Origin of the sequence: Vibrio sp. Vb1729 (genome assembly GCF_033338655.1) — a bacterium.
GTDB lineage: Bacteria > Pseudomonadota > Gammaproteobacteria > Enterobacterales > Vibrionaceae > Vibrio > Vibrio alginolyticus.
Window position 1 is genome coordinate 1 of record NZ_JAWOTB010000015.1, and the last position, 57,671, is coordinate 57,671.

Genomic DNA, 57,671 nt, shown 5'->3' on the forward strand with positions numbered 1-57,671 from the left:
AAGATTATCTGGAGAATCAAACCATGAAAAAGTGGCTTGTCGCCGCATCGATGATGACGCTTCTGACATCGTGCGCGTACTCACCGATTTACAATGGTAAAGAACCGTACTCGGGAAGCCAGTTCATGCTGATGGATAGTCCGCGTCATACGATGGACTTTTTCATTGAGAGCATGACAGAAGACCTGATGGTTTCTAATGTGGCAGTATCAGCGCGGACACCGATTGCGATTACCTCGTTTGTTGATCTACAAAATATGGATGCAACAAACTGGTTAGGTAACTCGGTCTCTGAAGGTTTTATCCATCAGTTTCAGCGCCGAGGGTTTAAAGTGGTTGATTTCAAAACTACGGGCTCTATTCAAGTGACGCAGCAGGGCGATTTTGCTTTAAGTCGTGATTGGCAAGATTTAGCTCAAGAGCAGCAAATTCAGTATGTACTGACCGGAACAATGTTGCGCCAAGAGGGCGGAGTGCTTGTCAATGCACGCGTGGTTGGCATGCAAAGCCGTGTAGTTGTAGCGACAGCGCAAGGTTTCCTTCCGGCTGACCGTATTGGGCGTGACTTAGATACGTTAAATAGCATTCGCACACAAGATGGTGTGTTGATTCGTTCTGACCCTACCATTCGTCAGCCGTACACTGTGATTCTCCGTCCATAGGATAGAAGCATGAAGAAGTTATTATTTATTGTTGCCACACTGATATTGGTTGGGTGTCAGCCATTACAACAGATGCGTCAAGATGAAATCTTAGTGGCGGTGGGTTACGCTAGCGTCAGTGAGCAAACAGGCCGCACAGTTGAAGAAAAGCGTGTACGAGCAATGCGCGCATCAAAAATTGATGCTTATCGTGAGCTAGCAGAGCAAGTTTATGGCATGCGTGTTAGTGGACGTGCAGAGCTGCAAGACCAGCGTTTGGGTATTGAAAGCACCACTGGTGCCGTCGATGGTGTAATTCGTGGTGCAGAAGTTGTGCGTAGTTATCTTGTTGAAGACAGTTATGTGACTGAGCTGCGTCTGGATATCCGTAAGATGGATAAGCTACGTGATTATGGAGAAGTTCAGCAGGTACCTGAGAAGCGTCAGCAAACTTTGTTTTAAACCATTTCACTAGACAGATAATCTTTTTGAGCGGCTGATTGGTAACAATGAGTCGCTTTTTTTATATCTACGTGAGCGCGGGAATTGAGGGTAGGAGTGACGTTTAAGCTTTTATATTGGTGCCAAGCGTCGAGATGGTGTGGGTTTTTCCGCCCGCATTGTAGGTCATGCCAACTTTGCCATGAGTTCGCTGAAGCATGTTGTTGAGTTTATTGAAGCTCAGCTGTGCGCGACTAAGCGATTCGCCATTTACTTGGTTAACTTGTTGACAGTCTAGGACGATCGATTGGATTTGAGCAACAACCTGACTTAGGTGCTCATCTTCAGTAAGTTGATTGACGTGCGGGTGAGAGGCGATTCGCTGATCAGTTGTTCTGAGCTGATCAATGAGCGTCATCTTCTGTTTGGCAATGTTCTCAATCTCGGTAGAGACACGCGCCGTGATTGCTTGTGTTTCTTGGCGTAAAACAGCGGAAAGTGCCTTAGCATTTTCTAGCTGGAAATTAACGAGATCGACTAATGCTGCCATAAAATACTTACCTTCGGCCTAAGTCAGTTAGCTTTTGCCTTGCAATTCGTTTTCAAACTTAATCATGTTGTCAGCCAATTTTTCAGGATCGACTTTGTATGAACCGTTTGTGATAGCTTCTTTGATTGCTGCAACTTTGGCGCTGTCATATGCCGGAGAAGCTGCCATATCCTTCTGGAGTTTACTGACGGCTTTACTTTGCTGGCTGAGTGATACTGCGTCTTGTTGCGCTGGCGCCTTTTTTGATTCTGTCGTGCTGGTAGCATTGGAATCGTTACGTGCAGGTGCGCGACTTGTTGTCGTCATCATTTGCCCTGAACGTATATTATCTATACCTGCCATGTTTAACCTTTGCCTTGTATCGTAATACTGGTATCCAGACTATCGACCAGCGCAAAAATAACTTTAGTCATTTTTTGCATTTTTATTGATCAGTTTAAACACGCTACCAGTGGGTATTAAAAATTAACAGTGATTTCCGCAATGTCAGTCACTATGCCTTCTATTATACGTTGTGACTTATCATTTTTCACTCTTACTTGATCGCCAGCTGAACCATCCTGCAATGCTGTGCCTTGCGTTGTGATCGTCATGCCAGAATTCACCGCTTTGATAATGACCTTTTCATTTCGGCATACCACACAAACATCATTTCTCTCTACGACATCGCCTAAACGAACATTACGCTTTAGCTTTGCCCCAACCACTTGATCGTAGCTAGAAAATCCATCTTTACGAAAGCGCTGTAGCTCGATCATGGAAGTGGTAACATCCGATGCGCTGACGATTTCTCCTCTCCCTAGTGTTCGTGTAGCGACGATCATTGGTACTGATACCGAGATCCTCACAGGGACATAGACTTTCCAGTCATCCGGTTGGCATTCCACTAACACATTGATGTTACTTCTCGTGCTGCTGGTGGAAGAGGCAGATGTATCTAACGGAACAGGGCAATCCGTTGCTTTTATTCTCGAGTCGATCTCTGCCGCATTAACAGATAGCTCGCCACCATCAGGCTGATCAACCGTAGCAAGAATATGTTGTTCTGCTGCTGTTTTTATTTGCTCGATCTGATTATCTGAAGCTGAATGAACAAAAAAGCTAAACATACTGAGCAAAATGCCGATAGACTTAGCGTACTTTGTAATTAGCGCTCTACATATTGTCATAGTCAATGGTGTCGAAGTGAAAGTGAAATACGCCATACTGTCTCCCTGGTATCGTGCTTGCCAGTGGTAGAGTATCATTTAAAAACAAAAAGTTTGAGATGGAGATGAGCATATGACGGGGATTCTTGACTCGGTGAATCAGCGTACGCAACTCGTCGGTCAGAACCGATTGGAATTATTGACCTTTCGACTGATGGGCCGACAGCGCTACGGCATTAACGTATTCAAAGTGAAAGAAGTACTACAGTGCCCTAAGCTGACTTCAATGCCAAATCTACACCCTCTGGTTAAAGGTATCGCTCATATCCGCGGCCATACCGTGTCCGTTATTGATTTGAGCCTGGCAATTGGTGGCCGCCCAACCACTGATTTAGATAAATGTTTTGTTGTTATTGCAGAATTTAACCGTACGATCCAAGCATTTTTGGTATCATCGGTTGAGCGTATTATCAATATGCATTGGGAAGCGATTTTGCCACCGCCAGACGGCGCAGGTAAAGCGCACTATTTGACTGCCGTGACAAACATTGACAATGAGCTGGTTGAAATCCTTGACGTTGAAAAAATCCTGGCAGAAATTGCGCCAGTTGATGAAACGATGGATTCCGCTATTGGCGAAGAAATCGCACAAGCAGAGCAAGAAAAGCCTATTGTACGCCGCATACTGATTGCTGATGACTCGACGGTCGCGCGTAAACAGGTAGAGCGTGCGATTACATCCATCGGTTTTGAGGTCGTATCTGTCAAAGACGGCAAAGAAGCGTACAATAAGTTGATTGAAATGGCTCAAGAAGGCAATATCTACGATCAAATTTCGTTGGTTATTTCCGATATTGAAATGCCAGAAATGGACGGCTATACCTTAACGGCTGAAATTCGCAGACATGCCGATTTGAAAGACCTTTATGTTATCCTCCATTCTTCATTAAGTGGTGTATTCAACCAAGCTATGGTTGAGCGTGTAGGTGCCAACACCTTCATTGCGAAATTTAACCCAGATGAGTTGGGTAACGCGGTTAAATCTGCATTAACACAATAAAAGAGACATTAATGACTGCTATTACAATCAGTGATCAAGAGTATCGTGACTTTAGCCGTTTTCTAGAATCGCAATGTGGCATCGTGTTAGGTGATAGCAAGCAATACCTCGTGCGTAGCCGACTGAGTCCTTTAGTGACGAAGTTTAAGCTCGCATCGTTATCAGATTTGCTACGTGATGTTGTTACAGGGCGTAATCGAGAATTACGAGTCGCCGCTGTGGATGCGATGACGACTAACGAAACCTTGTGGTTTCGAGATACTTATCCGTTCACGGTTTTAGCTGACAAATTATTGCCAGAAGTAGCGGCAAGTAAGCGCCCAATTAAGATCTGGTCTGCTGCCAGTTCATCGGGCCAAGAACCGTATTCTATTGCAATGACGATCCTGGAAACGCAACAGCGCAAGCCGGGCTTGTTACCAAACGTGTCCATTACAGCCACAGATATTTCGGCAAGTATGCTCGAGATGTGTCGTGCAGGGGTGTACGACAACTTGGCTTTGGGTCGCGGGCTTTCACCAGAACGTCGTCGCACCTTCTTTGAAAATGCGGACGGTGGTCGCATGAAAGTCAAAGATAACGTCAAGCGTTTGGTGAACTTTCGTCCACAAAACCTGATGGACAGTTACGCACTGATGGGTAAGTTCGACATCATTTTCTGTCGTAACGTATTGATTTACTTTTCTCCAGAAATGAAATCTAAAGTGCTTAACCAAATGGCGAGCAGTTTAAACCCTGGTGGTTACTTGCTGTTAGGGGCATCAGAGTCGCTAACTGGTCTGACTGATAAATTTGAAATGGTGCGCTGTAATCCGGGCATCATTTACAAGCTTAAATAGCGGTATCTCTTCATTGATAGAAAAGCCTGACTTCGTGTCAGGCTTTTTTGTTTGTTACCTTTCTGCGCCGAGCGCTTCATGTATCACTCAATTAGTTGAAGCGCGTTTTTGCCTTGTGCCCTCAACACGGTGTATCTTTATTAAGTGAGCAAAGTGATACGACATGACATTCCAGTTACTTTGGCTCACTTATTGCTATTTCAATTCACGGTAACCACTAGGTTGGTGTAATGCTTTAGGTTTTGGCATGCTAATTGCTTTTTGGTTATCAATCACGGTCAGTTCTTAATTGTAGAGGCAAACATGGCTATATCTTTTGACAATGCACTAGGCATCCACCAGCACACGGTGGGCGTACGTGAGCGCAATGCAGAGGTGATTTCCACCAACATCGCACAAGCAAACACGCCTGGTTACAAAGCAAGAGGTTTAGACTTTGCGAAGGAATTGCAAGCGGCAACATCTGGGGCAAGCATTGGTCTTAGTCGCACAGATGGTCGGCATATTCCTGCCACTACAACGTTGGTTGGGGACAAGTTATATCGTCTTCCTACGCAACCAGATACGGGAGATGGCAACACGGTAGACTTGGATTTAGAGCGTAACTTGTTTATGCAAAACCAAATCAGACACCAAGCATCACTCGACTTTCTAGGCAGCAAATTCAAGAACTTAACCAAAGCAATCAAAGGGGAATAATTTAGATGAGCTTATTTAACGTTTTCAATGTGACAGGTTCCGCAATGAGCGCTGAATCCGTTCGTCTGAATACTACCTCAAGCAACTTGGCGAACGCCGACAGTGTCAGCAGCTCTGCGAAAGACACTTACAAAGCGCGTCATGCCGTGTTTGGTGCAGAGTTAAGTAACGCCATGCGTGGCGGTGATACGGTGCCAGTGAAAGTGATGGGTATTGTAGAAAGTGATAAACCGCTGAGTGCGGAGTACAACCCAGACCATCCCCTTGCAAACGAAGAAGGCTACATTTACAAGCCTAACGTCAATGTAATGGAAGAAATGGCAAACATGATTTCAGCTTCTCGTGCATACCAAACTAATGTACAGGTCGCTGATTCTAGTAAACAAATGCTGCTGCGTACGCTGCAGATGGGTCAATAAGGATAAGGGGGTAGCGTATGGCCGGAATTAACAACGTTGGTCAAAGCGGCTTGTCCTATATCGACCAGCTTAAAAGTCTACAAGAGAGTAACAAGAAAGCGGAAGAGAGCACGGGTAAGCAGGACCTAAAACAGGAAGACTTCTTATCATTGCTCACGAAGCAACTGTCTCAGCAAGACCCTTTTAAGCCGGTAAGTAATGACCAGATGATTGCGCAAATGGCTTCATTTGCGACCGTTGATGGCATTGGCAAGATGAACACTCAGTTTGAGAGTTTGAATTCGTCAATGACATCAAATCAAGCGTTACAAGCTTCCTCTTTGGTAGGGCGTGACGTATTGGTCCCAGGAGCAGCAGGTGTGAAGCAGGACGACGCACCAATGGCGGCAATGGTTAAGCTTTCACAATCTATCGATAATCTGTTTGTTCGTGTAGAGGATGAAGCTGGCCAACTGGTTCGTACCTTTGAGGTAGGGGCGAAACCAGCCGGCGACACGCGTGTGCTTTGGGACGGTAAAGATGAAAGCGGAAATCCACTGCCAGCTGGCAAATACAAAGTGAAAGCGTCTGGCTTAGTTGAGGGGGAGTCGCAAGAGTTCCCAGTATCGACGTATGCCAACGTAAACAGCGTATTGCTTGGCAAAGGTGACGGAAACGTATTACTCAATCTGGCTGGTTTTGAATCGCCAGTTCGACTTGCAGAAGTATTGGAAGTCGGCAAAGCGTAGTCATAGCTCGCTAGATTAGGAGATTTTGGAATGTCATATGTATCTTTAAGCGGTTTGTCCGCCGCCCAACTGGATTTGAACACCACCAGTAACAACATTGCGAACGCCAACACTTACGGCTTTAAAGAGTCCCGTGCTGAGTTTGCTGATGTCTACTCTAACTCTTTATTTACTAACGCAAAAACCACACCGGGTGGTGGTGCACAAGCAAGCCAAGTGGCACAGCAGTTCCATGAAGGCTCTAGCATTTACACCAACAACCCAATGGATTTGCGTGTTTCGGGGACAGGTTTTTTCGCTGTAGCGAAAGAGCGTCTAACTCCACAACAGAATGAACTGACACGTAATGGTGCATTTCACTTAAATAAAGAAAACTACATGGTGACCGCGAACGACGAGTTCTTATTAGGTTACCAAGTGGACCCAAGCTCTGGTGAGGTTTCTTCATACGAGCCACAACCCATCAATATTCCTGCTGAATTTGGTAAGCCAAAACAAACAGCAAACATTGAAGTGGGTGTGAACTTGCCAGCGAACGGCGATTTGAAAGATCCAACGCAGTTTGATTTTTCAGACCCAGATACATACAACCGTTCAACCTCTTCGACAATTTATGACTCGATGGGTCAGTCTTACAAGCTAACGACGTATTACTTGAAAGATCAGACTCAGCCAAATACATGGAACACTTACTACACCGTGACAGATAAAGAAGGTGAAAAGCCTTTAAATGTTGCGGCTGGTGATGCGCAAACGCCAACAGGTCATGTGGGGCATACCATGAAGTTCAACAACGATGGTACGTTGGCGAGCTTGAACAATGGTCAGCCAATCACTTCTGTGGCTCTGGGCGATCCGGCGACGAACACGACACCAGTCGATATGAATGGTGCCGATCCTGCGCAGACGCTTAACTTCGGCTTAGGCTCAGCAACACAGTTTGCGGCTCCGTTCGAACTGACTAAGTTTGACGAAGACGGTGCAACGACGGGCTTCCTAACCAAAGTTGACTTCGATGAAAACGGCAGCGTATTGGGAACTTACTCAAACGGTGAAAACGTTACATTGGGTCGTGTTGCTCTCGTACGTGTTCCAAACGAGCAAGGTCTGGATAAGAAAGGCGGCACTCAATGGGATTCAACGCAGTTCTCTGGTGACAAGATCTGGGGTGAATCAAATAAAGGCTCTTTCGGCACCATCAATAACGGTATGCTGGAACAGTCAAACATTGATATGACGCAGGAGTTGGTGGACCTGATCTCTGCTCAGCGTAACTTCCAAGCAAACTCACGTTCGCTCGAAGTACACAACCAACTACAACAGAATATCTTACAGATCCGCTAGAGCACTAGCTGGGTCATTCGATACTCTGCTTGAGTAAGCAATGGCGTGTGATTGCTTCTTAGTAATTACCGCTTTGTTCACTTTCATCATGACATTCATCTGATGCTTAGCCTGAATACACCTCACTCAGGCTAAGCATGCTTTGATCTACGATTTGCCGCTGTTGCCGCCGTATGGATCAAAACCTTGCCTCTCGTTACAGTTTTCTGCCCCTATTGACCTCTTTTAATTGTTGATTGTTAATTCAAAGTATTGATTGATAAGCCTATTTTTGTTTTGGCATAACTATTGCTTTTACTCCGTGTACAGAGAGATTTTTTGGAGTAATTTATGGATCGCGCACTGTTTCTCGCAATGAGTGGCGCCAAGCAAAATATGCAGGCACTACAATTGCGCGCTAATAACTTGGCTAACGTAAGCACGACCGGATTTCGGGCTGATTTAGCACAGGCTCGCTCAATGCAGGCTTATGGTGAAGGCCATCCTTCACGTGTATTCAGCATGACAGAGCGTCCAGGGCATAACTTTGCTCAAGGTAGCGTGATTACAACAGGGCGTGATCTGGATGTGACGATTGAAGGCAGCGGTTGGATATCGGTACTCGATCACACAGGGAAAGAAGGGTTGACCCGTAACGGCAACCTAAAAGTCGATCAAAATGGCATGCTTACCAACGCAAGTGGTCATTTGGTGCTGGGTGAAAACGACGCGCCGATTACTTTGCCTATCCCTCTCTCCAAAATTGAAATCGGTCGGGATGGCACCATCTCTGTGCTTCCTCAAGGTGCCCCGGCAGAAGAATTCCAAGCGGTTGATCGCATTAAGCTTGTTAAGCCTAATGAGCAAAGCTTGTTTAAAGACACCAATGGCTTATTTCGCCATAAAACTCCAAACCAACCTTACGAAGCAGACGCGACTGTTAGCCTCCAGACGGGAGCGATAGAAGGCAGTAACGTGAATGCCGTAGGTGAAATGACCGCATTGATTGACTTACAACGTCAGTTTGAAATGCAAGTCAAGATGATGAGCACAGCTGAAGAAATGGATAAATCTTCAGATTCACTGCTTCGTATGAGTTAACAGAGTTAGAGGTTCACTATGCATCCAGCACTATGGGTAAGTAAAACAGGTCTAGACGCCCAACAAACCAACATTGCCACGATTTCGAACAACTTGGCGAACGCCTCTACTGTCGGCTACAAAAAGAGCCGTGCAGTATTCGAAGATTTGTTCTATCAGAACATCAACCAGCCTGGCGGCCAGTCATCTCAGAACACGGAACTGCCAAGTGGCTTGATGCTAGGTGCGGGTTCTAAAGTGGTTGCGACGCAAAAAGTGCACACGCACGGCAATGCACAGACAACGACTAACGCACTGGACATGATGGTGGAAGGCGACGGTTTTTTCCAAGTGACATTGCCGGACGGCAACATCGGTTATACCCGTAACGGTCAGTTCACGCTCAATGGTGAAGGTACGTTAGTCACGTCGGGTTCTGGCTACCCTGTAGAGCCTGAAATTGTGATTCCAGAAGATGCGATTTCTATTACTGTCGGTACGGATGGTGAAGTGTCGGTTCGCGTCCGAGGTCAGCAAGACAACCAAGTCGTTGGTCAGCTAACCATTACAGACTTTGTTAACCCGGGTGGCCTAGAGCCAATTGGTCAGAACCTTTACTTACCAACGGGTGCCAGTGGCGATCCACAAGAGGGTGTTCCTGGTTTGGACGGTTTGGGGGAAATTCGTCAATCCATGCTGGAAGCGTCCAACGTGAATGTAACAGAAGAGTTGGTCAATATGATCGAAGCCCAGCGCGTTTACGAAATGAACTCAAAAGTGATCTCGTCAGTCGATAAGATGATGAGCTTCGTTAACCAGCAATTGTAACGATTAAGAGCAAGATTTGAGGAGCTCACGATGAAACGTATTTGCCTACTCGCTTTGATTGCTACGATGTCGGGCTGTGCCATGTTGGAACCGATTGAAACGGAAGAAGTGACACAAGCAACCACTGTGGTCGACGCAGTAGAAGGTGATAAATCGAAAGAAGAGAGCAGCGGTATTGTAGATACTTTACGTGGTAGAAGCGATCCGGTTGCTGGCGACCCTGCTTGGGCTCCAATTCATCCGAAAAACAAACCTGAGCATTACGCTGCTGCAACAGGTTCGTTGTTTAGCGCCGAGCACATTACCGATCTCTACGACGATTCTAAACCACGTGGTATTGGCGACATTATTACCGTAACACTTGATGAGACAACCAGTGCGACGAAAAGCGCAAATGCCGATTTATCGAAAACCAATGAAGCGCAAATGGACCCGCTTCAAGTGGGCGGAGAAGAGCTGAAAATTGGCGGAAAATATAATTTCTCTTATGACTTAAACAACTCCAACTCATTTGCAGGTGACTCTTCTGCAAAGCAGAGCAACAGCATCAGTGGTTACATCACTGTTGAGGTGATCGAAGTACTGGCAAACGGCAACCTCGTGATCCGCGGTGAGAAGTGGATGACGCTAAATACGGGTGATGAGTACATACGTTTAAGTGGCACTATTCGTCCGGATGATATTAATTTCGACAACACCATTGCATCAAATCGCGTTTCTAACGCAAGAATTCAATACTCAGGGACTGGTTTGCAACAAGATATGCAAGAGCCAGGCTTCTTGGCACGATTCTTTAATGTAGCGCTATAACACGCCGTGCTGACGGCAATTTGACTGCAAGAGATAAGTAAGCATGAAAAAACTCCTTTTAGTACTGATGAGCGTTGCTCTGTTTTCTACCGTAGCCCAAGCCGCACGTATCAAAGACGTCGCGCAAGTGGCAGGTGTACGAAGCAACCAACTCGTGGGTTATGGTTTGGTTTCAGGCTTACCTGGTACGGGTGAAGCGAACCCGTTTACAGAGCAAAGTTTCGCCGCCATGCTGCAAAACTTCGGCATTCAGATGCCGCCGGGCACAAAGCCAAAAATTAAAAACGTTGCCGCAGTCATGGTTACGGCAGAATTGCCGCCTTTCTCTAAACCGGGTCAGCAAGTGGACGTGACTGTCTCTTCCATCGGAAGTGCTAAAAGTTTGCGTGGTGGTACGCTACTACAAACGTTCCTCAAAGGTCTCGACGGTCAAGTTTACGCGGTTGCTCAAGGTAACTTAGTGGTGAGCGGCTTCAGTGCTGAAGGCGCTGACGGTTCTAAAATCGTAGGTAACAATCCAACCGTTGGTCTTATCTCTAGTGGTGCGACAGTAGAGCGAGAAATTCCAAACCCATTTGGTCGTGGTGATTACATCACGTTCAACTTGCTTGAGTCAGACTTCACAACGGCTCAACGTATGGCGGATGCTGTAAACAACTTCCTTGGCCCACAAATGGCGAGCGCTGTTGACGCGACATCAGTGCGCGTGCGTGCTCCTCGTGACGTCAGCCAGCGTGTTGCGTTCTTATCGGCAATTGAAAACCTAGAGTTTGACCCAGCAGATGGTGCAGCCAAAATCATCGTTAACTCTCGCACGGGCACCATCGTAGTTGGTAAGCATGTGCGTCTTAAACCAGCAGCAGTAACGCACGGCGGCATGACGGTTGCGATCAAAGAAAACCTGAATGTTAGCCAACCTAACGGCTTTTCTGGTGGGCAAACCGTAGTCGTACCAGACTCGGATATCGAAGTCAGCGAAGAGCAAGGCAAAATGTTTAAGTTCGAACCAGGCTTAACGTTGGATGATTTGGTCCGTGCCGTGAACCAAGTCGGGGCTGCGCCTTCGGACTTGATGGCAATTTTACAAGCATTGAAGCAAGCTGGTGCCATTGAAGGCCAGTTGATCATCATTTAATGGTTAGGAGGTAGGTATAATGAACAATCCTAACGACATTGGTTTTATCCATGACATCAGTTCTCTGGATACTCTGCGTCAAAAAGCAGTGAAAGAGGGAAAAGATGGCGAGCAAGAAGCATTGCATGCGGCTGCTCGTCAGTTCGAATCGATCTTCACCTCCATGATGTTGAAATCCATGCGTGAAGCCAATGAGGGCTTTGAGTCCAACATGATGAACAGCCAAAACGAGAAGTTCTACCGACAAATGTTGGATGAACAGATGGCGAGTGAATTGAGTTCGTCTGGTTCAATGGGACTGGCCGATATGATTGTTAAGCAATTAACGGCTGGGCAAGGGAACGACAAAAAAGAAACGGCTATGCGTGATGCGGCAAACAATGCTGCGGAATATCGTCGTGTTGACCCGAAAAAAGCGCGCGAGATTGAACAGCGCTTGATTGAATCTGGTCAACTATCTCGACCAAGCAATGAACCCACTCGATTCGATTCACCAGAATCCTTTGTTAACTCGATGAAGCCATACGCGGAGAAAGCTGCGAAAGCCCTAGGAGTCGAGCCATCTCTGCTACTTGCGCAAGCCGCTTTGGAAACGGGGTGGGGGCAAAAGGTCGTGAAGAACGCGCGTGGCAGCAGCAACAACTTATTTAATATCAAAGCAGATCGAAGCTGGCAGGGTGACAAAGTGACGACTCAAACTTTAGAGTTCCACGATAACACGCCAGTGAAAGAGACGGCAGCGTTTCGCTCATACTCAAGTTACGAAGACAGCTTTAATGACTTTGTACGATTTTTGAATGACAACCCACGTTACGAGACAGCATTGCAGCAACGCGGGAATTCAGAGTCGTTTATTCGCGGTATCCACAGTGCGGGTTACGCGACCGATCCGAACTACGCAGATAAAGTCCTGCAGGTGAAGGATAAAATCGAAAGTATGTAATGTCTCTGCGCCAATTTATGACGTTCTCGAAGGCTTGCCATAGTGCAAGCCTTCACTTTATCTGAATATCTACGCCTTTCTATCACTTGGCACATCTTTTGCTTTAAACGTGTCTAGGTGATCGGTTTTGCCGATTTATATTTCGTTTTTGGGGGCATGTATGGCGTCAGATCTTCTGAATGTAGGTACTCAAAGTGTGCTTACTGCTCAGAGACAATTAAACACCACTGGTCATAACATTTCTAATGTTAATACAGAGGGTTATAGCCGTCAGTCTGTTATCCAAGGCACGAATGATCCGCGCATGTTTGGTGGTTCTACCTACGGCATGGGTGTGCATGTGGAAAATGTTCGCCGCTCGTGGGATCAGTTTGCCGTGAATGAACTGAACCTGTCGTCGACCAACAATGCCAACAAAACGGATACCCAAGATAATCTTGATATGCTTTCTAGCATGTTGAGCTCTGTGGCATCGAAGAAAATTCCCGAGAACCTGAATGAGTGGTTCGATGCGGTAAAAACCATGGCAGATACCCCGAACGATTTAGGGGCACGAAAAGTGGTATTGGAAAAGGCGAAAATCTTCTCTGATACATTAAATGATTTCCACGAAACCGTGCGACTGCAATCTGATGTCACCAATAAAAAATTGGATATGGGCATTGAGCGCGTTAATCAACTTGCGTTGGAAATTCGCGATATTCATCGACTGATGATGCGTACTCCCGGTCCACATAATGACCTGATGGATCAGCATGAAAAGCTGGTTACTGAGCTGTCAGAGTACACCAAAGTTACCGTAACCCCACGCAAAAATGCGGAAGGGTTTAATGTTCATATCGGCAATGGACACACTCTTGTTTCTGGCACGGAAGCAAGCCAGCTCAAAATGATCGATGGCTATCCGGATGTTCATCAAAGACGATTAGCAATGGTGGAAGGGAATGGCATTAAAGCGATCAAGTCTGATGATATGGATGGCAAAATCGGCGCTTTACTTGAAATGCGCGACAAACACATCCCACAACTGCAAGATGAAATGGGCCGTTTAGCGACGGGCTTTTCCTACAAAATTAATCAGCTGCAATCTCAAGGTCTGGATCTCAACGGTAAGATAGGTAAAGACGTATTTACCGACGTGAACTCTGAGCTGGTGGCAAAATCTCGAGTTTTTGCTGCGCCTGACTCCCAAGCTGATGTTGCGGTTTACATCGAGGACATTTCCGCGATCAAAGGTGGTGAATATTCGCTGCGTTATGATGGCGATCAATACAGCGTGACAACACCGAAAGGTGAGCAAATGTCGTTGAACATCGACCGTTCGGATTCGTCATTTGTTCTGGATGGTATGAAAGTGCAAATTGGTGAAGGCCTTGCCGCCGGTGAGCGCGTATTGCTCCGCCCAACGAGAAGTGGTGCAGCCATCATAAAGATGGAAACCAATGACGCAAAAGCTATTGCCGCACAAAGTTATGAAGCCTCAACCACTTTTGCCCAAGGTAACGCCAAGTTTAAAATTCGTGAGGCGGGGGATGTTAAAGAGTTTGAGGTTACCGTACAACCAACCGACGAGAAGCATGATAAGCCGTGGTTAAAGATCACGGATAACAAGGGTAATTTACTATCGGACAAATACTCATACCCGTTAGATAAAGATAACCCGAAGATTGAAATATCAGTGCCGAAAAGCCATCCGCTGTATAAAAACGGCGATGCAACCGTGTTTGAGTTGAGCGAAGGCGCACTGATGAATGATAAATTCACCGCAAACTTGGTGCCTTCTGAAGGTGGTAACGGCAACTTGAGAAAAATGCAGAAGATCCAAACAGACAAGATGATGGATGGAAAATCCAGTACCTTGATCGATGTTTATCATAACCTCAATACCGAAGTTGGACTGAAGTCTTCTACAGCAAACCGTTTAGCCTCCGTCGCTCGTTTAGAGCATGAAGCGGCGCAAGAGCGCGTTGCTTCTATTTCTGGTGTTAACCTCGATGAAGAAGCGGCCAACATGATGAAGTTTCAACAAGCGTACATGGCTTCATCACGTGTGATGCAAGCGGCGAATGATACCTTCAATACCATTTTACAACTGAGGTAAGGAGAAGAGATAAGTGCTAACCCGAATTTCTAGTTTCCATAACTATCAGTCCGTACAAAATGATCTGCGTCGTCAAGAGAATAAGGTTCACCACAACCAAGAGCAGCTTGCTTCAGGGAAAAAGTTACTGAAACCTAGTGACGACCCCCTCGCTGCGCATTACATCCAAAACATTAGTCAGCAACAAGAACAGCTACAACAATATCTTAGCTCGATAGTGTTGGTGCGTAATCGTCTAGAAAACCACGAAGTTAATATCGCCAATGCGGAGAATTTTGCCGACGAGTCGAAGCGCTTAACGATGGAAATGATTAACGGTGCGTTTTCTGCGGAAGACCGACAAGCAAAGAAGCGTGAGCTAGAAGAGATTGCGAACAACTTCCTTAACTTGGTGAACTCGCAAGATGAATCTGGTAACTACGTGTTTGCTGGCACTAAGCCAAAAAGCCAACCATTTTATCGCGATAAAGATGGTAGCGTGCAATACGCTGGGGACGATTATCAGCGCAAAATGAAAGTTTCTAGCATGCTTGAGATGCCAATGAACGATCCTGGCAGCAAGCTGTTTATGGAGATACCAAACCCATTTGGCGATTATCAGCCGAATTACGATCTACAAAACGGTTCTGAGTTGCTATTAAACAGAGCCACTAACGTTGATACGAAGGATGATGCGGCGTATCGCGTGACATTTGTCGATATGAATAACGGCAAATTTGGTTACCAATTAGAGCGTAACGGCAAAGTAGTGGATGCCGATGAGTTTTCACCAGAGAAAGGGATTGAATACAAAGGCCTGAAAGTGCACGTAAAAGGCCAAATTACGCCTGGTGACAGCATTGAGATCGAAAAGCGGGCAGAGTTCAGCATTTTCGATACCTTCAAGGATGCAATGGCATGGTCAGACAAATCGGTTTCGGATACGTCGGCGACTGCTAAATTGCACCAAATGACAGAAGAATTCCACGCTGCTTTTATCCATTTGAATAAAGCGCGTACAGATGCCGGGGCTCGATTGAGTACGCTGGATATCCAAGAGCAAAATCATGAAGACTTTAATTTGTCTCTGGCAAAAGCGAAGAGCAACTTTGAGGACTTGGATTACTCTAAAGCCGTGATCGAGTTCAGTGAAAACTCGCGAGCATTACAGGCATCGCAACAAGCATTCGGTAAGACCAAAGATCTAACGTTGTTTAACTACATCTAGTATGACACTCATACACATTGTCTGATTTTGATGCCTTATGTGCAAAGCCTTAAGCGCGATAAGTCGACGTAACCTGAGAGTCTGAGATGTCATGCGGCACGATTTTACCCAAAGCGGCAATGATGCGGGAGGCAAGTCGGGCGGCAACAGGGCAGCGTTCAATACCCTTGGGCTAAGATGAGGCTGACAAACCGGAAATAGCTTAATGATAAAGCTAACTTATTGTTTATTTGATTCTTTTAAAAGTAGTTAAATAATTTACGCAAGTTGGCACACAAATTGTATTGAAAATATCAGAACAGATTTAGAGATTCTAAACCCTGCGTTTAAGGCAGATTTAGCAAGTAACTTTTACGGTCAGTGCTTATCCAAATGAGAGTAAAGCTGGCCGCTTCGCAAAAGCTTGCGAACTCAACAGGAGAGCAAAATGGCTGTAACAGTTAGTACTAACGTCTCCGCGATGACCGCGCAGCGTTACCTAAACAAAGCGACTGATGAATTAAACACGTCGATGGAGCGCTTATCTTCAGGACATAAGATTAACAGTGCAAAAGATGATGCGGCAGGTCTACAGATCTCTAACCGCTTAACTGCACAGTCTCGTGGCCTAGATGTCGCAATGCGTAACGCGAACGATGGTATCTCGATTGCACAAACCGCTGAAGGTGCGATGAATGAGGCAACCTCTGTCATGCAACGAATGCGTGACCTTGCGATTCAATCATCGAACGGTACTAACTCTCCAGCTGAGCGTCAGGCGATCAACGAAGAGTCAATGGCATTGATTGACGAGCTAAACCGTATTGCAGAAACCACTTCATTTGGTGGTCGTCGTCTATTGAACGGCTCATTCGGTGAAGCAGCATTCCAGATTGGTGCGAGCTCAGGTGAAGCCATGATCATGGGACTCACCAGCATTCGTGCGGACGATACTCGCATGGGCGGTGTGACCTTCTTATCTGAGAACGGTAAAGATAAAAACTGGAGTGTTGACCCAGCTAAATCTGACTTGAAGATCACGCTACCAGGTATGGGTGAAGACGAAGACGGCAATGTTGATGATCTAGAAATCAACATTAATGCCAAAGCGGGCGACGACATCGAAGAGCTTGCCACTTACATTAATGGTCAGTCTGATATGATTAATGCGTCTGTAAGTGAAGATGGCAAGTTGCAAGTTTTTGTCGCGCATCCAAACGTTCAGGGTGAGATTTCTATTTCTGGTGGATTAGCATCTGAGCTTGGCCTGAGTGATGAACCTATCAGAACGTCAGTACAAGATATTGATATGACCACGGTACAAGGTTCTCAAAACGCGATTTCTGTGCTGGATTCGGCACTGAAATACGTAGACTCGCAACGTGCAGACTTAGGTGCGAAGCAAAACCGTTTGAGTCACAGCATCAACAACTTGGCGAATATCCAAGAAAACGTTGACGCATCGAACAGCCGAATTAAAGATACAGATTTTGCGAAAGAAACCACGCAAATGACCAAAGCACAAATTTTGCAACAGGCAGGTACATCGATTCTTGCTCAAGCGAAACAGTTGCCAAACTCTGCAATGTCACTATTGCAGTAGTTTACTTAGCCTGTACTCAATACATTCAGACGTGGATGGGAATGCAGGCTTTTGGCAAGCAACTTTACAATAGAATGAGCGGCTCTCTCATCTCTCACCTGCCAATCATTTTCAATGTAAAGTTGCACTCGGTATGCCGGAAATGTGTTCATTTCTCTTGATCTCCACATAGGCTCTGGCGACCAACCTAGCCCCAGTTCTCTCAAAGGAAAAGGGGCTTTTTCTTTTCTAATTTTCACGTCTATCGTCTGCGAACTTACCTTTAATTGTTTCCTTTTGCTGGTTTTCTATACAATTTAGCCCTCTCGGCTCGATTTGTGGAAACTTGAGCACTTTTTCTTACTTTTCTTCAATTTTATTAGCTAAATCTCGCAATGTTATTTTTTTAAACTTTTTTCTAAAGCTTCTGAATTTGGTGTCGTTAATAGAGGTAACTTTGAGAGAACTACTTGGTTTTCCGAGACGTCGGAAACCGCTACACCGGAAAATCAATTGGAGAAATCACCATGGCAGTGAATGTAAACACTAACGTATCAGCGATGACCGCTCAGCGTTACCTAAACAACGCAAACTCAGCTCAACAAACTTCTATGGAGCGTTTGTCTTCGGGTTTTAAAATCAACAGCGCAAAAGATGACGCTGCGGGTCTGCAAATCTCGAACCGTTTGAACGTACAAAGCCGTGGTTTGGATGTAGCGGTTCGCAACGCGAACGACGGTATCTCGATTGCACAAACTGCTGAAGGTGCAATGAATGAGACCACTAACATTCTTCAACGTATGCGTGACTTGTCTCTGCAATCAGCAAACGGTTCAAACTCGAAAGCAGAACGTGTTGCGATTCAAGAAGAAGTGACCGCACTCAACGACGAACTAAACCGCATCGCAGAAACAACCTCTTTCGGTGGTAACAAGCTGCTAAACGGTACCCACGGCGCGAAATCGTTCCAAATCGGTGCGGATAACGGCGAAGCGGTAATGCTTGAGCTAAAAGACATGCGCTCAGACAACAAAATGATGGGCGGTGTAAGCTACCAAGCAGAAAGCGGTAAAGGTAAAGACTGGAACGTTGCCCAAGGCAAGAACGACCTAAAAATCAACCTAACGGACAGCTACGGCCAAGAGCAAGAAATCAACATCAGCGCAAAAGCGGGTGACGATATCGAAGAGCTTGCGACTTACATTAACGGCCAAACTGACCTAGTGAAAGCCTCAGTAGACCAAGACGGTAAACTGCAAATCTTTGCTGGCAACAACAAAGTCGAAGGCGAAGTCGAGTTTTCAGGCGGCCTATCTGGCGAACTAGGCTTGGGCGAAGGCAAAAAGGTGACGGTAGATACTATTGACGTAACCTCAGTTGGTGGCGCACAAGAATCTGTTGCCATCATCGATGCGGCACTGAAATATGTAGACAGCCACCGCGCAGAGCTAGGTGCTTTCCAGAACCGTTTCAACCACGCAATCAGCAACTTGGACAACATTAACGAGAACGTGAATGCGTCGAAGAGCCGTATCAAAGATACAGATTTCGCGAAAGAAACGACGGCAATGACCAAATCACAAATTCTATCGCAAGCGTCAAGCTCAATTCTAGCGCAAGCGAAACAAGCGCCAAACTCAGCGCTAAGTCTGCTAGGTTAATCAATTTAACAAAGCAAGAAACCAAAGCCAGGCTCATCCCTGGCTTTTTGCTTATTGGCTATAACGATTCAGATGTGTCCTGACAGTATGTTCGATAAGGCATTCATATCGATTAGATGCTCTCTTTAAATTCCAATGTTTCTGCGATGGTGGCGCAGAGACACCTGAGTCAAGCAGCTGCGCAAAATGTTGATTCACAACGCAACCTAACTTCGGGATTTCGAATCAACTCGGCGAGCGATGATGCGGCAGGTTTACAGATATCGAATACTCTCCATGTACAAGCGAGAGGGCTTGATGTCGCCTTAAGAAATGCACACGACGCTTTTTCTGTTTCTCAAACAGCGGAGGGAGCATTGCACGAAAGCAGTGACATATTGCAACGCTTACGCTCTCTGGGGCTTCAAGCAGCAAACGGCAGTTATGACTCAAGTGATCGGCAAAGTATTCAATATGAGGTCGTAGCGCTGCAAGATGAGCTTGATCGTGTCGCGATCACGACAACATTTGCGGATAAAAACCTGTTTGATGGATCTTACGGTTCACAAAGTTTCCATATTGGCGCGAACGCTAATTCAATCTCTTTGACGTTACGTAACATGCGTAGCCATATCCCAGAGATGGGAGGGCAGCATTATGTTGGTGATGCGGTCGATAAAGATTGGCGAGTCACTAAAGATAACCAAACCCTAAAAGTCGAATACCAAGACAGTAAAGGGCAAACCCAAACGGAATCCATTGGACTCAAATTGGGTGACCGTATAGAACAGGTCGCCACTTACATCAATGCTCAACAATCGATAGTGAATGCTTCAGTAACGGAAAACAACGAACTGCAATTCTTCGCTTCTACGATGAAGGCGCCAGAGGGTGTGGTTCTCGATGGGAGTTTAGCGGATGAGCTTGATGTGAGCGCTGGTCAATTAGTCACAATGGATGACATCGATATGTCGACGGCAGGTAAGGCGCAGCTTTCAGTTGGGGTGATTGATGCAGCAATTAAGTACGTTGATTCGCACCGAAGTGAAATTGGCAGCTTTCAGAACCGTGTAAATGGTTCGGTGGATAACTTAAATACTGTGAATCGGAGTGTTACAGAATCCAAGAGTCGAATAAGAGATACAGACTTCGCAAGAGAATCTACGGAAATGGTGCGTTCTCAAGTGCTCCAAGATGCGACAACTGCGTTATTGGCTCAGGCAAAGCAAAGGCCGAGTTCGGCACTTGGATTACTTAGCTGAGCGGGTTTCAGCGATGCCCATCGCTCAGAAAAAAGTCAGATAATAAAAAACGCTGCCATTGGCAGCGTTTTTTTCGTGTTCGATTAAGTAAAAATTACTTAGTTACACGTAGAACTGGAGTTTCACCAACAGTTACAGAACCAGAAAGCTTGTTTAGCTCTTTGATTTCGTCCATGTTAGAGATAACAACTGGAGTTAGCGTTGACTTCGCTTTCTCTTCTAGAAGAGCTAGATCGAATTCAATTACAGTGTCGCCAGCTTTAACAGTTTGACCTTCTTCAGCGATACGCGTGAAGCCTTCGCCTTTTAGTTCAACTGTGTCGATACCGAAGTGAACGAAAAGCTCAACACCGTCGTCAGACTCGATAGAGAACGCATGGTTAGTTTCGAAGATCTTACCGATAGTACCGTTTACAGGAGCTACCATTTTGTTGCCTGCTGGCTTGATAGCAATACCGTCACCAACGATTTTCTCAGCGAAAACAACATCTGGCACGTCTTCGATGTTTACAATCTCACCAGAAAGTGGCGCGATGATTTCGATAGCACCAGCGTCAGCGCTGTCATCAGATACAAGCTTCTTAAGTTTGTCAAACAGACCCATTGTGTCATGCTCCTAAGGTTTGGTTTTATTCTGTCGAATTATAGTATACCAATATAGCTCATTAGACGACTTTTTTCGCCGTCTAATGGCCATTAAGTATTGAATTACTTGGTACTACCGATTACTGAGCTTTCTCAGCAATAAACTTTTCTACCACGGCTTCGATTTCTTCTGCTGTTGGTAGAGAAAGGGCTTCTTCAGCCATTGCTTTCACTTCTGCGAAGTTAGAGTTACGAACTACTTTCTTCACTTTAGGGATTGAAATGCCGCTCATTGAGAACTCGTCCAGACCCATACCTAGAAGTAGAAGTGTTGCACGCTCGTCACCTGCAAGTTCACCACACATACCAGTCCATTTACCTTCTGCGTGAGAAGCGTCGATAACTTGCTTGATCACTGTAAGTACAGCTGGTGATAGTGGGTTGTATAGGTGAGAAATCATCTCGTTACCACGGTCAACCGCTAGCGTGTACTGAGTTAGGTCGTTTGTACCGATAGAGAAGAAAGACACTTCCTTCGCTAAGTGGTGTGCGATCGCAGCAGCAGCAGGAGTTTCAACCATAACACCGATTTCGATGTTTTCGTCGAACGCGTGGCCTTCAGCGCGTAGCTCTTCTTTGTACTCTTCGATCGCTTTCTTAAGCTCACGGATTTCTTCGACAGAGATGATCATTGGGAACATGATACGCAGTTTGCCGTGTGCAGAAGCACGTAGGATGCCACGTAGCTGATCACGAAGGATTTCACGACGATCCAGACTGATACGTACAGCACGCCAACCTAGGAATGGGTTCATCTCTTTTGGAAGATCCATGTATGGGAGATCTTTATCGCCGCCGATATCCATAGTACGGATGATCACAGCTTGACCGTTCATTGCTTCCGCAACTTCTTTGTACGCTTGGTACTGTTCTTCTTCAGTTGGTAGCGCAGTACGGTCCATAAATAGGAATTCAGTACGGTACAGACCAACACCTTCACCGCCGTTACGAAGGATACCGTCACAGTCTTTCACTGTACCGATGTTACCGCAAACTTCTACACGGTGACCGTCAGTCGTTTCTGCGTGTAGGTCTTTCAGTTTCGCTAGCTCTTCTTTTTCAGCTAGGAATGCTGCTTTAACCGCTTTCGCTTCTTCTAGCTCAGCTTCTGATGGGTTAACAACAATCTTGTTGTTCATTGCGTCAAGAATCAGCATGTCGCCATTCTTAACTTTCTTCGTGATGTCGTTAGTACCAACGATAGCTGGAAGCTCAAGTGAGCGAGCCATGATTGAAGTGTGAGATGTACGACCGCCGATATCACAAGCAAAACCAAGCACGTAGTCTAGGTTAATTTGCGCAGTTTCAGATGGCGTTAGGTCGTAAGCAACAAGAATTACTTCTTCGCTGATATCGCTAAGCGAAACAATGTTGATGCCTAGTGCGTTCTTAACAAAACGAGAACCGATATCGCGGATGTCAGTTGCACGCTCTTTTAAGTATTCGTCATCTAGAGACTCAAGAGCACATGCTTGCTCTTCGATCACTGAGTGGATAGCGTGATCAGCAGTCATCTTGTCGTTTTTGATAAGTGCTAGGATTTCCTCTTCTAGCTCTTCGTCTTCAAGAAGCATGATGTGACCTTCAAAGATCGCTTCTTTTTCTTCGCCAAACGTTTCAAGCGCTTTTTGCTTGATAGTTTCTAGCTGAGCTGCAGATTTGTTACGAGCGTCAAAGAAACGCTGAACTTCAGCTTCTACTTGATCGTCAGAAATAGTGTTTGTGTTTAGGACAATTTCATCTTCTTGAAGTAGTAGTGCTTTACCGATTGCAATACCAGGAGATGCTAGGATGCCTGAAATCATAGCCTTACCTTAAGTTTGGTCAACTTTATAAAACGGGAGAATAATGGGTGCGCTAACGAATAGTTTTAGCTTAGTTTTGAGCCTATTTCCAACGAAGCCATTTTGCTTTCACAAAATGGCTTCTGGAGTAGGAGACCGGATTAGTGTAGTTGGTCCATTAGAGCAACTAGGTGGTCAACTGCTTGCTGAGCTTGTGGGCCTTCAGCAGAAATAGTAACTTGAGTACCTTTTACTAGGCCTAGTGTTTGTAGTTTGAACAGGCTCTTAGCGCTAGCGCTTTTACCGTTAGAAGTCACAGTGATGTCTGCGTCGAATGCTTTCGCTTCTTTAACAAACTGTGCAGCTGGACGAGTGTGAAGGCCGTTTTCTGCTGTGATTTCTACTTGCTTCTCGTACATGTGATATACCCCAATAAATGTATTTTTTTGTTAGTTTGTGACCAGATTTTAGCTTAACTGCTTTACATCTTGTGCGCTAGCACGGGAAGAGTTCAAAGCGCGTCAGTTCTGATACTAGTCAAAAGTTTGGTAACTACGCAACTGTTTGCGTGCGTAATCACTTTGAAACCTTTTTGTGTTCTGCTTCTTTATTTTGAAGCTAGAAATAAAACACCCTGATATTACCAAAGGTAGGGCAGGGATCAACAAAAAAGCCCCTAAACGGGGCTTTTTTAAACTAAAAATTGATTTGAACACATATTATTGTTGGTTCTCTTTTTCGGTAAAGATACCTGCAAAGAGTGCTGTACTTAGGTAACGCTCACCGGAACTTGGCAAGACAGTTACAATTGTTTTTCCTTCAAATTCAGGTAGTTCCGCAAGTCGGTTCGCTGCAACAACCGCTGCGCCAGATGAGATACCAGCTAGGATACCTTCCTCTTCCATTAGGCGACGAGCCATCTCAATCGCTTCTTCTGAGGTAACTTGCTCAACACGGTCAATAATGTCTAAATCGAGGTTACCAGGGATGAAACCAGCACCGATACCTTGAATTTTGTGCGGGGCAGGTTGGATTTCTTCGCCAGCAAGTGCTTGTGCAATAACCGGAGACTCTGCTGGCTCAACTGCAACAGAAGTGATGGCTTTGCCTTTTTCACCTTTGATGTAACGGCTTGTACCTGTAATAGTACCGCCCGTACCAACACCAGCAACGAATACGTCGATTTCACCGTCTGTCGCTTCCCAAATCTCAGGGCCCGTAGTCTTTTCGTGGATTTCTGGGTTCGCTGGGTTGTCAAATTGTTGAAGAAGTAGGTACTTCTCAGGGTTGCTTGCTACGATTTCTTCTGCTTTAGCAATCGCCCCTTTCATGCCTTTCGCCGCTTCAGTCAGCTCAAGGTTCGCGCCTAGTGCTTTTAGTAGCTTACGGCGTTCTAGGCTCATTGATTCAGGCATGGTCAATGTTAGCTTGTAACCGCGAGCAGCCGCTACGAATGCTAGAGCAACACCAGTGTTACCACTGGTAGGTTCTACAAGCTCTACACCTGGCTTAAGAAGGCCCGCTTTCTCTGCTTCCCAAATCATGTTTGCACCGATACGGCACTTAACACTGAAGCTAGGGTTACGCGCTTCAATTTTTGCGAGAACTTTGCCTTTACTTACTTTGTTTAGACGAACGAGAGGTGTATTACCAATAGTAAGAGAGTTATCTTCGTAGATTTTGCTCATAGTGATGTTCCTTCATTACACGTTGTGTGAATATGGATAGAAGAATATGCGGTATGAAAAAAAGGGAAAAGGATTAAAAAGTTATATCTTATTAGGTTGGCCCAGAACTTGATAAAAGAAAAGGGAAAAGCTGGCGCTGATCCCTTTCCTTAATCTCTAATCGACTATCGTTGGTGCTTAAACTCCGCGACCCACATAGCGGTTGCACCACATATTGCTACAGGCATGACAATGAGGTTCAAAATTGGGATCGTCGTAAACACAGACACCAATACCCCAAAGCCATAGGCCTTACCTTGCTTTTGTTTCAATTTGTAACGCATGTCGTTAAATGGGATTTTATGGTTATCAAACGGGTAGTCACAATATTGAATCGCGAGCATCCAGGCGGTAAAGATAAACCATAAAAATGGGCCTACTGTTTGTCCAAGGGCAGGGATGAGCAATAATAGGAATAGGCCTATTGCTTTAGGTAAAATGTAAAGGAGCTTTCTCCACTCACGAGCTAAAACGCGAGGAACATCTTTCAGGACGGCAGTGAAACCATCATCATTTACTTTTTGTCCCGTTAAGTACTCTTCCACTTTTTCAGCCAAGAGGCCATTGAATGGCGCGGCGATAAAGTTCGCGAGCGTGCTGAAAAAATAGGAGAAGGTAGCGAGTATCGTCAGAGCGAGTAAAGGCCAAAGAATGTAAGTTAACCAGGATAAAAACTCAGGCAGCTGCCCAATCCAGCCTTCTATCCATATATTAAGGTTTGAAAATAGATAGAAGATGGCACCACCTACAAGCAAGATATTTGCAAGTAGAGGTAAGATGACAAAGCGCCTGATTTTAGGGGCAAGTGCCAATTGTATCCCGTATAGAAAATAACCGAACCCGGTTCTCTGCTGATTGTTTTGCTTCATGTCTATTTTGGCTTCGTGTAAATGAAAACTCATTGTACCTGTGAGGACTTTTCTTTCAATGCCCTGACAAATGACGTCTTGTTAAGTGGAATCGTGGCAAGAATCACAACAAAAAACGGAACTTCTTGCATTAAGTTGTTCTAAATCTACATATAGTTTTGGTAAAGTAAACGTATCATTCAGATTTATTGCACTTGGGTTGCTGCTCAAGGAACTGCGAGTAGTAAAAACAAGTATATTGAGAGTAAATAATGCAGGAATTGCGATTCGTACTCATTGTTGTTGGCGCATTAGCCATCGCGGCATTACTGTTTCATGGTTTATGGAGCAGTAAAAAAGAAGGCAAAGCAAAGTTTGGTAACAAGCCACTTGGTAAGCTGGATGTTGACCAAGAAGACAAAAATGATCTTGTTGAGAAAGAACGAGACTTCGCTCCCGCTCCTGAAGATGACTTTGAGATCATTCGCAAAGATCGCAAAGAGCCAGATTTTGGGATGGCGAATTCTTTCGACAACAAGTTTGAATCTGACCCGTTATTCGGTGGCCCATCTGAAGTCAAACAGACGCAGCAGGAGCCGGATGACATCCCTTCATTTGTTGCAGAAAAAGATAAAGAAGAGGACGTTGAGCCTGTTGTTCAAGCAACAGTAGCTGAAGAGCCATTCCAGCCCGCTGTGGAAGAAGACGCTATTCCCGCCGCGTTTGATATTACGGAGAAAGAACAGCAAGTCGAAACGGTTAGTGAGCCTGTCGTTGCAGAGCCTAAGGAAGAGCCAAAGCCAGCACCTGAAATGCAAGTGATTGTATTGAATGTGCACTGTGCTGGTGAAGAGCCATTTGTTGGTACTGCTTTATTTGAAAGTATGCAACAAAACGGTCTAATTTATGGCGAGATGGATATTTTCCATCGTCATGTTGACTTGTCCGGTAACGGCAAAGTGCTGTTTAGCGTCGCTAATATGATGCACCCTGGTACGTTTGAGCATGCTGATCCTGCTGAGTTTACAACGAAGGGTATTTCATTCTTCATGACATTGCCTTGTTATGGCGAGGCTGAACAGAACTTCAACTTAATGCTCCGAACTGCACAGCAAATTGCTGATGACTTAGGTGGTAACGTACTTGATGACCAGCGCAACTTAATGACGCCAGATCGTTTAGCATCTTATCGACGTCAAATAGTTGAGTTTAATGCCGCTAACGCATAATCTTAACAGCAAATAATAATAGGGCTCCGGATGGAGCCCTTTTTCTTGGATTTCCCAACCTCACCGATTGAAAATACACGGGGCTTTACTATGTCTGAATCAGTACTTCAGCGACTAGAAGAACTAAAAGAGTCGTTGCATTACCACGCTGTGCGTTACTACGTGGAAGATAACCCAGAGATCCCTGATGCCGAGTACGACCGTTTAATGCGAGAGTTACTGGATATTGAAGCTGAGAACCCTGACTTAATAACCGTAGACTCGCCAAGCCAACGTGTCGGTGGACAACCTCTCTCTGCGTTTAGCCAAGTGACACATGAAGTACCGATGCTTTCGCTTGATAACGCGTTTGATGATAGTGAACTTGATAGTTTCCACAAGCGCGCACAAGAGCGCGTGGGCAGCCAGAGTGTGAAAGAATACTGTTGTGAGCCTAAATTGGATGGACTCGCCGTAAGTTTGTTATATGAGAATGGCGTGTTAGTTCAAGCGGCCACTCGAGGCGATGGTACTACGGGTGAAAACATCATAGAGAATGTGCGTACGATTAAAGCCATTCCTTTAAAACTCAGAGGTAATGACTGGCCAAATCGTCTTGAAGTTCGTGGTGAAGTCTTTATGCCGAAAGTTGGGTTTGAAAAGCTCAATGAATTAGCAAGGAAGAAAGGCGAGAAAATCTTTGTTAATCCACGTAACGCTGCGGCAGGTAGCTTACGACAATTGGATTCACGTATTACGGCTTCTCGTCCGCTTAGCTTCTATGCATACAGTGTAGGCGTGGTGCAAGGCGCAGAATTGGCAGCAAGTCATTACGAACGCTTTTTGCAAATCAAATCGTGGGGACTGCCAATGTGTCCGGAAACTAAGCGAGTTGAAAGCTTGGCGGATGTAAAAGCTTACTACCAAGATATATTGCAGCGTCGTGATGCCCTCCCTTATGAGATCGATGGTGTCGTTATTAAAATTGACGATATTGCCGTGCAAGAGCGTCTGGGGTTTGTTGCTCGCGCTCCACGTTGGGCGATTGCCTACAAATTTCCAGCTCAGGAAGAAATGACGACACTGAATGAAGTGGAGTTCCAAGTCGGTCGCACTGGTGCGATTACACCTGTTGCTAAGCTAGAGCCTGTATTTGTTGGCGGGGTAACGGTAAGTAATGCGACGCTTCATAACGCAGATGAGATAGAACGTCTGCAGGTCAAGATTGGTGATCACGTTGTGATCCGCCGTGCTGGCGATGTTATTCCGCAAGTCGTATCTGTCATCAAAGAGCGTCGACCAGAAACAGCTCGAGATATTGTTTTCCCAACTCAGTGTCCTGTTTGTGGTTCGCATGTTGAGCGGATCGAAGGAGAAGCGGTAACACGTTGTATGGGGGGCTTAGTTTGCCAAGCCCAACGCAAACAAGCGCTAAAACACTTTGTTTCTCGTAAAGCGTTAGACGTTGACGGTTTAGGCGATAAAGTGATCGAGCAGCTTGTTGATCGTGAGATGGTGAAAACTCCTGCTGACTTATTTAAGTTATCAGCGGGGATTTTAACCGTACTAGATCGCATGGGGCCAAAGTCTGCGCAGAATATTGTGAATGCGTTAGAAAAATCCAAAGAAACAACTTTACCTCGGTTTTTGTATTCACTGGGGATCCGTGAAGTTGGCGAGGCAACCGCAGCAAACTTAGCAATGCACTTTAAAACGTTGGGAGCGATCCAAAATGCTACCGAAGAGCAGTTGATTGAAGTGCAAGACATCGGTGCTGTGGTTGCTCAACATATTACGACTTTCTTTAGTGAAGAACAGAACCAAGCGGTGGTTAAAGATTTGCTTGAACAAGGAATTCATTGGCCAGAGATTAATACTACTGAGCAGGTGGGGGAATTACCATTAGAAGGTAAAACAGTAGTATTAACGGGAACACTTTCTCAACTGGGGCGTACAGAAGCCAAAGAAGCCCTACAAGCACTGGGGGCTAAAGTGACGGGTAGTGTTTCTAAGAAAACCGATATTTTGTTTGCTGGTGAAAATGCAGGTTCGAAGCTCGCAAAGGCACAAGAACTGGGTATCGAAATTAAAACAGAACAAGACTTACTCGAACTGATGAATTAAGTCTTCTCAAAAAAGCTAAAAAATAACTAAAAGCCCCGCATGCTTAGCATACGGGGCTTTTTCTTGTTCATAATTAAGTGTTTTTTTATTGAGTAATTGATGCCTTTGTTCTTTTCAGTGATCAAGATCGAACCTTGGGTTATTGGTTTTTTTGGCTTTTTTAGTCTGCGAGTGACTTCAAGTTGATACTTTCAAGTTCAATTTAAGTGTTTGATTTTAAATAACAATTTGTTGTGTTGTGTTGATGTTGTTAAAAATAAGATCTGGATCAATAAGTTATATGGAACTTTGGAGTGGCTCATATTTTTTTAGAAAAAAAATAAGTTCCATTTGGATGTTTTTAGCTGCGAAGTTAGTCTTAATCACGTGGATACACGGTGTGTATGCAGGAACTAAAAAAAGCCAAATTAGAAATAATGAGGTTTGATCAGGAATTTACTTCTCTCCTTCGGCGGCCAACTAAAGGTGAGATAGAAAAATACAGCTATATCCATTTTTAGGAGTTTTTCCATGGACAAATTTTTTAAGGTTTCAGCGTTAACCGCAGCAATGTTTGGTGTTGTTGCTGTCGCTCCAGCTACAGCGTCTACTGAAAGTGCAGCAGGTGGCGAGTACGTAGAGAAAGTGAACGAATTTATGCAAGACTCAAGTCTGAATGCATTATTCATAGTTGATACTCGTTCACGAACTCGTACAACAGGTAAGCCCGGCGGTGAAAATGGTGACCGTTGGAGTCGTCTAAACTACTCTTCTTACAACGCAATTTTAGACTTCACTTCTGGCTACCACGATGGTTGGGTGGGCGCAGATGTTGCGGCTTACTACTCTGGCGATCTTTACAACGATAGTCTTTACAATTCAAACGAAGGCTACCTATGTAACGAAATCTCAACTTGTAACAACCTAGACTGGGGTGCAGGTGATGGTCAGCAGCTTAAAGTTTACAAAGCAGCGCTGAAATTCAAAGCAAACGAAAACTTTAATGCTCGTTTTGGTATGTTACAGGCTGGTGGTAACGGTACAATCGGTAACGTTTGGAGCTTTGTACCTGGTACTTACCGTGGTTTCGAACTGAACGCTAAACTTGGTGATTTCAACCTAAGCTACTTTGGCGCAGACCAATTTACAGCACCTTGGCTGCTTCACGAAGATGATTACGCACCAGCGCTTTGGTCTGACACTTCATGGAGCTACCTACACTCTCTAGGCCTAAACGGTAACCTAACTGACAGCTTGTTTATGCAACTTGGTTTGGGTCAAGCTACTGGCGTTCAATATGCAAATGGTGTTGACTGGGGTGCAGGTCAAGTAACTAGCTACCACAACGAAACTGACAACACTTCTTACAAGGCTTACTTGAAGTACACTGTTAGTGACCGTACAACTCTAGCATTTGATTTCTACGGTGTTGACGATGATGTGAAATACGATGGTCTAGGTTTCCACACTGGTCTATCTTTGAATCAATCTTTCGGCAAGCTAGCTTGGATGTCTGAGTTGCGCTACACAGACACAGATAACCGTGCGGACTTCGTTCCTCGTACTATTCATACATATGGTATGAACAATGGTACTTGGTCTCAGTGGTGGGACGCGCTATCTGACTGGAACAAAGCGGGTGAGCTAGCATGGTACAACCGTCTATCTTACAACCAAGGTAACGGCTGGAACTACTACCTAGGCTTTGGTTACGGTACTGGCGCTGACTCTGCAGCAAGCGGAGCATCAGGTGACTGGGATTACGAAAGCGAATACGCAGTTAACGCAACAGTATCTTACTCACTACAAAGTGGCGCGCTTAAAGGTTCTACAATTCGTTTACACGGTACAATCCTAGAACGTGATGAGTACGCAGGTGCTGGCGATGCGGATGAAACAGACTTACGTCTACAAGTTCTTATCCCTTACAGCTTCCACTAATACTTAGTGAAATAATAAAAGGAGCCGCTAGGCTCCTTTTCTATTTCACTTCTCGGCCGTCGTATATTTTGCAATATAACGGTGGCAACATATGTACATTACCGTTTGGCAACTCACACTTTATCTCTGGGCCTATCGTACGACCACCGGATGCACCATTAGCATGAGTGGTTAACGGAATTATGGCAAAAGATATTACTAATAGACCAGATAAAAATCTCATAATCATCACCTCAATATAAACTTTAAATATCTACGTACTTGTATAAACCGTGACTACGCAGAAAGGTAAGGTTGAAAAGGGCTCTTATATCAAACTAAGCTCTTACTTCTTTACTATTCCCATTCCCCACCTCTAAATCGACACATTTCACTTGGAATATTCGTAATGTCGCCACTTGGCATCTTACATTCGACTATAGGTCCCAAATTAGTTGTACCGCCGTTTCCGTTGTTGTAGGCAAAGGAAGAAAAAGAAAAAATACCGCACATCATTAAAAAGAGAAGCTTATTCATAGTACATCCTCTTACTTACCAAATAAAAAGCACTCAACTTAAATGCTTATGCGTTAAGTATGTATCCGAGGATAAAAAGATCAAAAAATAATTCAATAAAGTTTTATTTTTTAAAATAAATTTAGATCGATAATTTACCTAGATATATTTCTATCTTATTGATTGTCGTGTGTTGAATAATTAAATAATAGGAAATGGTAGGTAGGGTATTAATAATATTACTAATACTTATTTTTTTTCTCGATTTTAATTAAGGTAATGAAATGAAAGCAGTTGTTTAGATTAAAGTAATGGAGCATGATTTGCCCCATTACTTTGGCATAAATTAATTTGAATCAGGCTCAATGATTAAAATAATACCTTCAACATCGGTGATTCTTACGCGGGTACCGGCTGGAAGTGCTTGATCCGATTGTGCGGACCATGTGGTATCGGCTACCTTGATGCGATTGAGCCCGACGGAAAAGTCTTCTTCAAGGATAAGAGTACGCCCAATTAACTGCTTGTACTTTTGGTTCAGATCTCTTTCTTGGTCTTCTTGCTTGTCTTTAGACCATTGTCGTCGCCACCAAAGCCAGGTGGTGATTAAGCTGAAGCTTGCAAAGCAAAGCCAAACGCTAGCCAATGCCAGAAAGAGATACCTTCCAACAAACTAAAAAAGTCCATAAATTATTCTTTATCTTGCTGTTTAAACATTTCTGCTATCCCTGCAACCGAGCCCATTAGTCCGGTTGCTTCTAATGGAAGCATAATGATTTTACCATTTTCGGCTTGACCAATGCTTTTGATCGCTTCGGTATAACCCTGTGCAATGAAGTAATTGACGGCTTGCATGTCACCTTTTGCAATGGCTTCGGAAACCATGTAAGTCGCTTTTGCTTCTGCTTGCGCGGCACGCTCACGTGCTTCTGCATGGAGAATAGCAGACTGCTTTTCGCCTTCAGCTTTTAATATCTCTGATTGTTTATGACCTTCGGCCTTTAATATCTCAGCTTGGCGAACCCCTTCTGCTTCAAGAATTTCCGCACGCTTATTACGCTCGGCTTTCATTTGCGCATTCATTGCAGCGGTCAGATCGGCTGGTGGCTGGACATCTTTAATCTCAATTCGTGTGACTTTTACGCCCCAAGGGTTTGTTGCTTGGTCAACAATCGCCAACAGCTTAGAGTTGATCATGTCGCGTTGGCTCAGCATTTCGTCCAGTTCCATTGAACCTAAAACGGTACGAATGTTGGTAAGGGTCAAGTTTCTAATAGCGTGTTCTAAATCGTTGACTTCATAAGCCGCTTTGGCAGCATCGATCACTTGAACAAATCCGACAGCGTCAATAACCACGTTAGCGTTATCTTTTGAAATGACCTCTTGCGCAGGAATATCGAGAACGCGCTCCATCATATTTACTTTTTGACCAACTTTATCAACGAATGGAATGATCAAGTTTAAACCCGGCTTTAATGTGTGGGTGTAGCGTCCGAAGCGTTCAACTGTCCAGTTGTTTCCTTGCGGAACCGTTTTAATGGCTGAAGATAAGATAACGACAGCAAGAACGACGAAAATACCGATGGTGATCAGTGAATCAATTGGCATGAGTTATTCCCTTAAGTGCATAATGTTCGATCCATTTTTACCTATTTATAGACAATAGACAATTGAAGTTCTGAGACCTTTGAGAGGTTATTGGTTTTTTATATGACAAAGGCCGGAAACACCGGCCTTTGTCATGGCATGGTTTTACTCTCGCTATTTTGCGGGGTATTCAATCCAACTTGAACCATCAAGAGAAACATAATACTTCCCTTGTACTTCAATCACAGTAGAGCCTGAGTTCTGCGCGACAACTCGTGTTTCTGGTAGGTTCTCTGTCAATATTGAAGGGCTAAACGTCTTACTTTGATAAATGTTTTTATCCAGGATATTCGAAACGAGCTGCGACAATGCCAGATAGCTAGATGGCTCGCTTACGTGTTCGGTGTCGCCCTGACGCTGAATTCCTTCTCCGAAGATTTTAATTCCTACCGGTGTATGAATGATTGTCGGTGCAGGAATTTCTCGCATACCTGAAATTTGCATGCGGTCTCCTCGCATACCACCACCATGTTCTGGTACCAAAGCGACAACGATGTTGCGTTTTGAGGACTTTAAGGTTTTAAAGAACGCGTGGAGGTCATCAAGCAAATTCTTAAGGCGCATTTTGTAGCTAGCAATAGATGTGCTTGAGTTCGCATTGATGATCCTGTTGCCATCATGTAGTGAAATTGAGTTGTAGAGTGCCACGACTTTGTCATCACTACTGTTAAGTCTTTGCTGCCACCAGTTATCCAATACTTGCTTATCGCGGAAGATCGAAGAGCCATCAAAAGATTTTTGGTAAGGAGTTAAGTCTTCTTGAGACATAAGAGCCGCTTGTAAGTCGCCGTCTTTTTTGATCAATTCAAGGAAGCTATCAAAGACACCATTGTGGTTCATCAGTAAATTTTCTGTGAAGCCTAGTTCTTTCAAACTTTCGAACAAGTAGCACTGCTTTGATGGTGCTGGCTGGAACAGTTGACTGTGTTCTTGTTGACCACAATTGGCTCGTAGCAGACGAATGACAGCAGGCCCACTGTATGACGTAGCGGAGCTAAAATTGTCGAACATGATGTCAAACTCTTTGAACAGAGGATGATCAGCCAGTCCTGCAATTTCGATGTCATCCCACGCGACCGAACAAATACTCAAGAACAGCAAATCAAAAGGAGCATCCATTGCGCTGTTGGTATCGAATGTTACATGTCGGGAAGCTTCTTTAGAAAAGAAATCTGCAGTTAACGTGTTGAGACTGGCATCATTAATTTCCGTTATTTGAGGTTGTTTGCTAGCAGTAACCTCGGTTGTTGGCTGTTGTTGGGCTACTTCTGCAGCCACTGTTGTCTGAGGTTCAGTCGTCATAGGAATACTTATATAGATCATCGCAATAACCACAAAGACTGAAACCCTAACAAACTTGCTCAAAATAAAGTACGCACCACACAAAGCGAGCAATCCGAGTATTGCTTGGAATGATAAAAATCGTCCCAAAAGCTCGACCAGATAACTCGATTCAAACTGCATTAACTGTCCCGCTTGAGCCCAAAGACGGTTTAGAGGAGGTAGGTAAGAATCGTAATGCAAGAGCCACGCTGCGGCGACAAATGAAACGATATGGCGCACCGCATTTAGGCTTTTCATCGAGATAGGAAGCAGGATGAAGATCAACAGCGCAAAGTTTTCCATTGGATGGAAATCGATGATTCCTTGAAAATAGAGCGCTGTTTTTGCGATAAAGTAAATGTTCCACCAGCCCAATCCTATAGTGAGGGGGGTAGAGTCATGAGAATGCGATGTCATTACTTAAGCTTCTTGGTGTTAGTGGCTGATGTATCTAGCTCAAAATAGCGCGAGCGTTTTAAGTGTTTGTGGTAAAAGCGTCGGGTAGCGTTTACTAGGTCACGTAGAAAGTATCCTAGGAGTAGGCCAATACCTGAACTGATACACACGGTCAGTAAAAAATCGTTAATATTCATGAACGTTCCTTGAGATCAATGGTTTTTTTCACAGCAAACAAAGGAGGAACATCAGTAATGGAGTTAGTGGCGGTATGGAATATTTTCCTCTCTGTCGCCAGAGCTGAAACGTCGTCGGATATGACAGCGGCATCTTGAACGATGAATTTTAACTCTGTTTCGATATCTAGTTGGGTATCAAACGTGTGGGTCGAGTGAAATAGGTCTCTCACTGGGAACTCAAATATATTGTTTAGCGCAATATCAATATCGCTTTGTCGAATAGCACTGAACACGACATATAGAGCTTTGTTGCAGGCTGTCACAACGTCGCCATCTCTTCGAATATGACAAAGACGTAAACATTCCTCTGCAGTCATACCTGGCAATAAGTTCAGCTTTATAAGTGCAAAGTTCACACTTGAGTGTGTTGAGTGGGAAATGACGTCAATACAGTATTGACTAAAGTCCTGATTTTGTAAGTAGCCTTTGCTACCAAACTCAAAGTCATATTTTAAGAGCGCCTCTAAACTTTCAGGAATTGGGCGTGTAAGCATTTGGCCTTGAATTGCTTCAACCTGAGTCATAAAGCGCATGTGGGGGATTTGCGCGTGAGAAATGAAGTTTGCCCCCGCGCGAAGCAAGAACTTTTCATCTGCATATCTCAGACATTGTTGGGTCTCCCTGACAATAATCTTTAGTCGACGGCCATATGCGGACCTTAAACGGTAGCAATCTAACGCGATCTGTTGAACTTCGCTTTGGTTATCGCAGCTGAAAATAATCGTTGAAGAGCGAAGGTTGTCTAGCATCGCTATGAGTCCTTGATTGCTCTCTGCCACACGCATCCCTTTTGGGGCTTTCACGCTTTCTCTGAAAGCTCTTCTGCTGACATAGATTCTATCGCTATCCGATTTGTCTTCTGGCATGACATGAGATTGATGCGTTTCATAAGACGTTGCTTTTAGTGTTTTATCTTTAGTTTTAGTGAGAATGTATTCGTGTTGGGTAATTACACCGTGTTTATTGGACCAAAAATCCACAAGATAGCAGTAGCGAGCGTCATCTAATGATGTCATGGTCGCCAAACCTGCAATGTGTCTATTGTGAGAAATAAGAATGGGCTTTAATAGTGAAGTCGTCAGATGCCCATATATACAAACACTAATAGTGATTTTTTTATTATTTGCCAGCTCATTTAAGCTTTGTAGAAAGACACTTATAAAATCATCATTAGTTGATGATAGTAGCGAGTCTGGAACAACTAATAGACATGTAGAAAACTTCTTTATGTTCGTTTGGTGAATGTCTTTAGCAAGATTTATAGCTTTGGGCGTTTTTTTTGTGAATTTATGACTAAGAAAAAAACACTGTTCAAGGTAGGTTTTAGATAAGTCATTGAATTTCATTAAGGCTTCATCATTCAATGTGGACAAAAAAGTTTCTTTGTCTGTAAAGCTTGTAAGTGAAGTGTTGTCATTTTCCGGTAGTGTACTGAACAAATAATCAATAAGCATCTGTTTATGAGTAAATAAGTTTACATAAACAGAGTTTATCTCTCGTTCGTTTTTAATAGCAGATGATTCAGAGAGTGATGACATAAAGAGCCTTAAATCAATAACTTAATGTGTTTTGTGAAGCTCACAATCCGTTGTATGCTAATCGTTACAATTTTGATTTTCTTAGTGACAAGAAAATGACGCTAAGATATTAAACGAAATTGATCAGAAATTAAAATAGTTATAGCATGTGCTTCACATGATGTTTATGAGTTTAAAATCAATAGTCTCTAAGTCTATGATTATCATTTAAAATATTTAAATTTCTTATATGTATTAAATGGATGGTAACAATTCATTATTGTAATCCTTTTTCTGAAGTTAAATATGATTTAGGCCTTTGTTATTTATATGGGCTATAAATAAACTTATTCACATTCATCATCGTTCTATAAATATGAGACGCATAGGTCGATGCGTCAATTTTTTAACAATGGAATTTATACTGAAAATGATAGTGGCGGGATTGCTGTTATCTCAGTTTAAGCTCCGTTACATTGTGAAAAATTCTATGACTGAGTCTGCAAAAGATATTAATTCGATCTACTCTTCTTATAACTTAACTCAATACACGTATATTGAAACAACAGAAAACGAGTCTTACGTACAAGTTAAAAATAAGTGGCAAGTCTTCAAAGCCAACGGTGCTCGTAATGTTCTATCTTTGGTACGTAATACGCAGAAAAATTCAGAAACGGAAGCAATATGAAGCGCCTTCTATTTGTTAGTTTAAAAGGCGGCTGTGGCTCAACGACCGTCGCTGCGAATTTGGCACAAGCGTTAGTTAAGATAAATAAACAGGTACTGGCCATTGAGGTGGTGCCTAATAGTTTACTGCAAGCTCATCTTGGCTTGCCGAGGGAAGAGCAAGGAGGCTGGGCGAAACAACTTCTTTTAGATAAGCCTTGGACCCAGGCTGGTTATGAAAGCCCACAAGGTGCACTTTTTTTACCGTTTGGCCATCTGAATTCTGAGCAGTTAAAAGCGTTTTTTAATGAGCGTTCTCACTATCTATCAATGTTAGGTGAAACGACGTTGCAAGTGAGCGAAAACCGTGGTGAACAGTGGCTGCTTTTTCACGCCGACTTAGCAGAGCTTACTGATCCTGAAGTGCGATCTTTTGTCGACTCAATGGATATGATTGTGGTGGTGGTAACGGCAGACGCCTTGAGTTATCTCACTCTTCAATCTTGGCTACAACATGAAGAGCTATCGAGATTGCTTCGCTCTGATAAATTACGTTTTTTGGTGAATAAATATCAGCCAGAAACCGAAATTGGTCGTGATTTCATGTTGGTGCTGAAAAAGGAACTTAGCGAATCCTTGATTCCTGTTTCGATTCATCGAGATACGGCATTGCTTGAATGTGTGGCAAACCTGACGACCGTTCAACACTATTCGCCATCGAGCCAAGCCGCAAAAGATTTTCAGTCTTTTGCTTTTTGGTGTGTATCAGCGTTATCAAGCGCTCAGGACCAAAGCTAATTTATGCGAAGTCTTAATCTGATTTTCCAACGTTGGGTAGTGGACCAATTCAGACTGCAGAAGAACGCTTACGAGCAAGCCTGGAATTGTAAAACAAACTGGGTTGGTGAGTGTGCTTTGTCTTTTTGGTTTTCATTGAGTTTTGTATTTTTAAAGCCGGTTATTTCGGGTGTTCCCTCATGGAAACTGCCTTTGGTTTACTATCCAAACGTTAATTTTGCTGCGCCAAGATGGTTTGATCCTGTACGTTTTATTATCCAAAGCGTGTGGTTGCTTTGCTTCAGGCAAAACGTAAATACAGCATGGTCCAAAAAAACCAGCAGCTTAGCGATGACTTTAGCCGAGCAAATTCGCAATGCGTTCTACTTGCCATTTGAATTGGTTGCAAAAGGCGTCCGCTGGTTAGAACAGACAGCGAACAACATCAAAGATCCACAAGTTCGAGAGCGTATTAAAGCAAGTAAGTCAGCGATGGCGTTGAACTACACCTTGTTGTTTTTCGTGGTGTTAATCGCTTTGCTTTGTTTTACGGTGCCATTTGGTTATCAGGCTCAGACTGTCTTTGTGCTGTTACTCTGGGCATTAGCGATGATGGTCCGTCGCATGCCGGGTCGTTTTCCTACCATGCTTTTGATCATCTTGTCGGTTACGGCCTCATGTCGATACTTGTGGTGGCGTTATTCGTCTACCCTGAACTGGGACGATCCTGTTGCTTTGTTTCTAGGGGGCGTTTTACTTCTAGCTGAGACGTATTCTTGGATTGTGCTGATGCTTGGCTACTTCCAAAATATCTGGCCATTGAATCGCAAACCAGTATCGATGCCACCGGATCAGTCAACTTGGCCAACCATTGACTTGATGATCCCTACTTACAACGAAGATCTCGATGTTGTGAAAGCGACGGTTTATGCCTCGTTAGGTGTCGATTGGCCGAAAGACAAACTTAACATCCACATTCTGGATGACGGCAAGCGTGATAGCTTCCGAGATTTCGCCAAAAGTGTAGGGGTGAACTACATCCGCCGCCCAACGAATGAACATGCGAAAGCCGGTAACATTAACTATGCGTTGAAGCAGACCAGCGGTGAGTTTGTTGCGATTTTTGACTGTGACCATATTCCTACACGAGCATTTTTTCAGCTCACAATGGGGATGTTCCTGAAAGATCCAAAGTTGGCGCTTATTCAGACGCCGCACCATTTTTTCTCACCGGATCCTTTTGAGCGTAACTTATCGAACTTTCGTAACGTGCCAAACGAAGGCAACTTGTTTTACGGCCTGATTCAAGATGGTAACGACTTATGGGATGCGACTTTCTTCTGTGGCTCGTGCGCTATTTTACGTCGAGAGCCTTTAGAGGAAGTCGGTGGTATTGCAGTCGAAACCGTGACGGAAGATGCGCACACGTCTCTGCGCATGCACCGTTTAGGCTATCGTTCTGCATATCTTAAGCAGCCGATTTCTGCTGGTTTGGCGACAGAAACATTGTCTGCACATGTTGGGCAACGCATTCGTTGGGCTCGCGGGATGGCGCAGATATTTAGGGTAGATAATCCATTGACTGGAAAGGGGCTTAAGCTCTCTCAACGGCTTTGTTACGTCAATGCCATGCTGCACTTTCTATCTGGTATCCCGAGGATTGTATTCCTGATCGCACCCTTGGCTTATTTGTTGCTGCATTCCTACGTGATTTATGCACCAGCGCTGGCGATCATTTTGTACGTATTACCCCACATGATTCACGCCAGCATGACCAACTCTCGTATGCAGGGTGACTACCGTTATTCGTTTTGGGGTGAGGTATACGAAACCGTGCTTGCTTGGTATATCGCAAGGCCAACAACGGTGGCTTTGTTTGCGCCCCATAAAGGGACATTCAACGTAACGGCAAAAGGCGGTTTGGTTGAAAAGTCTCACTACGATTGGGTGATCTCTCGACCATATTTGGTTTTGGTTGCACTCAACATTTTGGGCTTCGCTGTAGGGATTTACCGAATGGGGTGGGGGCCTCAAAATGAAATCGGTACAGTTATCGTGAATCTCGTATGGACGATGTACAACCTGTTGATTTTAGGTGCTGCCGTTGCGGTTGCAGTAGAAGCTAAACAAGTGCGAAAAGATCACCGAGTAGAGGTGGCGATTCCTGTCGCGGTTAGGCTTAATTCTGGGCATTTAATACAAGCGCAGATGAAGGATTTCTCTTTGGGGGGCGTGCGCATAGAAATTGACGGGGTCGATGAACCAACCTGTGCTTACTTACTCGGTCAAACCTTAGAAGTGATCCTCAATCGAGGTGGCCAAGAATTCGTGTTCCCTATGACGGTTGCCTATGCTCATAAGGGGATATTTGGTTTACAACTCAACGAATTGTCTCATCAACAACGAATCCAATACGTCCAATGTACATTTGCACGTGCAGATACATGGGCGAAATGGCAACAAGGTTATCAATCAGATAAACCTCTATCGAGTATGCAGGCTGTACTGCAAGTCGGCTTTAATGGATACAAACGCTTGCTGCAACATTGTCCTAAGTTTGTTCAGGTCAGTGTGGATGCACTTTTATTTTGTATCGAATTTATTTGGTCACTAAGACCTCGTTATGTCCCAATCAGGACCTCAAGTCATGCTAAATAATAAAAAACTAACAGCGTTGACAACGGCTATCACTCTCATGTGTATGTCGTGCAGTCTCGCGGCACAAGAAGTAAGTCAGCAACAAGCAACGCCTTTGGCACAGCAAGATGCTGAAGATTCGACCGTGTTTAAGCGCGTCATCCCATTTAGTCAATTAGGTTACAGTGGTTCAATTGCTATCCAAGGTAGTGAGGCCAGTGCTTATATTGGTTTCGGTTCGCGACTCGATGAGGTGGTATCTAAAGCAACGTTGCACTTTGATATCACACCTTCGCCAGCGTTGCTCTCTTTGGTTTCTCACGTCAAAGTGTATTTGAACAACGAACTTATGGGAGTAGCGTCAATCGTCGATGGCCAGCAAGGCAAAAAGTTGAACTTATCTATGCCGCTGGACACTCGTTACTTTAGTAATTACAACCAAATTCGCTTTGAGTTAATAGGGAATACTCAGAAAGACTGTGCTAACCCCAATGACTCGAGCATTTGGGCTGAGATTAGCCAAAGTAGTCGAATTGAGATGCTTGCTCAAAAGACAGTGCTGGAAAGTGACTTGAGTTTGTTACCGGCTCCTTTTTTTGATGTCCGTGATTTCAGCCAGTTAAATCTGCCTGTCGTGATGGGTAGCAAATACGATTTAGATGATGTCAAGGCTGCCGGTGTCTTGAGCTCTTACTTTGGTGCTCTTGCGGGTTGGCGTGGTGCTCAATTCCCTTTTAGTGTCGACACGTTACCTAAGCGCAACGCCATTGTCTTTGTTACCAATGACAACAAACCTGAGTTTCTGAGAGATTTTCCAGACACGGATGGCCCTCGTCTTCAAGTCATCACTCATCCAACAGACCCGTACGTGAAGCTTCTTCTGGTGACAGGCCGTGACAGTAAGGATCTTAACATTGCGGTGCAAGGTTTGGCGTTGGGAAACCAACTTCTTACTGGACCAATCGCGAAGATTAATGAAGTCAAACAAATCAAACCACGAGTCCCGTACGATGCGCCAAACTGGGTGAGTACGGCTCGTCCTGTTGCATTGTCTGAGTTAGTCGAACAAAAAAGCATGCTGCAAGTGGAAGGCCGAACGCCTCCACCAATCAATGTGAGTTTGCGTTTACCACCCGATCTCTTTACTTGGCAAAGCCGTGGTATACCGATGGATCTTAACTATCGTTATTCACCGCCTGCTGCGGATCATTCCGGCTCTCGTCTGACTTTGAGTATTAATGACCAATTCATTGAGGCGTTCAACCTAACCACAAAAGGTCAAGGTGGAGAATCTAACCGTATACGTGTTCCTTTGTTAGATGATGGCATTCTAAGTGGTGATACGTTTGTTCGCATTCCGGCTTTTAAGGTGGGTAGTCAAAACCGAATCGAGTTCGAATTTGGCTTTGCTTCGGTGACCGATGGGCAGTGCCAGGTAACGCAGCCAAGTAAGCAATACGCGGTTATTGATGGTGATTCTACTATTGATTTTAGTGGTTTCCCCCACTACATCGAAATGCCGAACATGCGCGCTTTTGCTACATCCGGTTTTCCTTACACTCGCATGGCTGATTTGTCAGAAACTGCTATTGTTGTTCCAGAGAGTGCTCCAAAAGAAGTGTTGCAAACCTTCTTAAACGTCATGGGGTCATTGGGACGTGACTCTGGGTACCCAGGTATTCAGGTGCTTTTGACAGATAAATGGAATGCTGAGCAACTAAAAAATAAAGATATCCTGACGATTGGTGTTGTGGATGCATTAGAAGAAGCCGCTAATAATCCTGACCAAGTTAACTTAGTGGTTAAAGAGGGTCAGAGACAAATTCGCCTACCTAGCAAAAATGAAAAGCAGCTCGGAATGAACTGGATGAGTCCAAGTGATGCTCGTCAAGCCGCCGCAGATTATGTTTCTGTCGAGGCAGAAGGCTCTTTTGCTGCTATTTATGGTGCAGAATCGCCATTTACGAAAAAACGCAGCGTCATTTCTATTATGGCGGCTCACCCGTCAGATTTTTCGTCGGTTGATCGCGCGTTGGCTGACTCCGGTAAAGTGGAGCACATGTTTGGCTCGGTGGTGACGTTGAGAAATAACGAAGTAGCAAGCTACAACGTGGGTTCGCACTACTATGTCGGTAAGCTTCCTGTGTGGCAGCTCGTTTGGTATCACTTCTCTAATCACCCAGTCATCGTTGCGTGCTTTGCCGCCTTGCTAGTGGTGATCGTAACCATTGTGCTTTGGCGCGTATTACGTCAAGTCGCGTCTAGACGTTTAGAAAAAACTGAGGAAGAGGAATAATGAAAAAACTCATCTCATTCCTTATGTTGTTCGTGTCTCCTTACTTGTGGGCTAACACCTGCGAGTGGCCACAATGGGAAACATTTAAGTCGGTATACATGGAGCAAGGCCGAGTCGTTGATGGCAGTGACGAGCGTATGATTACAACCTCGGAAGGCCAATCTTACGCATTGTTTTTTGCCTTGGTTGCCAATGACCCTAAAACCTTCGATCAGGTTTTAAAATGGACTCAATCACATTTAGCTGGTGGGGACTTGACGGCAAGGCTTCCTGCTTGGTTGTGGGGAAGAAAAGAAAATGGTCAGTTCGGAGTGTTGGATTCTAACCCAGCGTCAGATTCTGATTTGTGGATAGCTTACTCCCTTGTTGAGGCGGGGAGATTATGGAATAACTACTACTATCAGACCCTTGGACATCTGATCGCGAGTCGTATTTTACGTGAAGAAGCCGTCAACATAGCGGGAGTTGGAACGGTATTGTTGCCAGCTCCAACGGGCTTTGATGCCGACGGCCAGTACCGTGTGAATCCGAGTTATGTTCCGTTACAACTGATTGCTCGTATGCAGTCGCTGTACCCGCAATACAACTGGGACTCAATGTATAAGGCAAGTGTTCACATGCTAGAGAAAACGATGCCAGCTGGCTTTAGCCCAGATTGGGCAGCATTGAGAAATGGTCGTTATAGCTCAGATGTGGTTACAGGGCCGATGGGCAGTTACAACGCGATCCGCACTTATCTTTGGGCGGGTATGCTAAATGACCAAGTTTCAGAAAAAGCAGTATTAGTACAAAAAATGCAGCCGTTTGTCGCGGCAACCAAAGCCCTTGGTGCGCCAGCGAGAGAAGTAAATACTGAAACGGGTAAATATACCCAAGCAGGAAGCGCAGGTTTTTCTGCTGCGGCTCTTCCGTTACTCGCGGCTTCTGGTGAATCTACGCTGTTGGAGACGCAGTTTCGTCGTGCTCAAAATGAACTTGTGGTGGACAAAAACGATCATTATTACGACAACGTATTAAGTCTATTTGGGCTTGGTTGGCATGAAGAACGTTACCGTTTTGGTGTGCAAGGTGAATTGCTTCCTGTATGGAGCGAGAGATGTCAGTAACAGGACGCGTGTTATGGTGGATTCCACTGGTTGCTTTGGCGGCTGGTGGCGTCGGCACTGTGCATGCAGAAAGCTTTAGCTCAAAACCTCTGACAAAGTCGCAGCTCGCACAGGTCTACAAGCCTATCGAGCTGGTTCAATTTTCCACATCATTAGCACGAGTTGACTCGGTTGAGTGGTTGGTTGAGCAGCTAAAACTGGCGGATGCGATTGGCCGAGATGATATTGTCGAGAGTACTCTGGAGAGGCTGTTCGCGATTGAAGAAAGCAATCCAACGGGGCTTTTCTATCAAGCGAATATGTATCTGAAACGTAAGCAGCCAGAATTAGCAAAACCGGTATTTGAGCGCTTAATCAGACAGGCGCCTCATTCGACTCAAGCGAAAAACTTGTCATCGATTATGGCTATTCAGGGAGAGAAAAGAGCGGATTATCAGCGCGCTCAGTTGCTTGCAAAATCTGGTCGTTACGATGAAGCGATTCAAGCTTACAAAGCCCTTTTCCCAAATGGAATGCCATCACCAGCGTTACAACTTGAATTCCTACAGTTGCAAAGTAATTTGCCTGGCAGTTGGAGCTCGGTAAAACAGGGATTGGAACGTTTAAATGCAAATTATCCTAGTGTTCCGTCTTTTCAACTCGCGTTAGCCAACCACATTCGCAAAGAGAATCCTGCTGATCCATGGATTCTCGATACCTATAAAAAGTTAGCGCTTGCTCCTTCGGTTGGAACAAATGCGGCAACGTCGTGGTTGCGTGCATTGGATCAATTGCCTATTTCAGATCAAGTTGTTCAGCAATATGCCATCTTAGCTAGCTACTACCCGTCTGACATGGAGATACAAAGAGCGAATCAAAGCGCGAAAGATCGCTGGAAAAAGGAAAAGGAACTACGCAAAGACCCCACCTATCTCGCCAAGCTCAAAGGGTTAGCGTTGCTCGAGGAAGATAAAACCGACCAAGCAGAAGCTCAGCTGCGTTATGCGTTGACGACTCGTCCGCAAGATCCTGAATTGCTTGGTGCTATGGGTAAGGTTTATCTACGTAGAGGGCAGCAACAAAAAGCGCTCGGATACTTTAAACAGGCTCAGCACTTAGATCATAATCCTGACTCGGCCTCAAAATGGGCAGCGCTAATCGAGACTTCTCAATATTGGGCGTATCTTGATCAAGGTGATGCCTTGGTCGAAAAAGGCCAGTTTAAGCAAGCAGAAAGCGCTTATCAAAAAGCGATTCAAGTAGATAAATCCCAACCTTATGCTTATTCATCATTAGGCTCTTTGTATCTGGTACAAGAAAATTATGCCGCGGCAGAGAAGGTTTTCAAACAAGCTTTGCAACTGGATAGCAGCAATAGCTCTGCATTGCGTGGTCGCTTAGATGTTCGTATTCAGCAGCAAGATTGGTCTGGCGCGGAAGCACTCGCGCGCAGTTACTCAGCCCCACAGCAGAAAGTGGTCGCTGAAAAAATAGCGAGCATCAAGTCGGAAGTTATTTTGACTCGTCTGCGGATCGCAATCGCTCAAAATGATCAGGCAACGATGAAAGCGTCCGTAGAGGAATTGATTGCGCTACAGCCAACCTCCCCATGGTTAAGGCTTGATATTGCTGACGTGGTTCATTCAATGGGCGACAAAGTACGCGCGGATACGCTGATGTCCGATTGGGCTACATCTAGTAATGACCCTGAAATGAAATTTGCTTACGCGCTTTATCTCGCGCAGGACTTCAACGTGAATGAGGCCATCGCTGAGCTAGAGAGTATCGCACAACATGACATGACAGACGCAATGCAGCGCAATTTAACCCGCTTGAAGCTTGATGCTCAGTTGAGAGAGATTCAAACGCGTTACTTAGCTTCTCCCGAATCAGTAATGGCGACATTACGTGCGCTAGAGTCGGATTATCAAGGTCAAATTCAACCGCTCGCTCGTCTAGTGAGTGCGTGGTTAGACATTGATGAAGTTAAGGAAGCTGAGAGGATTTTCCAAAACATTTCGCTTTCAGAAGATTGGTCAACCGATGACAAACTGGCTTACGGCAGCATGATGGTAAGCTTGAATCACTTTGAAGATTTTGATCGTTGGTACGTGGACTTAGCATTAAATTCCGCAACACAAGATTTAAGTGCTTCGGAAGCATTACAGCTTGATGAACTCAAAACCCGTCGACTGTTGAGTCAAGCGGATCTGATGCTGGTTAATCAACAGCCTAAGCTTGCGTTGGATTTGTATGAACAAGTTTCTTTAAAGCCTGAGCCATTTAAAACTCAAGCAGAAATTGGCATGTTGCAAGCTAGTGCTTTGACTGGATATGAAGCGATGTATCACGACATGCACCTCATTTTGAATAAAAAGCGCGATAGCTTAACTGCGGCACAGTTGATGACAGTGGCCGCGGTGTTTAATCAACAAGGCTATCGAAATGACGCTAATGCGCTAAATCAGTTGTTGGATGCGATGCCTGATGCTGACGCATTAGCGTTTCGCAATAGCATGTCTATAGCAATGGAAAATCAACAGTGGGCGTTAGCTGAAACACGCGCCTATCAAGCCTTAAATCGTAACCGAATGGATAAAAATCGTGAAACTGAAGAGGCGAAAAAAGAACCCCTAAGCTTACGCGAGCTATATGATACTGCTGACGACTACTGGTTGACTCGTAACGTCAAATCGGACATCGATAAACTGCATGATCGGAGTGATGGGCATGTCATGATTGGCTGGGATTACAGTGCACGAGATGGCCGTAATACTTCGAATCAAGTGCCCATAGAAGCCCGAATCCCGATAGAGAGCTGGGATGGGCACCTGTTGCTAAAAGCCGATTATGTTTCTATCGATTCAGGTCAGTTGGACTATTATGAAAAAACCACCGATTCTGACAGCACTTCGTTCCAAAATGACGCATCAGGTATGGCATTTGGAGTGGGCTGGCAGGCTGAAGATTGGTTGGTCGATATCGGCACGACACCAATTGGTTTCGACCATACCACATGGGTTGGTGGTGTGCGCATCAATGGGGACCTGGGTGAGTTCGGTTGGACGGCAGAAGCTTCGCGTCGCCCAGAGACCAGTAGCGCGCTTTCTTATGCTGGAATGTCTGTCCCTAGCGGCACGACTGACCCTCAAGGGACTAAATGGGGCGGAGTTGCTCGTACTGGTGTGAAGTTGAGCTCAAGTTGGGACATTGGTGGCCCTTACGGTTTTTGGAGTAGCTTGCAGTATCATGTTTTGACTGGTGAAAAGGTTGAGGACAACACTCGTTTAGGCGTGCTAGGTGGAGCGTACTACAAGTTAATTGCAACGGATGACCAGCGTTTAAGTATAGGTACGAACTTAATGTACCTTGATTACGACAAAAATCTGGGTGAGTACACGCTAGGTCACGGTGGCTACTACAGCCCGCAAAGTTACTTCTCGGTGTCTTTACCTATCAACTTTTATGGCCGATACAACAGTTCTTGGTCATATCAATTGAGTGCATCCGTCTCTAACTCTTGGACTAAGGAAGACGCGCCATACTTATCGACAGTAGCGGAGTCAGACAAAGGTGGTGGTTTTGGTACGTCGTTGCAAGCGGCGGTGGAAAAGCGAGTCAGCAAACGTTGGTATCTTGGTGCGTTAGTCGATGTACAACGCTCTGAGTTTTATACACCAAACCATTTCATGCTTTATGCCAAGTACACCTTTAATGATCGTTGGCAACCAATAGAGTATCCGCCAGCAGCACCAACGTTGTATAGCGACTTCTAACAAAAAACAAAGGCCGGAAATCCCGGCCTTTGTTGTCTTATTCCTAGAAGAATGCGGCGCTTAGTACAAAATTGAGTAAAGCTGGCGACGATATTTGCTTGCTAATGCGTTACCTTGACCTAGCGCACTGAGAATGTCCATAAAAGTCTTCTTCACTTCACCGTCTTGGGCGCCCAAGTCTTTTTTAAGAATATTCCACAGCAGTTCCAACGCTTCTTCATCCCGACCAACTTGGTTGTATTGTACCGCCAATTCACAAGCGAGTTCGAAGTTTGCCATGTCTGCTGCGTATGCTTGTTCTAGTCGCTGTAATTCAGGGCTATCTGCAGCCTGCAAATGCAGCTCGAGCTTGGCTATTAGGCTCTTGTAGTAGTTATCTTGATACTCGAGAGGGATAGCGTTCAGTAGTTCTTGGGCAATATCAAATTGTTTGGTTTCTAGCAAACAATCAGCCATCGCGAGTTTCACATCACCACGCTCTTGCAGCTCTGGCGGCAAAGTGTGGATGATGCTCAAAGCCTGAGCATGCTCACTTTGCTGAAGAAGTTCACTGACTTGTTTTAATAGTTGTTCATCTGGGCTTGGCAAATGCTTTTGTAGCATGGTAGCAATGGCATCAATTGGCTGGGGGCCTCCCAGACCATCGACGGCTTGACCATTTATAAACAGCGCGATAGTTGGCAATACTTGCACGCCAAATTGAGACGCTAAAGCGGGCTGATCTTCACAATTTAGTAGAGCAAGCGTAAATGCACCGTTGTACTGTTGAGCAAGAGATTGCAACTCAGGGAGTATCTGTGCGCTTTCTGGCTGAGCGTTGGCCCAAAAGTGGATCAAAACGGGCGTGTTCATTGAACCTTCAAGCGTTTCGCGAAAGTTCTGTTCTGTTATCTCAACGATAAATGGGGATTGCATCAGAGTATCCTTGCCTTGTGTCTTGTCGTTGATATTAGATATGGAGTTGATTTAGGTGAAATTCAAGCGACATTCACCATCAATAATGAATCATTCTATTTTGAGAAAACGTGAGGTAATAGAGTGAGGTTATTGCTGCTCAGGTGTTAGATAAAAAGAAAACGCTGCCGAAGCAGCGCAATTCTAATGCTATTTGTTAGTGCGGTATCAAAATAGGATGAACATGGTCAACACTACACCCACACTAAGCCAGTTAAGCTGATTTAATGTCATTGTTGCCTCGCAGTAGTATAAACATTGCTACAAAACGTAATGGGTGGCGATACCAAATCTAAGCAACTCAATCACTTTGGGCGAAAGAATCCCCGCTGAATTGCGTAGAAATTGATTCGTTTAGTTGAGGTTTTTTTAACCTACATGTTCATAATGACATCACATTGTTACGGTGAAATTACATTTCGACAAAACTTTTTTATGCAGCCTGTCGCAAAATTTTATCAAGTACACGGGTTGGTAATAGTCTTTTCAAGACTGCGAATAATTTAGTCGGTGTAGTAATTCGATAACGAATTTTCGGTGAAACGCTAGTTAATGCATGAAGAACTGGTGCGATGCAAGACTCTGCAGGCAAAACAAATCGATTATTAGACTTGTCGTTGTTGAGTCGCTCTCTTTGTCCTTCATAAGCATGACGATGGGGGCTAGATTCAATATCAACCCACTTCTCAAAGGCTCGTAATGCATTGTTTCTAAATTGAGTTTCGATCGGTCCTGGTTCTATCAATGCCACTTTGATATTCGTATCCGCAAGCTCTAGCCTGAGCGTATCTGTCCAGCCTTCTAAGGCAAATTTTGATGCATTATAGGCACCACGGTATTTCATTGCGGCAAAACCAAGAACAGAGCTGTTTTGTATGATGCGTCCTTCGCCTTGCTGGCGCATATGAGGAAGCACCTCTCTGACCAACTGGTGCCAACCAAAAAAGTTGGTCTGAAATTGATCTTGAAGAGCCTCGGTGGGTAAGTCTTCCAGTGCTCCGGGCTGACCATAGGCACCATTATTGAACACTGCGTAAAGCTTACCTTCTGCTAACTCTAGCGCTTGCTTCACGCCCGAAGAAATGCTTTCTGGGCTATTTAGGTCTAGATTGATGCAGGTTAGCCCTTCATTAATTAGGCGCTGGACATCTTGTTCTTTCCTACAAGATGCAATGACATTAAATCCCTTGTTTTGTAGGGCGTGAGCGCACACGTAACCGATGCCGGTTGAACAACCCGTAATAAGAATCGACTTTTTCATAATTTAATTTAAGACTCAGAAACATTGATTGGAGCCATCATTCATCAGCTCCGGTCATGAAGCAAGTGCTTGAGTGCTGGCTCTATTCTGGAGTAGCTAAATTTAAAGCCCAGTTCGGTGAGTTTTTTGGGTTTGGCTCTCATGCTATCAAACAACAAGCAGGAAGATTCTCCCATTAGGAGTTCCATCGCCCATTTAGGCGTGAACAAGATATGCGGACGTTTTAGCGTTTTAGCTAGTGTGCCGCTGAATATACGATTAGTCACAGGATGGGGGGCGCACATATTGAATGCACCGTGGGCATGTGGTGTTTCAAGCAAGTACATGATAGCGCGGATCATATCTAGGATGTGAATCCAAGGCATGTACTGATTACCGTTCCCAAGTGGGCCGCCTACGCCAAGCTTGTAAGGTAATAGCATCTTTGCCAACGCACCACCATTAAGGCCGAGTACCACGCCAGTTCTCAGTAGACAAACCCGTGTTTGTTCCGACTCTGCGCGCTTAGCTATTTGCTCCCACTTTGCACAAACCTCGTGAGGAAAGCCGTCGCTATTAACATGTAAGCACTCATCAAACGGATGATCTTGTTGGTCACCATAGTAGCCAACTGCCGAGCCACTAATAAAAACAGAGGGAGGTTCGGTACTTGCGTGGATCAGCTCAACAATTTGTTCGGTAATTTTCCAACGACTTTTGCAGATTTTTTCTTTTTGCTCGCTGGTCCACCTTTTATCCGCAATAGGCTCACCTGCAAGATTAATGACGGCATCAACGTGATTGAGATCGGCGAACGACTCGAGCGAGTCAAGGTATTCGATATTACCCAGATCAGCATGCTGTAGGCGTTGTTTTGCTCGCTCTGGAGAGCGTGTAAGTAGCATAACCTGGTGAGTTGATAGCAGCTTGAGCAACTCCGAGCCAATAAACCCAGTGCCACCTGTGAGTAATATCTTCATGTTATCTCTTTGAATGTACACGTATTAGAACATTATAGTCGTTTTGTGCTTAGCTTGATCATCTCAACACCATTATTTCTGGGATAGTGACAAGCTGACAGAGAGGCTATTAACTTCACATATTAGAAAATATGTAACTAAATGTTATAGATGGCGCTAGTGCATTCACGGTAGAAGAGTGAAATCTATGCCAGACTAAAAGTTATCGCTCATTGGAACGAGCGTAATCAGTTTGCATAATCAAGGAGGATAGGCATGGAAGCATTTGTTGCGCTTTTTCGAGCGCTCCTCAATAGTGCTCGTGACTTATTACCCATCATCATTGTTATCACTTTTTTTCAATTAGTCGTTTTGCAAGAGCCGCTGCCCAACCTGGTCTCCATTCTTTTTGGCTTGTTGCTTGTCGTTTTAGGATTAACCTTTTTTATCTTTGGCCTAGAACTTGGTCTTTTTCCTATCGGAGAGAGTATGGCTCAAGCCTTTGCAAAAAAAGGCAGCGTGTTTTGGTTATTAGTCTTTGCGTTTTGTTTGGGGTTTGGCACCACGATAGCTGAACCTGCATTAACCGCGGTAGCGGAAGAAGCCTCAGAAGTTGCGGCAGAGGGCGGAATGATCGCTAACTCAGAGCAGTCCATGCAGGATTACGGAGAAGGACTTCGAGTAACAGTAGCTCTCTCTGTGGGGATAGCCATCGTTATCGGCGTTTTGCGTATCTTAAAAGGGTGGCCGATTCATTACATGATCATTGGTGGCTATGTAGGCGTTGTAATACTGACGTGGTTTGCACCTGAAGCCATTATTGGCGTCGCTTACGATTCAGGAGGTGTAACAACGTCCACCATAACAGTACCTTTGGTCACTGCACTGGGCGTCGGTTTAGCGTCTTCTATTAAAGGGCGCAACCCTATGGTGGATGGCTTTGGTTTAATCGCTTTTGCCTCGCTGTTACCGATGATGTTTGTGATGGTTTACGGAATGGTCGTAACATGATTTCAATTGATCATTTCCTAGACACTTTATTATCGACCGTTAGAGACGTCGTTCCCATCGCCAGCATTATTTTTGGTTTTCAGTTAGCCGTGTTAAGGCGTCCTGTTAGCAACCTTAAGAAAGTTTTGCTTGGGTTCGTTTATGTGATTTTCGGGCTAGCTCTTTTTTTACTTGGATTAGAAATGGCGTTGTTTCCACTTGGGGAGACGATGGCTGTGCAATTAACGGCGCCGGAGTTTTTACAAGAGTTCAAAGTATCGGTAGGGAAAGCCTTAATGTGGGTCGACTATTATTGGGTTTACACCTTCGCCTTTTTTATAGGCTTTAGTACCACGATTGCAGAGCCTTCTTTAATCGCTGTAGCGATAAAAGCAAACCAAGTCTCTGGAGGCAGTATCAGTATTAACGGCTTGCGCGTAGCCGTTGCGTTTGGGGTGGCAATTGGTATTGCATTAGGTAGTTACCGGATTGTCGTGGGCGATCCCATTCATTATTACATCATCGCGGGTTACATCGTCGTTGTGATTCAAACGTTTTACGCTCCTAAGCTTATTGTTCCACTCGCCTACGATTCTGGAGGCGTAACAACTTCTACCGTCACTGTCCCACTTGTAACTGCATTAGGGTTAGGGCTTGCTTCGACCGTCCCTGGAAGAAACCCAATGATTGATGGCTTTGGCTTGATCGCGTTTGCCAGTCTATTTCCTATGATCTCTGTGATGGGCTATGCGCAAATAACCCAGTGGCTGAATAAAAACGTCTCGGAGGAAGAAGAAAATGCGCTTTAAATTGATACTTGCGTTTGTTGAAGACAGCAAAACAGACAAGGTGTTGGACGCTGCACGCGATGCTGGTGCGACCGGTGCAACAGTGATTAACAATGCTCGCGGGCAAGGTTTAAATCAAAAGCGAACGTTTTTTGGTTTAACGCTAGAAGTGCAAAAAGATGTGCTGCTGTTTGTGGTCGAGGAACATCTATCTCGACACATATTAGAGACCATTAATGAGGTTGGTGAATTTGACAGAGAGTCGGGACAGGGGATTGCTGTTCAGATCGATATTGAAGATGCAGTCGGTGTCGCGCATCAAGTCGAGACATTGACCAAAGTAGTCGAGGATGAATTATGAGTGATCAAACGATAATTAGAGTTCGAGATGTTATGGCGGCAACGTATGTAATGGTTGATGGACTGATGACCGTATACGAAGGCATAACGCTAGCGAAAAAATACCAAGTCAAAGCGCTGGTGGTGAAAAAGCGAGATGATAATGATGAATATGGCATCGTGTTGATGAATGATATCGCCAAAAAGGTGCTGGCGAATAATCGTTCTCCTCAGCGCACAAATATTTATGAAATCATGACCAAGCCCGCTTTGTGTGTCGAACCAGATATGAACGTAAAATATTGTGCACGTTTGTTTGAGCGATTTGGCATAAGCAGAGCGCCGGTCATTGAAAGTGGCGAGGTCATTGGGATGGTGAGTTATAACAATATTGTCATCAACGGTATGGTGCGAGAAGAAGTGTAATAGGTTGATATAAATGAAAAATCAACGAATTTTTTCTCAAGTCAGCGACTGTTACAAAGAACTAAAATATTTAATATATGTTAGGTTGCATATGTGTTAATTCACCATTATTCTTTGCGCCCTAAGCCTAATGTCGAGGAATCTGTATCATGCCTTTAGTCTCTTGCCCCGTGTGTGAGAAACAAATCTCAAAACGCGCTCATGCATGTCCAGGATGCGGAGAGCCCGATCCGCTGCACCATCTAGCCAAATCAAAATTTATGTCGATGGTGTTTTGGATACTGGTGTTGGTTGGAACAGCGTATGCAGCATGGTTCTATGTTTTGCCTATGGTCATTGAATCATTGCGCTATCAGTAGTATTCAAACCGTCGTAGGTTGAGCTGCTAAAAAAATGCCGTAGAATGACCTCATACTTTTTGAGGAGACAATGCCGTGAAACTATTTTTTGCCTCAGACCTGCATGGCTCTTTGCCAGCAACTAAAGAAACCATTGAGCTATTTCTGGCCTCTGGTGCGCACCACATGATTTTGCTAGGAGATACGCTAAACCATGGGCCGCGAAACCCTATTCCGGAAGGCTACAACCCTCCACAGGTAGCAGACTTATTGAACCAATACAGTGATCAAATTATTTCTGTACGTGGCAACTGTGATAGTGAAGTGGACCAAATGCTATTGAAGTTTCCAATGATGATGGATTACTCATGGGTGCTACTTGAATCTGGCAAGAGAATCTTTTTGACTCATGGTCACTTGTACAACTCTGAAAAACGGCCGCCACTGCGCGAAGGTGATATCATCGCCCACGGGCATACACATGTTCCCGTCGCAGAGATGCAAGATGGAGCCATTATATTCAACCCAGGCTCGATGACATTCCCACGTAATGGCTTACCGAGAAGCTTTGGTACTCTAGAAGACAATAAGCTAACGGTAAAAACGCCAGAAGGCGAAGTATTAGCACAAACCATGATTTAACGGTTTTACTAAGTAAAAAAATAGGGAGCGAATTGCTCCCTATTTTGTGTCTGAATGTCCTAAATCGCGTTCTGGGTCGATAATGTCTCTAACGCGCTGTTTTAGCACCTTGGCTTCAGGAAAGCCGCTGTCTTTTTTCCGTTCCCAAATTTGCTGGCCATTACAGAAAATTTCGAAGCGACCACCTGTGTCCGGGTGTAAGCTGATTGTTTCTATTTCTTCGCTAAAAGTATGCAGTAATTCTTGCGATAGCCAAGTTGAACGCAACATCCAGTTGCACTGGCGGCAGTAATAAATATCAATGATTGCTTTATCCATGAAACTTTCCTTTTAATCTTTTTAAACCAGCAACTTGATGCCCACCGCAAACGTGAGAATTTCGAATGCAACTTTAATCACTCTGTTACTGTATCGAGTCGCGGCCCATGCGCCTAAACTGCCGCCTAGAAAAGAGCTTAACAATAAAACAGGTAACCAAGCCCAGTGAATAGGCGCCCCTGCCTGTACGACGGCAATGCCTCCAATGCCATTCCAAAACAGGCCGACACAAATCATGGTGTAAGCAACGGCTTGTTTGTAGTCGTAACCAAACCAGCGCACCAAAAATAGTGTCACGAGCAAACCAGAACCTGCGGTAAGAGATCCGTTAATGATGCCGATAAACAGTAAGCCAATTCCACCAATAACCCAACCGATAGGATGACGGTTACGTATTACTTCAGCTTGGCCTAGTGATGTCTTAAATCGCGAGTAGATACCTAGCGCTAGGATCATCGTGCCGAGCATCTTTTCCGCGATACCATCAGGGATCTGTACAATTAAGTTAGCCCCTAAAATCACGCCAATACTACCGGACAAGATAAGGTAGAGCGCGACTTTCCATTTAATAGTGCCTGATCTTAAATGCGTGCTTGCTGCGCCTAAGCCTAAAGCAACCGAAGCCACCTTATGTGTGCCTAGCGCAACGGAGAACGGTAAGCCGAGAAAGATGAGTAAAGGGAATTGAAGCAAGCCTGCTCCGCCACCAGAAAGTGAAGCCAGCGTGTTGGCGATTAGTGAACCGAAAAAAAGGGTAAGGGTATCTAGCCAATCCATAAGCAAAACAAAGGGGGCGTCTTGCCCCCTTATCATCCAATCAAAATTAGTTTTTAAACAGTACCGAAGAACCGTGGTTCAAGCTAGTGAGCAATAGTGTTTTTTCGTTCACGACGTCAATACGACGACTTTGCTCCGCATCTAGCTTAAAAATTTGAGTAATCAAACGTAGCTGTGCTTCGGAAAAGTCTTTTGATTGAGAAGATGAAATATCTTTAAACTCCGAAGGCGAGACCAACAAATAGTTGTCACTTACTTCCCAGCGGCCTTTTTCCGAGATATTTATCGTTGATTCTGCGGTTGAACCTTGAGCGAATAGTTTGATATTTGCTACGCGAATATAGTCACCATTAGGGAGATATTTCACGTTTGATTCAACATTAACTCGGCGTAGTGGGCCGACAGTATCGTCAGGCAAGCTGTCTGTAATGACTGTCACCATGGTCGACTGCCATTCGTTTGCTGTGAGGAGCTGCTCCACTTTTAGGTCACTTCCCCAATACAACCAACTACTGAAAAGAACGGATACGGCCAAAACCGCAGATGCTAATTTAATCTTCATATTGGCCTCCTTTATTTGCAGATGTCTGTTGGATCGTTTTGACCTGCGAAAATACGCAGTGTTACGTTCTCGTAAGAGTGGTTACTGTCATGAATGTAGTTCAGAATCAGCTGGTTATTTTGTCCACCAGTGGCAATCACTTCCACTGGCAACGAGTCTTCTGCATGGTGCTTCACGTAGCGCTCAATGCATTGCTCTATTGAAGGCAACCAGTTGTTGATTTGAGGGTGATTTACAGGTGTCATCACCGGTACACTTTGATACTCACCAATCTGACGGAATTGGGATTCCGCAGGGTTCGTGAATAACAATACGCAAACAGGAAGCAGCAGAGACAAAAAGATAATGACACGCGGTAGCCAGTTAATCGTGTTAGATGCTGGCTTCGGCTGAGTTTTAGTCGGCTCTACTTGAGGCTCAAGATCAGCAGTAGTATCGGTCACTATCTCTGTTGGTGGTGTATCGCTCGCTTCTAACTCCACTGCTGGCGCTTCTTGTTCAGAAGCGGTTTCTTCAACGTCAGTGTTAGAGTCAGTAGAAAATGGGCTCAAGCGTTCCACTGAACAAATGAGTTGGTAGCCACGTTTAGGTACCGTTTTAACAAACTCTGGAGATTTTGTTGAATCCTTCAACATCTTACGCAGAGTAGAAATCGCTTGAGTCAGGCTTGAGTCATCCACCTCAAAACCTTGCTCACGCCAAACAAACTCGTGAAGCTCGTTACGGGTTAAAACTTCGTTTGGTCTCTCTGCCAACATCAGAAGTATACGGCTTTCGTTGCTTCCTAATCGTACAACGTCGTTGCCGTTTTGTTGGTCAGCGAGCGAATTACTATTTGGATCAAAGGTGAACCTTTGAGCAAGTAGAAATTTGGTGCCAATGTTAGTCATTTAGTTCTTCTTAGATGGATGATGTTGTAATTATGGTGATTTATGTCACAAAATTACCGGGGCGCTTGGAGTGCGCACGACATTTTAGATGCTTTTAGACGGGTAGGATAATTAAAATTTTCTAAAAAAACACCGTTTTTAGCAATATTGACCTTGAATTTACATTTGTCAGCCACATGTTAAATGACATCTCGGTAAGGTGATTTCAAGGGGAAAGTCACAAACTTGTCCCTATGAAAAAGCCAATTAGTTTAGATGTTATGGAGCACACATGAGCGAAACCGTATCTCAAAATAAAGAAACTCGTGGTTTTCAATCAGAAGTAAAACAACTACTGCATTTAATGATCCATTCTCTTTATTCAAATAAAGAGATCTTTTTGCGCGAGCTGATCTCTAACGCATCAGATGCATCAGACAAACTGCGCTTTCAGGCGTTATCTAACCCAGATCTATACGAAGGTAATGCAGACCTTTGCGTGAAACTGTCGTTTGATGAAAGCGCAAATACCTTAACCATTTCTGATAACGGTATCGGTATGAGCCGTGATGATGTGATTGAGCACTTAGGAACAATCGCAAAATCTGGAACAGCCGAGTTTTTCTCAAAGCTATCTGAAGAGCAGAGCAAAGACTCTCAGCTTATTGGTCAGTTTGGTGTTGGTTTCTACTCGGCATTTATTGTTGCTGACGCCGTTACCGTGCGCACTCGCGCTGCGGGTCTAGCCGCTGATGAAGCGGTACAATGGCACTCAGCGGGTGAAGGTGAGTACACCATCGAAAACATTACCAAAGAGTCACGTGGTACCGACATCATTCTTCATATGCGTGAAGAGGGTAAAGAGTTTTTGAATGAGTGGCGTCTACGTGACGTTATCAGTAAGTACTCTGATCACATCGGCATTCCTGTTTCAATCCAAACTG

54 protein-coding genes and 1 pseudogene (1 of these 55 running past the window's edge) are annotated in these 57,671 nt (G+C 44.6%); 34 read left to right on the top strand and 21 right to left on the bottom strand.

Annotation, left to right across the window (positions count from 1 at the left end; all coding sequences use genetic code 11):
* Positions 1-23: 23 nt before the first annotated feature.
* Together R7E29_RS09485 and flgP are read left to right on the top strand one after the other, a co-directional pair.
* Positions 24-662: a FlgO family outer membrane protein gene (locus tag R7E29_RS09485; RefSeq protein ID WP_005382013.1), complete on the top strand. Its 639-nt coding sequence runs from the start codon at positions 24-26 to the stop codon at positions 660-662.
* Positions 663-671: 9 nt separating this feature from the next.
* Positions 672-1,103 (top strand): flagellar assembly lipoprotein FlgP, encoded by a 432-nt coding sequence (flgP, locus tag R7E29_RS09490; protein WP_005382014.1) that lies wholly within the window; start codon positions 672-674, stop codon positions 1,101-1,103.
* A 103-nt stretch (positions 1,104-1,206) separates the two neighbouring features.
* Here the strand turns inward: flgP and R7E29_RS09495 are convergent, their stop codons facing one another.
* The 3 genes from R7E29_RS09495 to flgA all read right to left on the bottom strand — a co-directional run bounded on the left by R7E29_RS09495 (position 1,207) and on the right by flgA (position 2,837).
* Positions 1,207-1,632: a flagella synthesis protein FlgN gene (locus R7E29_RS09495; RefSeq protein ID WP_005382015.1), complete on the bottom strand. Its 426-nt coding sequence runs from the start codon at positions 1,630-1,632 to the stop codon at positions 1,207-1,209.
* A 27-nt stretch (positions 1,633-1,659) separates the two neighbouring features.
* On the bottom strand, positions 1,660-1,974 hold the full coding sequence (gene flgM / locus R7E29_RS09500) for a flagellar biosynthesis anti-sigma factor FlgM (RefSeq protein WP_005382018.1): 315 nt from the start codon (positions 1,972-1,974) through the stop codon (positions 1,660-1,662).
* Between the two features lie 116 nt (positions 1,975-2,090).
* Positions 2,091-2,837, bottom strand: a complete 747-nt coding sequence (gene flgA / locus R7E29_RS09505) for a flagellar basal body P-ring formation chaperone FlgA (protein ID WP_005382020.1) — start codon at positions 2,835-2,837, stop codon at positions 2,091-2,093.
* A gap of 76 nt (positions 2,838-2,913) precedes the next feature.
* Here flgA and R7E29_RS09510 point away from each other — a divergent pair, with 76 nt between their 5' ends.
* The 16 genes from R7E29_RS09510 to R7E29_RS09585 all read left to right on the top strand — a co-directional run bounded on the left by R7E29_RS09510 (position 2,914) and on the right by R7E29_RS09585 (position 20,415).
* Positions 2,914-3,840, top strand: coding sequence for a chemotaxis protein CheV (locus tag R7E29_RS09510; protein WP_005382022.1), 927 nt, complete (start codon positions 2,914-2,916; stop codon positions 3,838-3,840).
* Between the two features lie 11 nt (positions 3,841-3,851).
* Positions 3,852-4,679 (top strand): CheR family methyltransferase, encoded by an 828-nt coding sequence (locus R7E29_RS09515; protein ID WP_005382024.1) that lies wholly within the window; start codon positions 3,852-3,854, stop codon positions 4,677-4,679.
* A 303-nt stretch (positions 4,680-4,982) separates the two neighbouring features.
* A complete protein-coding gene (gene flgB, locus R7E29_RS09520; protein WP_005382026.1) occupies positions 4,983-5,378 on the top strand; it encodes a flagellar basal body rod protein FlgB in 396 nt (131 codons plus the stop codon).
* Positions 5,379-5,383: 5 nt separating this feature from the next.
* Positions 5,384-5,797, top strand: a complete 414-nt coding sequence (gene flgC / locus R7E29_RS09525; protein WP_005393132.1) for a flagellar basal body rod protein FlgC — start codon at positions 5,384-5,386, stop codon at positions 5,795-5,797.
* A gap of 17 nt (positions 5,798-5,814) precedes the next feature.
* The gene (gene flgD / locus R7E29_RS09530; protein ID WP_005382029.1) at positions 5,815-6,525 is read left to right on the top strand and encodes a flagellar hook assembly protein FlgD; all 711 of its coding nucleotides are present in this window, start codon (positions 5,815-5,817) and stop codon (positions 6,523-6,525) included.
* 30 nt (positions 6,526-6,555) lie between these two features.
* A complete protein-coding gene (gene flgE, locus R7E29_RS09535) occupies positions 6,556-7,869 on the top strand; it encodes a flagellar hook protein FlgE (RefSeq protein ID WP_005382030.1) in 1,314 nt (437 codons plus the stop codon).
* Between the two features lie 330 nt (positions 7,870-8,199).
* The gene (flgF, locus tag R7E29_RS09540; protein WP_054576686.1) at positions 8,200-8,949 is read left to right on the top strand and encodes a flagellar basal-body rod protein FlgF; all 750 of its coding nucleotides are present in this window, start codon (positions 8,200-8,202) and stop codon (positions 8,947-8,949) included.
* Positions 8,950-8,967: 18 nt separating this feature from the next.
* Complete coding sequence (gene flgG, locus R7E29_RS09545; protein ID WP_005382032.1) at positions 8,968-9,756, top strand: flagellar basal-body rod protein FlgG; 789 nt, start codon at positions 8,968-8,970, stop codon at positions 9,754-9,756.
* Between the two features lie 30 nt (positions 9,757-9,786).
* Complete coding sequence (flgH, locus tag R7E29_RS09550) at positions 9,787-10,566, top strand: flagellar basal body L-ring protein FlgH (RefSeq protein WP_054576687.1); 780 nt, start codon at positions 9,787-9,789, stop codon at positions 10,564-10,566.
* A 43-nt stretch (positions 10,567-10,609) separates the two neighbouring features.
* Positions 10,610-11,701 (top strand): flagellar basal body P-ring protein FlgI, encoded by a 1,092-nt coding sequence (locus tag R7E29_RS09555; RefSeq protein ID WP_005393118.1) that lies wholly within the window; start codon positions 10,610-10,612, stop codon positions 11,699-11,701.
* A 16-nt stretch (positions 11,702-11,717) separates the two neighbouring features.
* Positions 11,718-12,644 (top strand): flagellar assembly peptidoglycan hydrolase FlgJ, encoded by a 927-nt coding sequence (flgJ, locus tag R7E29_RS09560; RefSeq protein ID WP_031779079.1) that lies wholly within the window; start codon positions 11,718-11,720, stop codon positions 12,642-12,644.
* Between the two features lie 160 nt (positions 12,645-12,804).
* A complete protein-coding gene (flgK, locus tag R7E29_RS09565; protein WP_054576688.1) occupies positions 12,805-14,745 on the top strand; it encodes a flagellar hook-associated protein FlgK in 1,941 nt (646 codons plus the stop codon).
* Between the two features lie 13 nt (positions 14,746-14,758).
* Complete coding sequence (gene flgL, locus R7E29_RS09570; protein WP_047102907.1) at positions 14,759-15,952, top strand: flagellar hook-associated protein FlgL; 1,194 nt, start codon at positions 14,759-14,761, stop codon at positions 15,950-15,952.
* A gap of 427 nt (positions 15,953-16,379) precedes the next feature.
* Entirely contained in the window at positions 16,380-17,534 is a 1,155-nt protein-coding gene (locus R7E29_RS09575) for a flagellin (RefSeq protein ID WP_005382038.1), read from the top strand.
* 506 nt (positions 17,535-18,040) lie between these two features.
* Positions 18,041-19,174, top strand: a complete 1,134-nt coding sequence (locus R7E29_RS09580; RefSeq protein WP_005382039.1) for a flagellin — start codon at positions 18,041-18,043, stop codon at positions 19,172-19,174.
* 116 nt (positions 19,175-19,290) lie between these two features.
* Positions 19,291-20,415: a flagellin gene (locus R7E29_RS09585; protein WP_017634830.1), complete on the top strand. Its 1,125-nt coding sequence runs from the start codon at positions 19,291-19,293 to the stop codon at positions 20,413-20,415.
* A 94-nt stretch (positions 20,416-20,509) separates the two neighbouring features.
* On the opposite strand, the gene crr is transcribed toward R7E29_RS09585, so the two are convergent.
* The 5 genes from crr to cysZ all read right to left on the bottom strand — a co-directional run bounded on the left by crr (position 20,510) and on the right by cysZ (position 25,440).
* Entirely contained in the window at positions 20,510-21,019 is a 510-nt protein-coding gene (gene crr / locus R7E29_RS09590) for a PTS glucose transporter subunit IIA (RefSeq protein ID WP_005382041.1), read from the bottom strand.
* Between the two features lie 121 nt (positions 21,020-21,140).
* Positions 21,141-22,865 (bottom strand): phosphoenolpyruvate-protein phosphotransferase PtsI, encoded by a 1,725-nt coding sequence (gene ptsI, locus R7E29_RS09595; protein ID WP_017634829.1) that lies wholly within the window; start codon positions 22,863-22,865, stop codon positions 21,141-21,143.
* Between the two features lie 140 nt (positions 22,866-23,005).
* On the bottom strand, positions 23,006-23,263 hold the full coding sequence (locus R7E29_RS09600; RefSeq protein ID WP_005382043.1) for an HPr family phosphocarrier protein: 258 nt from the start codon (positions 23,261-23,263) through the stop codon (positions 23,006-23,008).
* Positions 23,264-23,563: 300 nt separating this feature from the next.
* Entirely contained in the window at positions 23,564-24,532 is a 969-nt protein-coding gene (gene cysK, locus R7E29_RS09605; protein ID WP_005382045.1) for a cysteine synthase A, read from the bottom strand.
* 164 nt (positions 24,533-24,696) lie between these two features.
* Positions 24,697-25,440, bottom strand: a complete 744-nt coding sequence (gene cysZ / locus R7E29_RS09610) for a sulfate transporter CysZ (protein ID WP_025998633.1) — start codon at positions 25,438-25,440, stop codon at positions 24,697-24,699.
* Positions 25,441-25,691: 251 nt separating this feature from the next.
* Here cysZ and zipA point away from each other — a divergent pair, with 251 nt between their 5' ends.
* From zipA to R7E29_RS09625, 3 genes are all read left to right on the top strand, one after another.
* Positions 25,692-26,648 carry a cell division protein ZipA gene (gene zipA / locus R7E29_RS09615; protein WP_017634828.1) on the top strand — a complete coding sequence of 319 codons (957 nt, stop codon included), beginning with the start codon at positions 25,692-25,694 and terminating at the stop codon, positions 26,646-26,648.
* Positions 26,649-26,738: 90 nt separating this feature from the next.
* Complete coding sequence (ligA, locus tag R7E29_RS09620; RefSeq protein ID WP_318082638.1) at positions 26,739-28,751, top strand: NAD-dependent DNA ligase LigA; 2,013 nt, start codon at positions 26,739-26,741, stop codon at positions 28,749-28,751.
* 510 nt (positions 28,752-29,261) lie between these two features.
* The gene (locus R7E29_RS09625; RefSeq protein WP_005382055.1) at positions 29,262-30,671 is read left to right on the top strand and encodes a hypothetical protein; all 1,410 of its coding nucleotides are present in this window, start codon (positions 29,262-29,264) and stop codon (positions 30,669-30,671) included.
* 336 nt (positions 30,672-31,007) lie between these two features.
* On the opposite strand, the gene R7E29_RS09630 is transcribed toward R7E29_RS09625, so the two are convergent.
* The 6 genes and pseudogenes from R7E29_RS09630 to bcsE all read right to left on the bottom strand — a co-directional run bounded on the left by R7E29_RS09630 (position 31,008) and on the right by bcsE (position 36,309).
* Positions 31,008-31,187, bottom strand: coding sequence for a hypothetical protein (locus R7E29_RS09630; protein WP_054576689.1), 180 nt, complete (start codon positions 31,185-31,187; stop codon positions 31,008-31,010).
* Between the two features lie 325 nt (positions 31,188-31,512).
* A pseudogene (locus R7E29_RS09635) lies at positions 31,513-31,853 on the bottom strand (NfeD family protein).
* 3 nt (positions 31,854-31,856) lie between these two features.
* The gene (locus R7E29_RS09640; protein WP_005382060.1) at positions 31,857-32,774 is read right to left on the bottom strand and encodes an SPFH domain-containing protein; all 918 of its coding nucleotides are present in this window, start codon (positions 32,772-32,774) and stop codon (positions 31,857-31,859) included.
* Positions 32,775-32,927: 153 nt separating this feature from the next.
* A complete protein-coding gene (gene bcsG, locus R7E29_RS09645) occupies positions 32,928-34,553 on the bottom strand; it encodes a cellulose biosynthesis protein BcsG (protein ID WP_054576690.1) in 1,626 nt (541 codons plus the stop codon).
* A complete protein-coding gene (locus R7E29_RS09650; protein ID WP_172797322.1) occupies positions 34,553-34,729 on the bottom strand; it encodes a hypothetical protein in 177 nt (58 codons plus the stop codon). Before R7E29_RS09650 ends, bcsG begins: the two co-directional genes overlap by 1 nt.
* On the bottom strand, positions 34,726-36,309 hold the full coding sequence (bcsE, locus tag R7E29_RS09655; RefSeq protein ID WP_054576691.1) for a cellulose biosynthesis protein BcsE: 1,584 nt from the start codon (positions 36,307-36,309) through the stop codon (positions 34,726-34,728). Before bcsE ends, R7E29_RS09650 begins: the two co-directional genes overlap by 4 nt.
* Positions 36,310-36,778: 469 nt before the next feature.
* Between bcsE and R7E29_RS09660 the strand changes: the two genes are divergently transcribed.
* The 6 genes from R7E29_RS09660 to R7E29_RS09685 are packed head-to-tail and all read left to right on the top strand — an operon-like array spanning position 36,779 to position 47,525.
* Positions 36,779-36,976, top strand: coding sequence for a hypothetical protein (locus R7E29_RS09660; RefSeq protein ID WP_021034149.1), 198 nt, complete (start codon positions 36,779-36,781; stop codon positions 36,974-36,976).
* Positions 36,973-37,752, top strand: a complete 780-nt coding sequence (bcsQ, locus tag R7E29_RS09665; protein ID WP_025767000.1) for a cellulose biosynthesis protein BcsQ — start codon at positions 36,973-36,975, stop codon at positions 37,750-37,752. Before R7E29_RS09660 ends, bcsQ begins: the two co-directional genes overlap by 4 nt.
* Positions 37,753-37,755: 3 nt before the next feature.
* Positions 37,756-40,389: a UDP-forming cellulose synthase catalytic subunit gene (gene bcsA, locus R7E29_RS09670; RefSeq protein WP_025766999.1), complete on the top strand. Its 2,634-nt coding sequence runs from the start codon at positions 37,756-37,758 to the stop codon at positions 40,387-40,389.
* Positions 40,379-42,664, top strand: coding sequence for a cellulose biosynthesis cyclic di-GMP-binding regulatory protein BcsB (gene bcsB, locus R7E29_RS09675; protein ID WP_213906505.1), 2,286 nt, complete (start codon positions 40,379-40,381; stop codon positions 42,662-42,664). Before bcsA ends, bcsB begins: the two co-directional genes overlap by 11 nt.
* Positions 42,664-43,770 (top strand): cellulose synthase complex periplasmic endoglucanase BcsZ, encoded by a 1,107-nt coding sequence (gene bcsZ / locus R7E29_RS09680; protein ID WP_238855248.1) that lies wholly within the window; start codon positions 42,664-42,666, stop codon positions 43,768-43,770. Before bcsB ends, bcsZ begins: the two co-directional genes overlap by 1 nt.
* Positions 43,761-47,525 carry a cellulose synthase subunit BcsC-related outer membrane protein gene (locus R7E29_RS09685; protein WP_213906503.1) on the top strand — a complete coding sequence of 1,255 codons (3,765 nt, stop codon included), beginning with the start codon at positions 43,761-43,763 and terminating at the stop codon, positions 47,523-47,525. Before bcsZ ends, R7E29_RS09685 begins: the two co-directional genes overlap by 10 nt.
* Positions 47,526-47,585: 60 nt before the next feature.
* Here R7E29_RS09685 and R7E29_RS09690 read toward each other — a convergent pair whose 3' ends face one another.
* The 3 genes from R7E29_RS09690 to R7E29_RS09700 form a co-directional block, all read right to left on the bottom strand.
* Positions 47,586-48,440 carry a co-chaperone YbbN gene (locus tag R7E29_RS09690; RefSeq protein WP_213906501.1) on the bottom strand — a complete coding sequence of 285 codons (855 nt, stop codon included), beginning with the start codon at positions 48,438-48,440 and terminating at the stop codon, positions 47,586-47,588.
* Between the two features lie 472 nt (positions 48,441-48,912).
* On the bottom strand, positions 48,913-49,740 hold the full coding sequence (locus R7E29_RS09695; protein ID WP_025766996.1) for an SDR family oxidoreductase: 828 nt from the start codon (positions 49,738-49,740) through the stop codon (positions 48,913-48,915).
* A 44-nt stretch (positions 49,741-49,784) separates the two neighbouring features.
* Complete coding sequence (locus R7E29_RS09700) at positions 49,785-50,699, bottom strand: TIGR01777 family oxidoreductase (RefSeq protein ID WP_213906499.1); 915 nt, start codon at positions 50,697-50,699, stop codon at positions 49,785-49,787.
* A gap of 255 nt (positions 50,700-50,954) precedes the next feature.
* Between R7E29_RS09700 and R7E29_RS09705 the strand changes: the two genes are divergently transcribed.
* The 6 genes from R7E29_RS09705 (at position 50,955) to yfcE (ending at position 54,201) form a co-directional block, all read left to right on the top strand.
* The gene (locus R7E29_RS09705; protein WP_005382077.1) at positions 50,955-51,689 is read left to right on the top strand and encodes a DUF1538 domain-containing protein; all 735 of its coding nucleotides are present in this window, start codon (positions 50,955-50,957) and stop codon (positions 51,687-51,689) included.
* Positions 51,686-52,477, top strand: coding sequence for a DUF1538 domain-containing protein (locus tag R7E29_RS09710; RefSeq protein ID WP_005382078.1), 792 nt, complete (start codon positions 51,686-51,688; stop codon positions 52,475-52,477). Before R7E29_RS09705 ends, R7E29_RS09710 begins: the two co-directional genes overlap by 4 nt.
* Positions 52,467-52,817: a P-II family nitrogen regulator gene (locus R7E29_RS09715; RefSeq protein ID WP_054578025.1), complete on the top strand. Its 351-nt coding sequence runs from the start codon at positions 52,467-52,469 to the stop codon at positions 52,815-52,817. The genes R7E29_RS09710 and R7E29_RS09715 overlap by 11 nt, the downstream gene beginning before the upstream one ends.
* Positions 52,814-53,221 carry a CBS domain-containing protein gene (locus R7E29_RS09720; RefSeq protein ID WP_005382085.1) on the top strand — a complete coding sequence of 136 codons (408 nt, stop codon included), beginning with the start codon at positions 52,814-52,816 and terminating at the stop codon, positions 53,219-53,221. Before R7E29_RS09715 ends, R7E29_RS09720 begins: the two co-directional genes overlap by 4 nt.
* A 149-nt stretch (positions 53,222-53,370) precedes the next feature.
* Positions 53,371-53,580, top strand: a complete 210-nt coding sequence (locus tag R7E29_RS09725) for a hypothetical protein (protein WP_005382086.1) — start codon at positions 53,371-53,373, stop codon at positions 53,578-53,580.
* Positions 53,581-53,655: 75 nt separating this feature from the next.
* Positions 53,656-54,201, top strand: a complete 546-nt coding sequence (gene yfcE / locus R7E29_RS09730; RefSeq protein WP_138939153.1) for a phosphodiesterase — start codon at positions 53,656-53,658, stop codon at positions 54,199-54,201.
* A 39-nt stretch (positions 54,202-54,240) separates the two neighbouring features.
* Here the strand turns inward: yfcE and R7E29_RS09735 are convergent, their stop codons facing one another.
* Genes R7E29_RS09735 through R7E29_RS09750 form a run of 4 tightly spaced genes read right to left on the bottom strand, consistent with a single transcriptional unit; the run spans position 54,241 to position 56,748 of the window.
* Positions 54,241-54,519: a SelT/SelW/SelH family protein gene (locus R7E29_RS09735; protein WP_005382088.1), complete on the bottom strand. Its 279-nt coding sequence runs from the start codon at positions 54,517-54,519 to the stop codon at positions 54,241-54,243.
* 21 nt (positions 54,520-54,540) lie between these two features.
* Entirely contained in the window at positions 54,541-55,296 is a 756-nt protein-coding gene (locus R7E29_RS09740) for a sulfite exporter TauE/SafE family protein (protein ID WP_033906922.1), read from the bottom strand.
* 46 nt (positions 55,297-55,342) lie between these two features.
* Positions 55,343-55,858, bottom strand: coding sequence for a transmembrane regulator ToxS (toxS, locus tag R7E29_RS09745; RefSeq protein ID WP_005382091.1), 516 nt, complete (start codon positions 55,856-55,858; stop codon positions 55,343-55,345).
* Positions 55,859-55,869: 11 nt separating this feature from the next.
* Positions 55,870-56,748: a transcriptional regulator gene (locus R7E29_RS09750; protein ID WP_005382092.1), complete on the bottom strand. Its 879-nt coding sequence runs from the start codon at positions 56,746-56,748 to the stop codon at positions 55,870-55,872.
* A 271-nt stretch (positions 56,749-57,019) separates the two neighbouring features.
* Between R7E29_RS09750 and htpG the strand changes: the two genes are divergently transcribed.
* Positions 57,020-57,671, top strand: the start of a protein-coding gene (gene htpG, locus R7E29_RS09755) for a molecular chaperone HtpG (RefSeq protein WP_053303298.1). The gene runs 1,253 nt beyond the window's last position; the window shows 652 of its 1,905 coding nt (coding positions 1-652); the start codon lies at positions 57,020-57,022; its stop codon lies off the right edge, out of view.

Excerpts from the sequence above, each read along its gene's own strand:
- R7E29_RS09650 (WP_172797322.1), bottom strand. The coding sequence starts at position 34,729 with ATGAATATTAACGATTTTTTACTGACCGTGTGTATCAGTTCAGGTATT.
- flgF (WP_054576686.1), top strand. The coding sequence starts at position 8,200 with ATGGATCGCGCACTGTTTCTCGCAATGAGTGGCGCCAAGCAAAATATG.
- cysK (WP_005382045.1), bottom strand. The coding sequence starts at position 24,532 with ATGAGCAAAATCTACGAAGATAACTCTCTTACTATTGGTAATACACCT.
- R7E29_RS09685 (WP_213906503.1), top strand. The coding sequence starts at position 43,761 with ATGTCAGTAACAGGACGCGTGTTATGGTGGATTCCACTGGTTGCTTTG.
- bcsB (WP_213906505.1), top strand. The coding sequence starts at position 40,379 with ATGCTAAATAATAAAAAACTAACAGCGTTGACAACGGCTATCACTCTC.
- bcsG (WP_054576690.1), bottom strand. The coding sequence starts at position 34,553 with ATGACATCGCATTCTCATGACTCTACCCCCCTCACTATAGGATTGGGC.
- R7E29_RS09715 (WP_054578025.1), top strand. The coding sequence starts at position 52,467 with ATGCGCTTTAAATTGATACTTGCGTTTGTTGAAGACAGCAAAACAGAC.
- R7E29_RS09510 (WP_005382022.1), top strand. The coding sequence starts at position 2,914 with ATGACGGGGATTCTTGACTCGGTGAATCAGCGTACGCAACTCGTCGGT.
- R7E29_RS09495 (WP_005382015.1), bottom strand. The coding sequence starts at position 1,632 with ATGGCAGCATTAGTCGATCTCGTTAATTTCCAGCTAGAAAATGCTAAG.
- R7E29_RS09690 (WP_213906501.1), bottom strand. The coding sequence starts at position 48,440 with ATGCAATCCCCATTTATCGTTGAGATAACAGAACAGAACTTTCGCGAA.
- R7E29_RS09660 (WP_021034149.1), top strand. The coding sequence starts at position 36,779 with ATGACTGAGTCTGCAAAAGATATTAATTCGATCTACTCTTCTTATAAC.
- R7E29_RS09600 (WP_005382043.1), bottom strand. The coding sequence starts at position 23,263 with ATGTACGAGAAGCAAGTAGAAATCACAGCAGAAAACGGCCTTCACACT.
- toxS (WP_005382091.1), bottom strand. The coding sequence starts at position 55,858 with ATGAAGATTAAATTAGCATCTGCGGTTTTGGCCGTATCCGTTCTTTTC.
- ligA (WP_318082638.1), top strand. The coding sequence starts at position 26,739 with ATGTCTGAATCAGTACTTCAGCGACTAGAAGAACTAAAAGAGTCGTTG.
- cysZ (WP_025998633.1), bottom strand. The coding sequence starts at position 25,440 with ATGAAGCAAAACAATCAGCAGAGAACCGGGTTCGGTTATTTTCTATAC.
- flgM (WP_005382018.1), bottom strand. The coding sequence starts at position 1,974 with ATGGCAGGTATAGATAATATACGTTCAGGGCAAATGATGACGACAACA.
- R7E29_RS09585 (WP_017634830.1), top strand. The coding sequence starts at position 19,291 with ATGCTCTCTTTAAATTCCAATGTTTCTGCGATGGTGGCGCAGAGACAC.
- zipA (WP_017634828.1), top strand. The coding sequence starts at position 25,692 with ATGCAGGAATTGCGATTCGTACTCATTGTTGTTGGCGCATTAGCCATC.
- flgH (WP_054576687.1), top strand. The coding sequence starts at position 9,787 with ATGAAACGTATTTGCCTACTCGCTTTGATTGCTACGATGTCGGGCTGT.
- flgK (WP_054576688.1), top strand. The coding sequence starts at position 12,805 with ATGGCGTCAGATCTTCTGAATGTAGGTACTCAAAGTGTGCTTACTGCT.
- bcsA (WP_025766999.1), top strand. The coding sequence starts at position 37,756 with ATGCGAAGTCTTAATCTGATTTTCCAACGTTGGGTAGTGGACCAATTC.
- R7E29_RS09575 (WP_005382038.1), top strand. The coding sequence starts at position 16,380 with ATGGCTGTAACAGTTAGTACTAACGTCTCCGCGATGACCGCGCAGCGT.
- R7E29_RS09555 (WP_005393118.1), top strand. The coding sequence starts at position 10,610 with ATGAAAAAACTCCTTTTAGTACTGATGAGCGTTGCTCTGTTTTCTACC.
- R7E29_RS09740 (WP_033906922.1), bottom strand. The coding sequence starts at position 55,296 with ATGGATTGGCTAGATACCCTTACCCTTTTTTTCGGTTCACTAATCGCC.
- R7E29_RS09725 (WP_005382086.1), top strand. The coding sequence starts at position 53,371 with ATGCCTTTAGTCTCTTGCCCCGTGTGTGAGAAACAAATCTCAAAACGC.
- flgG (WP_005382032.1), top strand. The coding sequence starts at position 8,968 with ATGCATCCAGCACTATGGGTAAGTAAAACAGGTCTAGACGCCCAACAA.
- R7E29_RS09695 (WP_025766996.1), bottom strand. The coding sequence starts at position 49,740 with ATGAAAAAGTCGATTCTTATTACGGGTTGTTCAACCGGCATCGGTTAC.
- R7E29_RS09705 (WP_005382077.1), top strand. The coding sequence starts at position 50,955 with ATGGAAGCATTTGTTGCGCTTTTTCGAGCGCTCCTCAATAGTGCTCGT.
- flgC (WP_005393132.1), top strand. The coding sequence starts at position 5,384 with ATGAGCTTATTTAACGTTTTCAATGTGACAGGTTCCGCAATGAGCGCT.
- bcsZ (WP_238855248.1), top strand. The coding sequence starts at position 42,664 with ATGAAAAAACTCATCTCATTCCTTATGTTGTTCGTGTCTCCTTACTTG.
- R7E29_RS09630 (WP_054576689.1), bottom strand. The coding sequence starts at position 31,187 with ATGAATAAGCTTCTCTTTTTAATGATGTGCGGTATTTTTTCTTTTTCT.
- R7E29_RS09580 (WP_005382039.1), top strand. The coding sequence starts at position 18,041 with ATGGCAGTGAATGTAAACACTAACGTATCAGCGATGACCGCTCAGCGT.
- flgA (WP_005382020.1), bottom strand. The coding sequence starts at position 2,837 with ATGGCGTATTTCACTTTCACTTCGACACCATTGACTATGACAATATGT.
- flgE (WP_005382030.1), top strand. The coding sequence starts at position 6,556 with ATGTCATATGTATCTTTAAGCGGTTTGTCCGCCGCCCAACTGGATTTG.
- ptsI (WP_017634829.1), bottom strand. The coding sequence starts at position 22,865 with ATGATTTCAGGCATCCTAGCATCTCCTGGTATTGCAATCGGTAAAGCA.
- R7E29_RS09720 (WP_005382085.1), top strand. The coding sequence starts at position 52,814 with ATGAGTGATCAAACGATAATTAGAGTTCGAGATGTTATGGCGGCAACG.
- flgB (WP_005382026.1), top strand. The coding sequence starts at position 4,983 with ATGGCTATATCTTTTGACAATGCACTAGGCATCCACCAGCACACGGTG.
- crr (WP_005382041.1), bottom strand. The coding sequence starts at position 21,019 with ATGGGTCTGTTTGACAAACTTAAGAAGCTTGTATCTGATGACAGCGCT.
- R7E29_RS09640 (WP_005382060.1), bottom strand. The coding sequence starts at position 32,774 with ATGCCAATTGATTCACTGATCACCATCGGTATTTTCGTCGTTCTTGCT.
- R7E29_RS09515 (WP_005382024.1), top strand. The coding sequence starts at position 3,852 with ATGACTGCTATTACAATCAGTGATCAAGAGTATCGTGACTTTAGCCGT.
- flgP (WP_005382014.1), top strand. The coding sequence starts at position 672 with ATGAAGAAGTTATTATTTATTGTTGCCACACTGATATTGGTTGGGTGT.
- R7E29_RS09700 (WP_213906499.1), bottom strand. The coding sequence starts at position 50,699 with ATGAAGATATTACTCACAGGTGGCACTGGGTTTATTGGCTCGGAGTTG.
- flgD (WP_005382029.1), top strand. The coding sequence starts at position 5,815 with ATGGCCGGAATTAACAACGTTGGTCAAAGCGGCTTGTCCTATATCGAC.
- bcsE (WP_054576691.1), bottom strand. The coding sequence starts at position 36,309 with ATGTCATCACTCTCTGAATCATCTGCTATTAAAAACGAACGAGAGATA.
- R7E29_RS09750 (WP_005382092.1), bottom strand. The coding sequence starts at position 56,748 with ATGACTAACATTGGCACCAAATTTCTACTTGCTCAAAGGTTCACCTTT.
- R7E29_RS09735 (WP_005382088.1), bottom strand. The coding sequence starts at position 54,519 with ATGGATAAAGCAATCATTGATATTTATTACTGCCGCCAGTGCAACTGG.
- R7E29_RS09710 (WP_005382078.1), top strand. The coding sequence starts at position 51,686 with ATGATTTCAATTGATCATTTCCTAGACACTTTATTATCGACCGTTAGA.
- bcsQ (WP_025767000.1), top strand. The coding sequence starts at position 36,973 with ATGAAGCGCCTTCTATTTGTTAGTTTAAAAGGCGGCTGTGGCTCAACG.
- R7E29_RS09625 (WP_005382055.1), top strand. The coding sequence starts at position 29,262 with ATGGACAAATTTTTTAAGGTTTCAGCGTTAACCGCAGCAATGTTTGGT.
- R7E29_RS09485 (WP_005382013.1), top strand. The coding sequence starts at position 24 with ATGAAAAAGTGGCTTGTCGCCGCATCGATGATGACGCTTCTGACATCG.